This is a genomic window from Novosphingobium sediminicola (assembly GCF_014196525.1).
In the GTDB taxonomy this organism is placed as follows: domain Bacteria; phylum Pseudomonadota; class Alphaproteobacteria; order Sphingomonadales; family Sphingomonadaceae; genus Novosphingobium; species Novosphingobium sediminicola.
This window is the reverse complement of sequence record NZ_JACIDX010000002.1, coordinates 114,239-171,909: the sequence shown is the minus strand read 5'-3', so window position 1 is coordinate 171,909 and position 57,671 is coordinate 114,239. Positions and strand designations below refer to the sequence as shown.

Annotated in this window: 42 protein-coding genes and 3 riboswitches (2 of these 45 running past the window's edge); of the genes, 10 read left to right on the top strand and 32 right to left on the bottom strand. The window is 63.4% G+C overall.

The features are described 5' to 3' along the window. Positions 1 to 544: the 5' portion of a glycosyl hydrolase 2 galactose-binding domain-containing protein gene (locus GGR38_RS03340; RefSeq protein WP_246404206.1), read on the bottom strand. 2,924 nt of this gene lie to the left of the window's left edge; only the first 544 of its 3,468 coding nucleotides appear in the window; its start codon is at positions 542 to 544; its stop codon lies beyond the left edge, outside the window. Between the two features lie 129 nt (positions 545 to 673). Here GGR38_RS03340 and GGR38_RS03335 point away from each other — a divergent pair, with 129 nt between their 5' ends. Continuing rightward, positions 674 to 1,981 (top strand): sugar porter family MFS transporter, encoded by a 1,308-nt coding sequence (locus GGR38_RS03335; RefSeq protein ID WP_246404205.1) that lies wholly within the window; start codon positions 674 to 676, stop codon positions 1,979 to 1,981. Positions 1,982 to 1,986: 5 nt separating this feature from the next. On the opposite strand, the gene GGR38_RS03330 is transcribed toward GGR38_RS03335, so the two are convergent. Then, positions 1,987 to 4,500, bottom strand: coding sequence for a glycoside hydrolase family 3 protein (locus GGR38_RS03330; RefSeq protein ID WP_183622637.1), 2,514 nt, complete (start codon positions 4,498 to 4,500; stop codon positions 1,987 to 1,989). Positions 4,501 to 4,676: 176 nt separating this feature from the next. On the opposite strand from GGR38_RS03330, the gene GGR38_RS03325 reads away from it, so the two are divergent. Beyond that, on the top strand, positions 4,677 to 5,852 hold the full coding sequence (locus GGR38_RS03325) for an ROK family transcriptional regulator (protein ID WP_183622635.1): 1,176 nt from the start codon (positions 4,677 to 4,679) through the stop codon (positions 5,850 to 5,852). Between the two features lie 9 nt (positions 5,853 to 5,861). Here GGR38_RS03325 and GGR38_RS03320 read toward each other — a convergent pair whose 3' ends face one another. The 4 genes from GGR38_RS03320 to GGR38_RS03305 all read right to left on the bottom strand — a co-directional run bounded on the left by GGR38_RS03320 (position 5,862) and on the right by GGR38_RS03305 (position 12,537). Continuing rightward, positions 5,862 to 6,755, bottom strand: coding sequence for an ROK family protein (locus GGR38_RS03320; RefSeq protein WP_183622633.1), 894 nt, complete (start codon positions 6,753 to 6,755; stop codon positions 5,862 to 5,864). A 28-nt stretch (positions 6,756 to 6,783) separates the two neighbouring features. Continuing rightward, on the bottom strand, positions 6,784 to 8,346 hold the full coding sequence (locus tag GGR38_RS03315) for a tryptophan halogenase family protein (RefSeq protein WP_183622631.1): 1,563 nt from the start codon (positions 8,344 to 8,346) through the stop codon (positions 6,784 to 6,786). 90 nt (positions 8,347 to 8,436) lie between these two features. Next, positions 8,437 to 11,451 (bottom strand): TonB-dependent receptor, encoded by a 3,015-nt coding sequence (locus GGR38_RS03310; protein ID WP_183622629.1) that lies wholly within the window; start codon positions 11,449 to 11,451, stop codon positions 8,437 to 8,439. Between the two features lie 225 nt (positions 11,452 to 11,676). Continuing rightward, positions 11,677 to 12,537, bottom strand: a complete 861-nt coding sequence (locus tag GGR38_RS03305; protein ID WP_183622627.1) for a Rossmann-like and DUF2520 domain-containing protein — start codon at positions 12,535 to 12,537, stop codon at positions 11,677 to 11,679. A 101-nt stretch (positions 12,538 to 12,638) separates the two neighbouring features. Then, positions 12,639 to 12,747: riboswitch (TPP riboswitch) on the top strand. Positions 12,748 to 12,780: 33 nt separating this feature from the next. On the opposite strand from GGR38_RS03305, the gene GGR38_RS03300 reads away from it, so the two are divergent. The 4 genes from GGR38_RS03300 to GGR38_RS03285 are packed head-to-tail and all read left to right on the top strand — an operon-like array spanning position 12,781 to position 17,147. Beyond that, the gene (locus tag GGR38_RS03300) at positions 12,781 to 15,081 is read left to right on the top strand and encodes a TonB-dependent receptor (RefSeq protein WP_425497038.1); all 2,301 of its coding nucleotides are present in this window, start codon (positions 12,781 to 12,783) and stop codon (positions 15,079 to 15,081) included. Positions 15,082 to 15,085: 4 nt separating this feature from the next. Continuing rightward, complete coding sequence (locus GGR38_RS03295) at positions 15,086 to 16,222, top strand: phosphotransferase enzyme family protein (RefSeq protein WP_183622625.1); 1,137 nt, start codon at positions 15,086 to 15,088, stop codon at positions 16,220 to 16,222. Further along, complete coding sequence (pnuC, locus tag GGR38_RS03290) at positions 16,222 to 16,785, top strand: nicotinamide riboside transporter PnuC (protein ID WP_183622623.1); 564 nt, start codon at positions 16,222 to 16,224, stop codon at positions 16,783 to 16,785. Before GGR38_RS03295 ends, pnuC begins: the two co-directional genes overlap by 1 nt. Positions 16,786 to 16,787: 2 nt before the next feature. Further along, positions 16,788 to 17,147: a hypothetical protein gene (locus GGR38_RS03285; RefSeq protein ID WP_183623006.1), complete on the top strand. Its 360-nt coding sequence runs from the start codon at positions 16,788 to 16,790 to the stop codon at positions 17,145 to 17,147. Positions 17,148 to 17,150: 3 nt separating this feature from the next. Here the strand turns inward: GGR38_RS03285 and GGR38_RS03280 are convergent, their stop codons facing one another. Then, positions 17,151 to 17,795, bottom strand: coding sequence for a TetR/AcrR family transcriptional regulator (locus GGR38_RS03280; RefSeq protein WP_183622621.1), 645 nt, complete (start codon positions 17,793 to 17,795; stop codon positions 17,151 to 17,153). Between the two features lie 138 nt (positions 17,796 to 17,933). Here GGR38_RS03280 and GGR38_RS03275 point away from each other — a divergent pair, with 138 nt between their 5' ends. Further along, entirely contained in the window at positions 17,934 to 20,237 is a 2,304-nt protein-coding gene (locus GGR38_RS03275) for a TonB-dependent receptor (protein ID WP_183622619.1), read from the top strand. 49 nt (positions 20,238 to 20,286) lie between these two features. Here GGR38_RS03275 and GGR38_RS03270 read toward each other — a convergent pair whose 3' ends face one another. From GGR38_RS03270 to GGR38_RS03245, 7 genes are all read right to left on the bottom strand, one after another. After that, a complete protein-coding gene (locus GGR38_RS03270; RefSeq protein WP_183622617.1) occupies positions 20,287 to 22,590 on the bottom strand; it encodes a TonB-dependent receptor in 2,304 nt (767 codons plus the stop codon). Between the two features lie 232 nt (positions 22,591 to 22,822). Beyond that, positions 22,823 to 24,571 carry a patatin-like phospholipase family protein gene (locus GGR38_RS03265; protein WP_183622615.1) on the bottom strand — a complete coding sequence of 583 codons (1,749 nt, stop codon included), beginning with the start codon at positions 24,569 to 24,571 and terminating at the stop codon, positions 22,823 to 22,825. A gap of 13 nt (positions 24,572 to 24,584) precedes the next feature. Then, positions 24,585 to 25,736: a HupE/UreJ family protein gene (locus tag GGR38_RS03260; protein WP_246404204.1), complete on the bottom strand. Its 1,152-nt coding sequence runs from the start codon at positions 25,734 to 25,736 to the stop codon at positions 24,585 to 24,587. Continuing rightward, complete coding sequence (locus GGR38_RS03255) at positions 25,715 to 27,475, bottom strand: GMC oxidoreductase (RefSeq protein ID WP_221226985.1); 1,761 nt, start codon at positions 27,473 to 27,475, stop codon at positions 25,715 to 25,717. The genes GGR38_RS03260 and GGR38_RS03255 overlap by 22 nt, the downstream gene beginning before the upstream one ends. 7 nt (positions 27,476 to 27,482) lie before the next feature. Further along, entirely contained in the window at positions 27,483 to 27,689 is a 207-nt protein-coding gene (locus tag GGR38_RS23970; protein WP_221226984.1) for an NAD(P)-binding protein, read from the bottom strand. A gap of 53 nt (positions 27,690 to 27,742) precedes the next feature. Beyond that, on the bottom strand, positions 27,743 to 30,397 hold the full coding sequence (locus GGR38_RS03250) for a c-type cytochrome (RefSeq protein ID WP_183622611.1): 2,655 nt from the start codon (positions 30,395 to 30,397) through the stop codon (positions 27,743 to 27,745). A gap of 48 nt (positions 30,398 to 30,445) precedes the next feature. Continuing rightward, entirely contained in the window at positions 30,446 to 31,690 is a 1,245-nt protein-coding gene (locus tag GGR38_RS03245; RefSeq protein ID WP_183622609.1) for a DUF4331 family protein, read from the bottom strand. A gap of 244 nt (positions 31,691 to 31,934) precedes the next feature. Between GGR38_RS03245 and GGR38_RS03240 the strand changes: the two genes are divergently transcribed. Beyond that, on the top strand, positions 31,935 to 33,158 hold the full coding sequence (locus GGR38_RS03240; protein ID WP_183622607.1) for a tetratricopeptide repeat protein: 1,224 nt from the start codon (positions 31,935 to 31,937) through the stop codon (positions 33,156 to 33,158). Here GGR38_RS03240 and GGR38_RS03235 read toward each other — a convergent pair. The 10 genes from GGR38_RS03235 to cbiE all read right to left on the bottom strand — a co-directional run bounded on the left by GGR38_RS03235 (position 33,155) and on the right by cbiE (position 44,948). Beyond that, a complete protein-coding gene (locus GGR38_RS03235) occupies positions 33,155 to 34,558 on the bottom strand; it encodes an efflux transporter outer membrane subunit (protein ID WP_221226983.1) in 1,404 nt (467 codons plus the stop codon). The two genes, GGR38_RS03240 and GGR38_RS03235, sit on opposite strands and share 4 nt — an antisense overlap. Continuing rightward, a complete protein-coding gene (locus tag GGR38_RS03230; protein WP_183622603.1) occupies positions 34,551 to 35,714 on the bottom strand; it encodes an efflux RND transporter periplasmic adaptor subunit in 1,164 nt (387 codons plus the stop codon). The genes GGR38_RS03235 and GGR38_RS03230 overlap by 8 nt, the downstream gene beginning before the upstream one ends. Then, on the bottom strand, positions 35,707 to 38,892 hold the full coding sequence (locus GGR38_RS03225; RefSeq protein ID WP_183622601.1) for an efflux RND transporter permease subunit: 3,186 nt from the start codon (positions 38,890 to 38,892) through the stop codon (positions 35,707 to 35,709). Before GGR38_RS03225 ends, GGR38_RS03230 begins: the two co-directional genes overlap by 8 nt. A 227-nt stretch (positions 38,893 to 39,119) precedes the next feature. Next, the gene (locus GGR38_RS03220; RefSeq protein ID WP_183622599.1) at positions 39,120 to 39,686 is read right to left on the bottom strand and encodes a Gfo/Idh/MocA family oxidoreductase; all 567 of its coding nucleotides are present in this window, start codon (positions 39,684 to 39,686) and stop codon (positions 39,120 to 39,122) included. A gap of 249 nt (positions 39,687 to 39,935) precedes the next feature. Further along, complete coding sequence (gene cobO / locus GGR38_RS03215; protein ID WP_425497037.1) at positions 39,936 to 40,541, bottom strand: cob(I)yrinic acid a,c-diamide adenosyltransferase; 606 nt, start codon at positions 40,539 to 40,541, stop codon at positions 39,936 to 39,938. Next, positions 40,534 to 41,283, bottom strand: coding sequence for a precorrin-6A synthase (deacetylating) (gene cobF, locus GGR38_RS03210; protein WP_183622595.1), 750 nt, complete (start codon positions 41,281 to 41,283; stop codon positions 40,534 to 40,536). Before cobF ends, cobO begins: the two co-directional genes overlap by 8 nt. Further along, on the bottom strand, positions 41,280 to 42,599 hold the full coding sequence (locus tag GGR38_RS03205) for a cobyrinic acid a,c-diamide synthase CobB (RefSeq protein WP_183622593.1): 1,320 nt from the start codon (positions 42,597 to 42,599) through the stop codon (positions 41,280 to 41,282). Before GGR38_RS03205 ends, cobF begins: the two co-directional genes overlap by 4 nt. Further along, a complete protein-coding gene (cobM, locus tag GGR38_RS03200; protein WP_183622591.1) occupies positions 42,596 to 43,381 on the bottom strand; it encodes a precorrin-4 C(11)-methyltransferase in 786 nt (261 codons plus the stop codon). Before cobM ends, GGR38_RS03205 begins: the two co-directional genes overlap by 4 nt. Continuing rightward, the gene (locus GGR38_RS03195) at positions 43,378 to 43,758 is read right to left on the bottom strand and encodes a cobalamin biosynthesis protein (protein ID WP_183622589.1); all 381 of its coding nucleotides are present in this window, start codon (positions 43,756 to 43,758) and stop codon (positions 43,378 to 43,380) included. The genes cobM and GGR38_RS03195 overlap by 4 nt, the downstream gene beginning before the upstream one ends. Then, entirely contained in the window at positions 43,755 to 44,948 is a 1,194-nt protein-coding gene (gene cbiE, locus GGR38_RS03190) for a precorrin-6y C5,15-methyltransferase (decarboxylating) subunit CbiE (protein WP_183622587.1), read from the bottom strand. Before cbiE ends, GGR38_RS03195 begins: the two co-directional genes overlap by 4 nt. Between cbiE and GGR38_RS03185 the strand changes: the two genes are divergently transcribed. Then, a complete protein-coding gene (locus GGR38_RS03185; protein WP_183622585.1) occupies positions 44,947 to 45,702 on the top strand; it encodes a cobalt-precorrin-6A reductase in 756 nt (251 codons plus the stop codon). The two genes, cbiE and GGR38_RS03185, sit on opposite strands and share 2 nt — an antisense overlap. On the opposite strand, the gene cobJ is transcribed toward GGR38_RS03185, so the two are convergent. The 8 genes from cobJ to GGR38_RS03145 all read right to left on the bottom strand — a co-directional run bounded on the left by cobJ (position 45,672) and on the right by GGR38_RS03145 (position 57,536). Then, a complete protein-coding gene (gene cobJ / locus GGR38_RS03180; protein WP_183622583.1) occupies positions 45,672 to 46,427 on the bottom strand; it encodes a precorrin-3B C(17)-methyltransferase in 756 nt (251 codons plus the stop codon). The two genes, GGR38_RS03185 and cobJ, sit on opposite strands and share 31 nt — an antisense overlap. Next, positions 46,424 to 47,146: a precorrin-2 C(20)-methyltransferase gene (cobI, locus tag GGR38_RS03175; protein WP_183622581.1), complete on the bottom strand. Its 723-nt coding sequence runs from the start codon at positions 47,144 to 47,146 to the stop codon at positions 46,424 to 46,426. Before cobI ends, cobJ begins: the two co-directional genes overlap by 4 nt. Further along, positions 47,143 to 47,772 (bottom strand): precorrin-8X methylmutase, encoded by a 630-nt coding sequence (locus tag GGR38_RS03170; RefSeq protein ID WP_183622579.1) that lies wholly within the window; start codon positions 47,770 to 47,772, stop codon positions 47,143 to 47,145. The genes cobI and GGR38_RS03170 overlap by 4 nt, the downstream gene beginning before the upstream one ends. Continuing rightward, positions 47,772 to 48,884, bottom strand: coding sequence for a cobalamin biosynthesis protein CobG (locus GGR38_RS03165; protein ID WP_183622577.1), 1,113 nt, complete (start codon positions 48,882 to 48,884; stop codon positions 47,772 to 47,774). Before GGR38_RS03165 ends, GGR38_RS03170 begins: the two co-directional genes overlap by 1 nt. After that, positions 48,881 to 52,123 (bottom strand): cobaltochelatase subunit CobN, encoded by a 3,243-nt coding sequence (gene cobN, locus GGR38_RS03160; protein WP_183622575.1) that lies wholly within the window; start codon positions 52,121 to 52,123, stop codon positions 48,881 to 48,883. Before cobN ends, GGR38_RS03165 begins: the two co-directional genes overlap by 4 nt. Before the next feature lie 5 nt (positions 52,124 to 52,128). Further along, complete coding sequence (gene cobW, locus GGR38_RS03155) at positions 52,129 to 53,160, bottom strand: cobalamin biosynthesis protein CobW (protein WP_183622573.1); 1,032 nt, start codon at positions 53,158 to 53,160, stop codon at positions 52,129 to 52,131. Between the two features lie 184 nt (positions 53,161 to 53,344). Next, positions 53,345 to 53,574, bottom strand: a riboswitch (cobalamin riboswitch). Between the two features lie 62 nt (positions 53,575 to 53,636). Continuing rightward, a complete protein-coding gene (locus GGR38_RS03150) occupies positions 53,637 to 54,662 on the bottom strand; it encodes a HoxN/HupN/NixA family nickel/cobalt transporter (protein ID WP_183622571.1) in 1,026 nt (341 codons plus the stop codon). A 177-nt stretch (positions 54,663 to 54,839) separates the two neighbouring features. Further along, a riboswitch (cobalamin riboswitch) is annotated at positions 54,840 to 55,074 on the bottom strand. A gap of 167 nt (positions 55,075 to 55,241) precedes the next feature. After that, a complete protein-coding gene (locus tag GGR38_RS03145) occupies positions 55,242 to 57,536 on the bottom strand; it encodes a TonB-dependent receptor (RefSeq protein WP_183622569.1) in 2,295 nt (764 codons plus the stop codon). Positions 57,537 to 57,657: 121 nt separating this feature from the next. Here GGR38_RS03145 and GGR38_RS03140 point away from each other — a divergent pair, with 121 nt between their 5' ends. Beyond that, positions 57,658 to 57,671: the 5' portion of a hypothetical protein gene (locus tag GGR38_RS03140; protein WP_183622567.1), read on the top strand. 253 nt of this gene lie beyond the right edge of the window; only the first 14 of its 267 coding nucleotides appear in the window; the start codon lies at positions 57,658 to 57,660; the stop codon falls past the right edge of the window.

The window sequence follows — 57,671 nt, the reverse complement described above, 5'->3', positions numbered from 1 at the left end:
CGTTGAAATGGATTTGGCCGTTTTGCACCGGGGCGATATGAATTTGTCCGGCAACGGGTTGCACCGACAGCGGCCCCGACGCGACCATCTGGCCATCGACATAAAGCTGGGCGCCACCGGCGCTCAGCGTGGCGGCGATATGATGCCATTGGCCTTTGGCGAGCGCTTGGGTGGCCAGCAAACGATGCGACGCATCGCCCGATTGCAGCGCGGGGCGTCCGTCGATCAGCATAAGGCTGCGCGTCGCCCCGGAAAGCTCGCCCAGCACGATCAGGCCTACCGTGCCTTGGGCAATTTCGGCGGCATTGACCCAGGCCGATATTGTCATGCTCGATCCGCCGGCCAACAGTTCCGAAGGCGGCAGTTCGCGGTCAATGCCGATGCCGCCTTGCAGGAATGTCGCATTATAGGGGCCGAGCGATTGGGCCGATGCGGCTATGGTCACATCGGCCATAGCAGGCTGGACAATCGCGGGCAGAGAGGAAACAATCGCGCAAAGAGCGACGCTGCCAGCCATTTTCCGGCCGAATCTACGCAAAACCATATTACTCTCCCATGTCCCCGCGCCGGGCGCGGCGATCCGGACGCCATCTGTCCCGATGGGCATCACGCTTGCAAGCCTAGCGAATTTATTTATTAATGCAAATTGAAATAATAAAAGGATGCCTGCCTTATGCCCCTTTCCTCCTTCCCCCGGTCCGGGCCTTCGATGGCCGCGCGCTGCGCCATGCTGGCCAGCATGGCCGGACTGTTGTTTGGCATTGATACAGCCGTCATTTCCGGCGTCACTCAGGCGTTGCAAAAAGTCTTTGCCCTCAGCCCGCAGGATCTTGGTCTCGCAGTCTCGGCGGCTTTGTGGGGCACGCTGGTCGGGGCGGCCTTTGCGGGACGGGCGGGTGACGCTCTGGGCAGCCGTCGTCTGCTACTGTGGGTCGGTTGGCTCTATGTCGTCTCGGCTCTGGGGACGGCGCTGGCCAATGGGCTGATGAGTTTTTGCCTGTTCCGACTGCTTGGCGGTCTGGCAATCGGCGCATCCTCGGTCGTGGCCCCGGTTTACATTTCCGAGATCAGCGCCCCTGATGTGCGCGGGCGGAGAGTGGGCATGTTCCAATGCGCGATCGTTTCAGGGATTTTGCTGGCCTATCTCTCGAACGCGCTGGTGGCGCGGGGCGGGTTTGGCGCGATGGAGTGGCGGATCAAGCTGGGGTTGGCCGGTGTGCCCGCGCTGGGCTTTGCGCTGCTGGCGCCATGCTTGCCCGACAGCCCGCGCTGGTTGCAGGCGCGCGGGCGCAATGCACAGGCGGCGGCGGATCGGCTCCGGCTCGTGCTGGAATCGGTCGCACCGGTCATGCAAGACGAGCGCCTGTCATGGCGGCTGCATCGCAAACCGATCCTGCTGGCGCTGGCGATCGGGGCGTTCAACCAACTCTCGGGGATCAATGCGATCCTTTATTATCTCAATGACATATTTGCCGCTGCCGGTTTTTCCGACTTTTCCGCCGACACACAGGCCGTGGCGGTCGGGCTGGCCAATCTGCTGGCGACGCTGGCGGGCATGGCGATGATCGACCGGCTGGGGCGACGTCCGCTGCTGCTGGCGGGGGCGTTGGGCACTTGTGCCGCGCTGGTCGGGGTGACGATGATTTTTGCCGGCGGTCAGGGCCGGGAATGGCTGTTGCCGCTGCTGGTGATGTTCATCGGCTTTTTCGCCGTCTCGCAAGGGGCGGTAATCTGGGTCTATCTGTCCGAATTGTTCCCCACCGCCGTTCGCGCGCGCGGTCAGGCGCTGGGCAGCAGCACCCACTGGGTGTTCAATGGGGCGATCAGTTTCATTTTTCCGGTGCTGGCCGCGCATGGCCCGGCGCTGCCCTTTGCGGGTTTTGCGCTGGCCATGGCGGTGCAGGTTTTTGTGGTCTGGCGCTGGTTTCCCGAAACGCGCGGCGCCTCGCTCGATGATCTGGCGAGGCGCCTTGCCGGTTAGACCGCTTAATCCTTCGCGCAGGCGAGGGTCGTATCGGCTTCCATCCCCAGCTTCACCTCGGCGAGGCTGAGGCTGGCGGGGCCGGAGGTTTCCAGAGCGAAGGGCATGTTTACCTTGGCCAGATCGGCCCCGCCCGCGCGGAAACATTTGAGCGGCACCCCGATGCGCCGCCATTGGCCGATAGGCAGGCCCGCCAGTTTGCCGGCATCAACATAGGCCACGCCCGCGCCCGAACCCATGGCGATCCGCACCGGCATGGCCGGGGCCTGATCGATGCGCAGGGTTGCCACCAGCAGCATTTCGCCATTGGTCTGGCGCGAGAGGTCGGTGGCGTCCTGACTGGTGATGGCAACAGATGCCGCGCCTTGCCCGGTGATGGTGAAACGCCGCGCGCCTTCCTGCACAATATGGTCGGTGGCCGCGACAATCACGCGCCCGCCCGCCGAAACGGCAGGCACCGTAGTGATCCTTGTGCTGCCCGCAGAGTCGCGCATTTCCAGCGACCAGCCCGGTCCGGCGATGCCTTTGTTCAGATAGATGTCCGCGCTGGCGATATCCTCGGCTACTCGGGCTTCCTCACTCAGTTTTTTGAGGCCGCCCGGTTCTTTGCCGGTCAGGCCATAGCCCAGCGGAAAGAGCAGCGGGCCATCGGGCCGCGCCGTGGCAGGCCAGGCAAAGGGCAGTCGCCCGACGAAATTCCTGGCTGGCCCCTGCGCCGGTCGCAGCAGCATATCGGCCACGCCGCCGCCTTCCGAGCCGGGCAGCCATGCCATGACAAAGGCATCGGCGGTGTTGAGTTCGGGGTTCGTCCAGAGCGGACGCCCGGTCAGCATGACCGCGATCACGGGAATCCCCTGAGCCTTGAGCTGCCGCATCGTTTCCAAAGGCGCGCGCTGATCCGGTTTCAGGCGCAGACTGGAAATGTCGCCCTGAAATTCGGCATAGGGCGTTTCGCCAAAGATGACGATGGCGGCATCGGGGCGCGGTCCGGTGAAGCTGCCGTCGGGCGAGAATGTCGCCTGTCCGCCCGCATCGGCGGCGGCCTTGCGCAGGCCCTGCCACAGAGTGGTGGCGCCGGGGAACATGGCGGGGCTTAGCCCGGTGCCTTGCCATGACAGGGTCCATCCGCCCGACTGGCGCGCGACATCATCGGCCCCATCGCCCGCCACCAGAATGCGCGAACCGGGGGCGAGGGGAAGAATGTTTCCGGCATTCTTGAGCAGAACCAGCGATTTGCGCACCGCCTCGCGGGCGATGGCGCGATGGTCTGGCGCGCCCAACAGGTCGAAACGCCCGGCATAGGGGCGCGAGGAGGGACGCCCGGCCTCGAACAAGCCCGCGCGCATTTTGACCCGCAACACGCTGGCGACCGCTTCATCAAGCCGGGTCATCGGCAGGGTGCCATCGCGCGCCTGCGCGTTGAGACTGGTATAAAGCGCCTTCCAACTGTCGGGTGCCATCAGCATGTCGATGCCTGCGGTGATCGCGCGCGGACAACTGGCGTTGCTGCATCCCGCCACCTGCCCATGGGCGTTCCAGTCGCTGACCACCAGCCCGCCGAAGTCCATCCGTTTCTTGAGCACATCGGTCAGCATACTGTGGTTTCCGGTCATCTTCTCGCCATTCCAGCTGGAAAAGCTGGCCATGATCGAGAGGACGCCTGCATTGATGGCCGCGACATAAGGCGTGCCGTGGATGTCGCGCAGCTTTTCCTCGCTGATCTGCGCGTCGCCCTGATCGCGGCCCTGCGCCGTGCCGCCATCGGCCAGGAAATGCTTGGCTGTGGCGATCACATGTGGCCCGGCCAGGATGGGGCCGCTGTTCGGCCTGCCTTGCAATCCTTCGATGAAAGGCCCGGCATAGCTGGCCACCAGCGCGGGATCGGAGGAATAGCCTTCAAAGGCGCGACCCCAGCGGGTGTCCTGCGGCACGGTGATGGTGGGGGCAAAGGTCCAGTCGATGCCGGTGACGCGCACTTCGATGGCGGTCGCGGCCGCAATGCGGCGGATCAGCGCGGGATCATGCGCGGCGCCCAGCGCGGAATTATGAGGGAACAAGGTGGCCCCGATGATGTTTGAATGACCATGGACGGCATCGGTTCCCCACATCACCGGAATGGCATGGCCTCCGGCCGAAGTATCCATCGAGGCGTCATAAAAGGCGTTGGCCAGTTTGAGCCATTGCGCGGGCGGGGCGTAATCGTCGCCGCCCGGCCCAGCATTGCCCCCGTTCAGCACCGCGCCGAGATGATAGCGCCGCACATCCTCGGGGGTGACGCTGGCAATATCGGCCTGAAGGATCTGGCCGACCTTTTCCTCGATGCTCATCGACGTCAGAAGCGAGCGGATACGCGCCTCCATCGCCGGATCGCTGCGCCAAGGCCAATGGGCGGCGGGCCAGAGCGAAGGATGGGCCGTGGCCGCAGGCGGGGTCGTGATCCGATCCTGAGCGGCGGCGTTAGTGCTTGCCAGACACAACGCGGAAAGCGGCAGGGCAAGGCCGGACTTCAAGCGGAACATGCAGGATCTCCCATAAAGAAAAATGTTTGAATTAATATTTTGTGACTGGCCTTTGCCTGTGGCAAAGCGGACATGATGAATGCGGGGCGCATGGGCGCGGCGATCGCGCTGCCTTGAAAGGATTTTTGGATGATGGCTGGGCATGCTCGTATCTTTTCAAATGGATGGCCTGCCTGATGACGCATAGTCCGATCCGCCTGTCCGGCACCAATCTGGAACGCGCCGCCGACCATAATCAGCGCGTGACCCTGCACGCCATCCGCGTGAACGGCCCGATCACGCGGGTCGATCTGGCGCGGATCACCGGGCTGACGGCGCCCTCCATCGCCAATATTACCAAACGTCTGGCCGCCGAAGGCCTGATCGAGGACGCCGGGCAGATCCGGGGTGGGCGCGGCCAACCGGCCACCAAGCTGGTGGTCAACAAGGCGGCCTGCTATTCGCTGGGCGTCAATATCGACCGCGATCATATCACGATCGTGCTGGTCGATTTCGCGGGCGAAGTGATGGCGCAGGCCACGCGCGACATCGCCTTTCCCAAGCCTGAGGATGTGCGCGATCATTACCGTGTGTCGGCCGCCGAACTGGTGGCGCAGGCCGGGATCGATCCGGCATTGCTGGTGGGCGTGGGGGTGGCCATGCCCGATGATTTCGGGCTGATCGACCTGCCCGGACGGCCCGATGATTTCGCGCTCTGGGAAAGCACCGATATTGCTTCGCTGCTTGCCGAGCCCTTTGGCCTGCCGGTGTTTGTCGAAAATGACGCCGCGGCGGCGGCCATGGGTGAACAACAGCTTGGCCATGGGCTGAAAGCGGCCAGCTTTTTCTATCTGCTGATCTCCTCGGGCCTTGGCGGCGGGCTGGTGATCGACGGCAATTATATCCGGGGCGCGCAGGGGCGCAGCGGCGAAATCGGTTTCCTGCTTGAACGCGGCACGGGCGAGCAGATCCAGAATCTCGTCTCTCTGTCGGGCGTCTATCGTCTGATGGCGGGCGAGGGGCTGAAGCCTGCCGATCTGCGCGGCGATGAGGCTGCGCTGATGCAGGTGCGCCGCCGCTGGATTGATATGGCCAGCGATCAGCTGGTCGAACCGCTGGTGGCGGTCAGTTGTCTGATCAACCCGGCGGCGGTCATTATCGGCGGGCGCCTGCCGGGCGGCTGGATCGAGGATCTGGTCCATGCGCTCAACACAAGGCTGGAAAGCCATCGCCATCATGTCCCTGTGCTGGCCCCGGTGATGAAGGCCCGACTGGCCGAGGAGGCGCCTTCGGTCGGGGCTGCTGTCCTGCCCTTCAGCCATTTCCTGTTGCCCAAGGCCACGGCCTTGTGGAAGGGATCGACCGAAGGATAACAGGCGCCGTCAGCGCGCCTGCTCCTCCATCGCGTTGAGGCCCAGCGCGATGGCGCCCAAGGGGCCAGCCTGATCGCCAAGGCCGGGGGCCAGAATGAAGGTTTCCTCCGGCAGCGGAATATAGCCGGCCACGCTGGCGCGGACATGGCGCTCGATCATCGCGCGCAGATGGGACTGGCCATTGGCCACGCCGCCGCCGATCAGGATCCGGCGTGGGCCGGTGGTCATCAGCATGGCGTGGCACATTTGCGCCAGCGCATGGGCCACGCTGTCCCACAGGGGATCGTCGGCAGGGATGTCATGTACATGATCCTGCCCCAGCCGCGCCTTGATGGCGGGCCCGGCGGCCAGACCTTCGACGCAATCGCCATGATAGGGGCAATGACCCGGCCATGTGTCGCCAGCCAGACGAGGGACGCGGATATGGCCCATCTCGCAATGGCCCAGCCCGCGCGTGGCATGGCCATTAACGATCAGCCCGACCCCCACCCCGGTGCCTACGGTGACATAGGCGAAATCCTGCAGCCCCTGCGCCGCGCCCCAGCGCTGTTCGGCAAGCGCGGCGGCATTCACATCGGTGTCGAAATGGCAGGGCACGTCGTAAGGCGCGCATAGCGTATGAAGCACATCGGTGTCGCACCAGCCCGGCTTGGCCGTCGCGGTGATATGGCCGAAATCGGGCGTGCCCGGCGTCAAGCCCACCGGGCCGAACGAACCGATGCCCAGCGCGTCAAATGGGGCCTTTCCTGCCCAATCGGCCAAAATAGCCGAGAGCGCGGGCAGAGTGTTGTCGGGCTGTGTGGTGGGCACGGTGGTCTGTTCCAGCACATGCCCTTCGCCATCGCCGAGTGTGGCAACGCATTTCGTGCCGCCCAGTTCAATGCCGGCAATGCGAAGTGTCATAAGGTATTCTCCAAGGGGATAAGTGTGGTCAGCCAACGCCGACGGGCGCGGCGGCGCGGGCTGCCTGTGGGGCAAGCCGGGCCAGAAAATCGCGGGCAGGGCGGGCGTGGGCGGCCGCCGCCCTGATCGCCTCGCGCATATGGTCGAGGGCTTCGACGACCTGCGCATGGGTGAAATAATCGGCCAAGGGATCATGCGCGGCGGGCGTCAGGCCGAAACCGGCATACATGCTTAGCCAGCTGGGATCGAAAAAGGCTTCCCATTCATAGCGCACCAGTTTGCCCCGCGCGCGCCACAGCGATAGCTTATGGGCCAGCTTTTCGGGCAGCGGCGCGGCGCGCATCTGGTCCCATAGCGGCTCGCCTTGGCGGCGGTTGGCGTGGTAATGCAGGATGAGAAAGTCGCGGATGCGCTCATATTCCAGCGTGGTGGCGCGGTTGAATTCGCCCGCCAGCGCAGGGGCGCAGGCGCGGTCGGGAAAGAGATCGACCAGCTTTTCCAGCGCGGTTTGAATGAGCGTGATCGACGTGGATTCCAGCGGTTCAAGAAAGCCCGCCGCCAGCCCGACGCCAACGCAATTGCCCCGCCAGAATTCCCTCCGATGGCCAGCGCCAAAGCGGATCATATTGGGTTCGGCCAGCGCTTCACCTTCAAGACGGGCGCGCAAAGTGGCGGTGGCCTCGTCATCGCTGATATGGGCCGAGGAATAGACATAGCCATTGCCCACGCGGTGTTGCAGGGGAATACGCCATTGCCAGCCCGCCTTGCGCGCGGTGCTGGTGGTATAGGGCCGATCAAAGCCGCCAGAGGCTGCGCAGGGCAGGGCCACGGCCCGGTCGCAGGGGAGCATGTCGGTCCAGTCCACCCATGAGCTGCCCATGGCCTCGCCCAGCAGGAGCGAGCGGAAACCGGTGCAGTCGATGAAAAGATCGCCGGTGATGGCAAGGCCGCTCTGGGTTTCGAGCGAAGTGATATGGCCGGTTTCGTCATCCCTGACGGTGTGCGTGATCACATCGTCGATCAGCCGGACCCCGCGCTGCTGCCCCAGATCGCGCAGCATCGCGGCAAAGCGGGAAGCGTCGAAATGGACAGCCCAGTCGAACACGGCCAGATCATTGACCGGATTGTCCACCGGCAACATGAAGGTGCCGTTGCGGGCCATTTCGGTGCAAAGGCTGTAATCGCCCAGATCGCGCCCCAGCCCGGCGTGGGCCAGCTTGAGCCAGTAGTGGTGAAAAGGCACCCCGCGCGAGGGCAGGCCGTAAAGGCCGAAAGGATGGAAGAAGCGTGTGTCCTCGCCCGCCCATCCGGCAAAATCTATGCCCAGTTTGGGCGTGCCTGCGGTGGCGCGCAGGACATCGAAATCATGCAGGCCGATGGCCTTGAAAAAGTCGCGGATCGCGGGAACGGTTGCTTCGCCCACGCCGATGGTGCCGATCGTGCTGGATTCGATGACGGTGACGGCAATTCCCCGGCCTTCCAGCCTTGCGGCCAGATAGGTCGCCGCCATCCACCCCGCCGTACCGCCGCCTGCGACCACCACCGAGCGGATCGCGCCGGGAGGGGCGCTCTGATGATCGAAGTCTGGCATTGCGGAGATCCTCAAAAAAACGGGCGGCTTTGCATGGCCGATACGGCGCTGCAAGGCCGCCCGAAGGGGAGGGGTTGGGGGTGGAGAGACTTAGAACCGCGCGCGCGCCCCGATCTGGAAGCGGCGTTCGTAGAGGTTGTTAAAGGCCTTCAGATCGGGCCAGACGAGGAAGTAATGTTCCGATTCCTTGGTCAGGTTTGAGCCCTGCGCAAAGATCGTCACTTGCTTGTTCACGTCATAGGACACCGAGGCGTCGATGTAATTGGTGGGCGCCTGATACAGGGTCATACCCGCGATACCGGCAAAATCGGACTGTTCGGCGCGCTTGGAGCGATAGTTCCATGCCACGCGCGCCTGAAGGCCGTATTTTTCATACCAGACGGCGGCGTTGATCTGATGCTTGGAATTGTCGTGGAACGGTTCCTTGGCGCCCGACAGGTCGTAATTGCCCGAGGAGGAGTCCGAATAGGTGTAATTGGCGTCGATGCCAAAACCACCCAGCCAGCCCGGCAGGAAGTCGAAGCCATATTTGCCGCCCACTTCGACGCCTTGCAGTTTGCCGCCCTTGCCCTGCACATTGGTGGTGATGGGCACGGTCGAACGGATGACGCCGTCGAGATCAGGGATGTTGTTGCGCATTACCGTGGCGCTCTGAATAAAGCTCTTTACGTCAATGCGGAACAGCGCAAGGCTGATCACGCTGGTGCGACCAAGGTAATATTCCAGCGACAGGTCATAGTTCGTCGAGCGCCACGGATCGAGCTGCGGATTGCCGTTCGAGCTGCCTCCCGCCACGTGGAAGACCGGCGGATTGGTGGTCGTATCAATGGCATAGTTGAGGTTAAGCCCGCCGCCCCACTGGTCGAGGTTGAGCGGGGTCATGTTCTTGGCCACCGCCGCACGCACCCGCAGCTTGCTCGTCACATCGAGCGAGGCGTTGAAGGCGGGCAGGAAGTCGGTGAAGGAGCGATCCGTGACCAGAGTGCCCGCATCGGTGTTGGGCAGGCCATAGGGCTGGGGCGAACCGGCCAGATGCTGGATCACATGCAGGCTGGTGTTGATGATGCGCAGGCCGCCATTGGCGTGGAAGCCCATCGAGCCGATCTCACCGGCATAGTTGAGCTGGGCAAAGCCCGACCACTGCTTGAAGCCGACCGAGAAGGTCTGGCCCGGTTGTACGAATTCCTTGTTGCCCGGATAGAAGCTGTTCTGGAAAGCCAGCGGATCGCGCATCGCCATCGGGTTGATCGTATAGATCGAGCCGACCCCGCCGACCGGCAGGCTGGATTGCGTCAGCAGGCCCGACAAGCTGGGATCAGTGGCAAGGCGCGTCAGCCCGGCGGTCAGATACTGGCCCGAACCATTGGTGGCGTTGCAGGAAGGATCGTTCATCTGAACGTCAAAGGCCTTCCACTTGACATAGCAACCGGCAGGGTTGGACGCGCCATTGCCGCCGTACAGCGGGGCCGCGCGGTCGAACACGGTCTGCTGCGCGCTGCGGTCGCCATAGCGCAGGCCGAATTCGACGTTGAAACTGTTGTTGAATTCATAGGCGCCGTCCAGACGCAGGACCTTCATGTCCGCGTTCGAACGCTGGTTGCCTTCGGATGAAATCGTCTTGAGCGCATAGGCGCTCTTGTTGCCCAACTCATTGGTTAACTGGCTGGGTAGGCCGAAATTGACAGAAGAGCCGGTGTAATCGACTGTCGCGGGCAGGGTGTTATAAGTATAGCCCAGCGGGTTAAAGGTGCGATTGCCGCCCAGCGAGGCCGGATAGGTGCCAACGCCGTTGAACCATTGCGTGCCGTCCGACAGCGAGAATTGCGCATAGCTGTTGTCGAGCTTGTAATTGGCCTTTCCATACACGCCGCGCAGGGTCAGCTTCAGCTTCTCGCCCTTATAACGCAATTCGGCGTTGAGATTGGTCGAGTCCGAAATGGCGCGGTTAAGCTCGGAATAGCTGTCGAAATTCTGCAGCGTGTAATTGTACTTTTGCGTCGTGTTGAAATGGAAGCCGTTGATCAGCGATCCGGTGTCGCGGCTTTGCCCCGGCACGAAATCGGCGGCCTGCCAGTTGACGCCCTGCATCTGGAAACCGGAGGTGCCGGTGTACTGGTTCTGCTTTGTATAGAAACCGTCGGCCACGAATTCGAGCGTGTCGCTCAGATGCGCCTGAAACGAGCCGTTGACGCCGATCCGCTCGCGTTCGGTCACGCGGTTCCAGCCGGTATGGGCCTGGGGCGAGAAGAAGGAGTCGGTGGCGGTGCCATTGCCGTTGACATCGATGCCGCCGGGCACGTTGGTGCCGCGATTGGGGTTGTCAAAGCGGAAGCCACCATAGCCGGTGGCATTGGCCAGAGATTCATCGGCCAGACGCCCGCCATAGTCGCGCTGGATACCCGAATAGGAATTGCCCAGATGGTCCTTGGAATAGGCCGCCGAGAGCATGAAGCCGACATTGTCATTGCGCCATGACACCAGCCCATTGAAATGGGGGTCGAATTTCTTGGTGTTCGAACCCGATCCGCCGTCTACCGAAATCGCGCCATGCACGCCGGATTTCAGATCAAAGGGGCGGCGGGTCTTGAGGTCGATCGTGCCGGAAATACCCGCCGAGAGCATCGATCCGGTCGAGCTCTTGATGACGCTGGCGCCGGAGAAAAGCTGCGAGGGTATGTCGGTGAAATTAGGCTGGACCGAGGTGATCGACCCGGCGCCAAGGAAGGCTTCGCCGTTCATCAACGTGACCACCTGCGGCAGGCCGCGCACGTTGACCGTGCTGCCTTCGCCCGCGTCGCGGCGGATCTGGACGCCGGGAATGCGTTGGAGCGAGTCCGAGATCGTTGCGTCGGGCAGCTTGCCGATATCCTGCGCCGAGATCGCATCGACAATGCTGGCGGCATTGCGCTTGATGCTGACGGCGCGTTCGATAGAGGCGCGGATGCCGGTCACGATGATGCCGGGGGCGTCCGGGTCAGGAGCAGCGGCGGCCGGGGCGTCGGCTGCGGCCGCAAGCGCGGTTCCGGGCATGAAGGTGGGCAGGGCAATGGCAAGCGCGGAAACGGCGCAGGACAAAACACCAGACCGGTTGGCCTTTGATCGCATGGGGATTCCTCTCCTGGGGCGAGCCTTTTTGGAGACTCATTAAAGCAATTTGTTTTATCTATTTGCCTCAGGCAGGCTTGATCGTCAAAGGAATTTTTTAAGCTCATAAATATTATTTAATATCAGTTATATAGAGTATTTCTTGCGCCAACCTCCGTGATCAGCGGCATCCCCGCCCACCTGAGCTTCACACGAAACAGGATCAAGAGCAGGTCTGAGAGCCCATCACCCATCGACAGCTTGGCGCAGTTTGGCGGTGGGAGGCGCCCCCACTCGCTCCAGCTTATCAAGCGTCGCGCCGGCCATGCCCCTATAGGCAGGCAGCAGTTCCGGACAATCCCGCTCCAACGCCGTTATATGGCCGCTGATCGTCTCGATGTCGCCGCGCAGCAGCGGCCCCGACAGCGCATCGAACCCCATGGCCAGACTGTTATCCAGCGCCGCCCGCACCAGCGGGGCCAGCAGCGCTGCCCCATCGGCCACCCCGGCACAAACCAGCGCATCCATCGACCCGGCCATCAGCGTGACCAGATGATTGGCCGCATGGCACAGCGCGGCGTGGTAGAGCGGGCGCTGCGCCTCGGCAATATCGACCGCCACGCCGCCCAGCGCGGCAACCAGCCGGTGGGCGATGGCGGCGGTATCGGCCTGTGCGGTGGTTACAGCAAAACGGGCGCCTGCCATGCGGCGCAATTCCGCAGGAGCATCGCCGGTAAAGGTCATCGCCGGATGGATCGCCGCCGCCTTCGCGCCGCGCAAGGCGAGCGGTTCGAGCGGGGCCAAACCAGAGCGCCCGCTGACATGGAAGACGAAGCCCTCGCCATCTTCCGGCCACACGGCCGCCAGTTCGGCCGTGACACTGCTCAACGCATCATCCGACACGGCCAGCGCGATCACATCGCAGGCTTCGGCCATTTGCGCCAAACTCTGCGCCGCTTCGCCGCCCATTTGCCCTGCGCGCTCACGCGAGCGGCCCCAGACCATCAACGGCAGCCCGGACCATTCGGCCAATCCCAATGCCAGCGCGCGCGCCACGCGGCCTGTGCCCAGAATGCCGATGCGATGAAAATGGGGTGTCTGTGTCATACCCGACCTATATGACCTGCCCGTCCAGCCCGCCAGTGGCCCGGCTTGCGGCTTTTCCTGTGCAACAGGTCTTTTCACCGGCGCAAAGAAGGCCTAGAGGGCGCGCATCCCCGGGGGGCCGCTATGCGCGGCTGAGAGGTGGTCAGCAGACCACGACCCGCTGAACCTGATCCGGTTGATACCGGCGTAGGGAGGGTTGGCGGCAGGTCCGTTGTCTCTCCCGATGGAGTGCGAGAGACGATGATGACCGATATGATCCGTATGCGTTTGATGGGGTGCAGCGCGCTGGCGCTGGCCATGGCCGGTTTTGCGATGCAGGCCAAAGCCGCCGAAACGCCCGCCGATGCCAATGTTATCCGCGTCATCGGTCATCCCGACCCCGAAGGCCTTCTGCCCGATCAGAGCGCGGCCAAGGCGATCAGCGCCATCTCCACCGCCTTTATCAGCAAGCAGGCGCCCACGCTCAACGCCTTTCAACTGGTCAACCTGCTGCCGGGCGCGAATGTGTCTTCCAGCGATCCTTACGGCCTTTCGACCAGCTCCAGCCTGACCATGCGCGGTCTGGGGCAGGATGAGATCGGCGTGCTGATGGAAGGCGCGCCGCAGAATGACATCGGCTATTACTATGCCTATCCCTCGCAATTCGCCGATGCCGAGAATGTGCGGCAGGTGGCATTGGCGCAGGGCGCGGTCGATCTGGATTCGCCGGTGCTGGGCACGGCGGGTGGGCTGCTCTCGCTCAGCCTTGATGATCCGGCGAAGAAGCGCGGCGCGTTGGTCGATTTCTCGCTGGGGTCTTATAATGAACGGCGCGCCTTTGTCCGGTTTGACACCGGCGTGATCGGCAACAGCGGGGTTCGGGCTTTCGTCTCCTATTCGAACAACCGGGCCGACAACTGGCGGGGTGCGGGCTATGACCTGCGCAACCATATTGACGGCAAGCTGTTGAAGGAATGGGGCGAGGGCAACCGCGCGAGCCTCGCCATCTCGTTCAATTCGGCCAAGACCTCGACCTATCCCGGCCCTACGTTGGCCGATTGGCAGACCTATGGGCGCGGATATAATTTCGACAAGAATTATACGACCGGCGACACCAATTACTGGCGTTTCTATCGCGCACCGTTTCGCAATATCTATCTGTCGGCCCCGGTGCATCTGCGCTTCAATGACCGGCTGAGCCTCGACACGACCACCTATCTGCAATGGGGCTATGGCAATTCGCCCTATGGCACGCAATTGGCTACCACTGGCAATTACCTTGGCACCGAGGCGCTGACCCAGCCGATCACGCTGCCCGGCGCGGATGCCAGTGGTGTGGCCACGGTGCTGGGCAATTGGACCGGCAACCAGTTTCGCGGTGGCAATGTGACCAAGCTGGTGTTTCAGGCGGGCGCGCATCGCCTGACCGCCGGGGTGTGGTTCGATTACGGCAATGACCGCGTGATCCAGTCTTACACCTCGGTTGGCGCTGATGGGCAGGTGGTCGACGAATGGGGCTATCAGGACCGCGCCATCCGCACCGCCGATGGCCGGTTGCTGGCCTATGAGAACGCGAGGACGCTGACTGTTTCGAAGGCTTTCTTTGTGGCCGACAGCATCGCACTCACCGACCGGTTGACCGCCGATCTGGGCTTCAAGGGCGTTGATGTGCTGCACAGCGGGCGCAATTTCCTGCCCGGCCCGCAATCAGGCGTCCATTTCGACAGTTTTGCCGCGCTGCCCCGCGCCGCGCTGCATTACCGGATTGACGAGCGGCAACAGGTGTTCGCCAATATCACCACCAATTTCCGCGCGCCCAACGAATATACGCTCTACAACACCTATGATTATGGCGAGATCAGCACGCAGGGCACGACTGCGCTGAAGAACGAATATTCGGTGTCGGAGGAACTGGGCTATCGCTATATCGGGCCGAACCTGTCCTTCTCGCTGACGGGTTTCCATTACCATTTCCGCAACCGCCAATTGTCCACCGTGATCGACAGCGGCGGCGCGCTGGTCTATTCCACGATCAACGCGGGCAGCCAGACTTCCTATGGCATTGACGGCGAGATCGACTGGCGCCCGGCCAAGGGGGTGAGCCTCTATGTTTCGGGCGAATATCTGCACACGCGGATCGACAGCGATCTGGCCGTGGGCAATGACTGGCTGCCGACCAAGGGCAAGCAGGCGGTTTCCAGCCCCAGTTTCCAGTTCGGCGTGGGCAGCACCTATGACGACGGGCGTCTGTTCGGCAGCACCGCGCTGAAATATGTGGGCCGCCAATATTCCACCTTCATGAATGATGAAAGCATCCCGGCCTATGCCACGCTCGACCTGTCGCTGGGCATGCATCTGGCCGAATGGATCGATGGCAAGCGCACTGATCTGCGGGTGAATGCGATCAATCTCACCAATCCGCGTGTTCTCTCGGGTGTGCAGAGCGTGGGTCTGAATGCGCAGGATACGATCGGGCGCAATGGCACGGTCATTTCCGGCGCGGCGCCTTCCTATTATATCGGCGGCGGGCGCGCTTTCGTGGTGACGTTGGCGCGCGCGTTCTGATGCTATGAGCGGCGCCCCGCATCTTGTCCACGGGCATCTTGTTCATGGGATGGGGACCGAATTGGAGGCCCCCGTCTGGCCCGCGATCACGCCTGAGGAGGCGGGCGCGGTGCTGGGCCGTTTCGCGCAGGCGGGGCGCCTGATCGCGCTGCACTGGCATTCGCCGCGCCCCTTTTCAGCGGCCACGCTGGTAGAGGCCGAGGGGGGCAGGTTTATCTTTAAGCGGCACCACAGGGATCTGCGCTCGCTCGATGCCTTGATGCAGGAGCATGGCTTCATCGCCCATCTGCGCGCTGCGGGGGTGAATGTGCCCGAGGTGATGGCGGCCGAAGGCTGCACCGCCATCGCGCGGGGCGAGTGGACCTATGAACTGCATCGCCTTTCGCCCGGCCTGGATCTGTATCGCGAGCGGCACTCGTGGACGGGTTTCCTTTCGCCCGACCATGCCAGTGCGGCGGGCCGGGCTTTGGCTCGCCTGCATCTGGCCGCGCGCGATTATGCCGCCCCGCCGCGCGGGACCGATCCGCTGATCGCAGGCTGGACCATCCTGCCTGCATCCGATCCGATGGCGGCGGTGCAGGCCTATGTGACGGCAAGGCCCGCGCTGGCGCGATTTCTGCAAGACCGGCCATGGCGGGAGGAGATGGCCGGGCTGCTTTGCGCTGTCCCGCCGGGTTTGGCTGAACAAGCCCCCCTGTGGACCCATAATGACTGGCACCCGTCAAACCTGCTCTGGACGCCGGAAGGAGAGGTGGCGACGATCTTCGATTTCGGTCTGGCCACGCAAAGCTGCGCGCTCCACGATCTGGCCACTGCGTTGGAGCGCAGCGCTATTCCATGGCTGGAGATGCAGGATGGCGCTGCGATCAAGGGCGATGTGGGCGCCGCGCTTGGGCTTATCACCGCCTATCGCGAAATGCTGCCGCTGAGCCTTGCCGAACTTGATACGTTGCTGGCCCTGCTCCCGCTGGTCCATGTTGAATTTGCCCTGTCCGAAGTCGATTATTTCGCCGGCCTGCTCAATGATCCGGCGCAGGCGGCCATGGCGTGGGATGGCTATCTGATCGGTCATGCGCGCTGGTTCGCCTCGGCGGCGGGGCAGGCGTTTCTGGCGGATGTGCGCCGGGGGGCGGGGGCCTGATGTCGGCGCTCGAAATCGTCGCGGTGGCGATCAGCTTTCTCGGCATCTGGCTGACGGCCCGGCGCGCGATGCTGTGCTGGCCGGTCAATATGCTGGCCTGCGCGCTCTATTTCAAACTGTTCCTCGACGTACGGCTCTATTCCGACATGGTGCTTCAGGCGCTGTTTGGCTTGGCCATCCTTTACGGCTGGTTCGCATGGGCGCGCGGGCGGGGCGATGATGGGCGGGTGGTCGTGCGCCCCTTGCCCATCGCAGAGGCGGCCGCAGGGCTGGCGGCAGGCGCACTGGGCGCGGTGGTGATCGGTTGGTTCACCAGCCATTATACCGATGCCGCGCTGCCCTGGATGGATGCCGGGCTCAGTAGTTTCAGCCTTGTTGCGCAATATTGGACCGCCCGGCGACAGGCGGCCAACTGGCTGCTGTGGATTGCGGTCGATGTGCTGTATGTGGGCATGTTCGTGTTCAAGGGCCTGTGGCTGACAGCAGGACTTTATGGAGCGATGGTGGGGCTGGCAGTGCTGGGCTATCGTCGCTGGCGGCAGGAAAGCGCGGGAGGCAAGTGAGCATGGCGGATGAGGAATGGAATGGCGATGCCGTGCGAGGCTGGCTGGAGCGCCGAATTGCCGCATCGCAGACCGATCAGGTCCGCGCCGAGCGGGCGGGGCGCGATTATGAGGATGATTACGACAAAGCGGCCGCCGAGGAATGGGTGTGCCGTCAGGCATGGCGCCATCCTTCGACCGGGGATCAGGCGGAATTTGGCAAATATCTGAAATCAGTGCTGGATCGCGACGAATATAGTCGCACCGGCGTCTATAGCGAGCGCCGGTTCGAGCGCGAGGTCAAGACCTGTCTGCGCAAGCTGATGAAGATGGCGAAAGCAAATGAGGGCTTTGCCAATACATCCCATTTCCAGAAAGGGTAAATTCTACTCCTTTCCTCTGGCTATCAACTCTTCCAGTTCGTCGACCTGTCCGCCGGGCGCCGCCAGTTTCAAAAGCTCGCTGAGCAGGCCGATGGGGGCGGCGGTGTCGATCCCGCCGGGGATAATGCGATTGGCGATGGAGATTCCCCGCACCGCCCAGACCATCAGCCGTTTGACCGCCAAGGCCGATTCCGCCTTGCCCCCAAGATCGGCCCGCATGGTTGCCAGCGCCGCCTCTTCGACCTCGGCCTGACGGTTGCGCACCGTTTCGGTCAGGTCTTTGTCGCTCTGGCTGGCCAACAGGATTTCCAGCACCGCAATGCCTGAAGGCATCCCCAGCACCTCCATCAGGATTCTAGGCCAGTCATAGATGTTCTGGCCCTGCTGCTCCTGCGTGACCAGCCTTGTGTAAATGGCCATTTCCCGCCGATAGACCTCGGCCACGACCTCGGACATCAGCGCGGCGCGCGTGCCGAACTGGTGCAGGATGGCGCCTCGGCTGACCCCGGCCCTTTCCGCGATCAGCGTGGTGCTGGCCGCCGTATAGCCCTGTTCATGGATCGTGGCGATGGCCGCGTCGATCAACGCCTCGCGGGTTTCGGCGGTCCGCTCTTCCTGACTGCGGCGAGTTCGGGGTTGCTGGGTCATTGCTCCATCCTTTGCTGATGCATGAAAAGCACAGATGGCAAGAAGCATGCAAGGATGAACTAACATGCGTTCTTGACTGAATGTAAGTTGATGGATAGCTGCATCGCCCAACGAAACATTCCTTGAGGGAGGATTTCCATGAAGATCTGGTCGATTCTGGCGGGCGCAAGCCTGTCTGCGATGGCGCTTGCCGCGCCTGCTGTGGTTCACGCGCAAGACAATAGCGGCGAAATCATCGTCACTGCCCAGCGCCGCCCCGAACGTCTGCAAAACGTGCCGGTCAGCGTGACCGCAGTGTCCTCGGACATCCTCAAATCGCGCGGCCTTAACGATTTGACGCAAATGACGCTGGCCGCGCCCAGCCTGCAATCGGGGGCGGACAACAATTTCTCGGTGCGCGGGGTGGGCACTTCGGCCTTTTCGAACTCAATCGAATCCAGCGTTGCCTATGCGCAGGATGAGGTCAATCTGACCAATGCGGGTCTGGTTTACAGCTTCTTCGATCTGGCGCAGGTCGAGGTGCTCAACGGGCCGCAAGGTCTGCTGTTTGGCCGCAATGCCTCGGCGGGTCTGGTCAATGTCAGCAGCGCCAAGCCGCAATTGGGCAAGACCAGCGGGCAGTTCGATCTGGAGCTGGATCGCAGGCCCACGGCTGCCAATGATTCCTATGGCATCGTTGCGCGCGGAGCGGTGAATATTCCGCTGGGCCAGACGGCCGCGTTGCGACTGGCCGGTTTCAATGAATATCAGACGCCGCTGGTCAATTTCAGCGGGCCGTTGAATCCCGGCGTTCGCAATGAGCTGAACCTGCGCCGCTTTGGCTTGCGCGCCAGCCTGCTGTATAAGCCGAACGAGGCTTTCAGCCTCTATGTTATGGGCGATGTGGGGCAGGATCGCGGCGTGTTGGGCCTGTTCGATACCACCTATCGCAGCCTTGGCGCGGGCAGCCTCAATGCGGCCCCGCTGGCCGCCACCGGCATCACGGCCAGCCCCGGCAACCTCACGCTGGCGGGCAACGGCGGTTATTACCGCGATCTGGACCGCAACGGCCTGCAAGCCAAGGCCAGCTATCTCTTCGACAATGGCATCGAGATCAGCAATATCGCCGCATGGAAGGGCTTTACCCGCAAGCAGCAGCTCGACACTGACGGCACCGGATCGAACGGGGCCGACATCAACGCCAGCTCGACCAGTTTTAACCAGTACAGCAATGAATTGCGCATCGCCCTGCCCAGCGAAAACCGGCTGAGCGGGCAGGCGGGGCTTTATGTCTTCCGCTCGACCCTGAAAGAAAACGGGCAGATCGCGGGCAACAATTATTTCCCCGCCTTCCTGCTGCCTTCCTATCCCTTCTGCGTGGGGGCGGCGGCGGTTTCAGGCGCTTTCCCGCCCACCTGCTCGGTCAGCAACAATTACTTCCTAGGCTTTGACCGCGTGGTGCGCCAGACCAATGATGGCCTCGCCGCATTTGGCCAGTTGACCTATAAGGTGACCGATGCGCTGCAACTGATCGGCGGCGCGCGCGTCACGCGCGATATCGTGTCGATCCATCTGGTGCAGAACCAGCAGAAATATTTCGTGCCCTTCGGCGTGGTCGAACCGGGCCGCAGCGAGCGCGTGGTGAACACCAATTTCAGCTATAAGCTGGGCGCGCAATATAACCTTAGCCGCGATCTGATGGCCTATGGCACCTATGGGCGCGGCTATAAGGGGCCGGGTTTCAACAATAATGAGGTGAGCACCAGCGCATCGCTGGCGATCAAGCCGGAAACCAACGAGAATGTCGAGATCGGCGTCAAGACGAGCTGGCTGGGGCGCAAGCTGATCGTCAATATCTCGGCCTTCAGCTCGAATTTCAGCAATTATCAGGTGCAGTCCTTTGACCTGACCACCTCGTCCTTTGTCACGCAAAATGCTGCCACGGTGAAGAGCAGGGGGGCGGAACTGAGCATCACCGCGCGGCCACTGCCGGGTCTGACGATCAGCACGAATGCGACCCTGCTCGATTCCAAGTTTGGCAATTTCCCCGGCGCGCAATGCTATCCGGGACAGGGATGCAGCACGTTCAACGCCGCCGGGCGCGCAACCCCGCTGGCGCCCAAATTTACCGGCACGGTGGATGTGAACTATGAATTCAACACCGCCCATCCGGTTCGCCCCTTCATCGGCGCGAATTTCTATCACCGCTCGTCGATGAATTTCACCACCCAGCCCTATCCGGGCACGACCTATGGTCAGAGCAACATCTGGGGCGGCACCATTGGTCTGAAGGCGGATAACTGGCGCGCCTCGGTCTTCTGCAAGAATTGCAGCGATCAGCGCGTTCCCGGTTCGCTGGGTCTGGAATCGGGTGATGGCAATTCGGGCATCGCCACGGTGACCCAGCGCTATGGCATGAATTCGTTCCGCACGATCGGCCTGCAACTGGGCTTCAACTTCTGATCCAAAGGATGGTCGAGGCATTGCGGCCTCGACCATCCCTTTCGTTTACTTAGAAGTGATAGGCAAAGCGCATCCCATAGGTGCGCGGCGGCGCCAACGTGCCATAGGATACGTTGAGAATGGGCCGGTTGCCCGCCCGGACCAGCACGGCGCGATCCTCGATATTGTTGATAAAGCCGGTCAGTTCCCAACGCCGATCCGCGCCTTCCAGCGTCAGATAGGCATCCGACATGCGATAGGCGGCCTGCTTCTCATTCTCCTGAAAATTGACGTTGAGATAGAAGTCCGACTTGATCGCCGTGCGCGCGCCCGCCACCAGTTTCATCCCGTTTTTCAACGTGAACGTATGGGCATAATCCAGATTGAGCGTCCATTTGGGCGAATAGACGGTGGGCTTGCCCGAACAATCGGTATCATAAAAGCGCGCAGCATTGACGCCGGGGTTGGCAAGGCGGCTGCCCGTGACGGTGCATCCCGTGGGCACGGGGGCCCCGGTATTGGAAAACACCGCGGTCTTGAGACTGTTATAGCGCCCATTGAGATATTGCAGCGTCGCGCCGAACTGATCGCTTTGGGTCGGGGCGAAGCGCAGTTCAACCTCGGTGCCGTAGATCCGCGATTTGCCCGCGTTCACCGTCACGCCGCCCTGCGTGTAAAGCCCGCTGGACGAGGGGACGCCGCCGACGAAGGAAATCTGCTGGTCCTTGTAATCCCAGTAAAATCCTTCAAAATTGAGCTGCAACCGGTTGCCCATAAAGCGGTTCTTGCTGCCCAGCGTATAGGCGGTGAGCATTTCCGGGGCGAAAGTGTTGTTGGGCGGGGCGGCGACGAAGAAACCGCCCGCCTTGAACCCGGTCGACACATTCGCATAGACCAGCGAACGCGGCCCGGCGTCAAATTCCACGCCCGCCTTCCACGTCGCCTTGTTAAAGGACAGATTGCCGGTAAAGGCCGCCCCCAGCGGCGGATTGACAGCATTGGGCAATCCGCCTGCGGCCAGCGATGTGGTCTGGCTCCTTGTCTCATGGGTATAGCGGCCCCCGGCAACAAGGCGCAAACGCGGCGAGACGAGATAGGTCAATTGCCCAAAGCCAGCGATGCTCTGCGTCCGTAATTGCGGGTTGAACAGCGTGGTGGCCAGATTGCCTTGCGAGAAATAGTTGATTGCGCTCTGATCCTCGGAGAAATAAAAGCCGCCAAGGACATAGCGCAGCGAGCCTTCATCCTTTGAGGCAAGCCGCGTTTCCAGCGACATCTGCTTTGACCGGTCGCTGACCTGAAGCATGAAGCCGGGGAGGTAGGAGCGGTAATTGGACGAACTGCTGCGATAGGCCGGGATGACGGTCAGCGTGGCAAAGCCTAGGTCGCCTTCGGTCTGGGCGCTGATGCCCCAGAAATCGCCGTCCATATAGCCATCGCCGCGCGGCGCCATCACGCAGCCGCTGGTGACCAGTTGTCCCAATCCGCCGCAGAAGGGCGGACCGGCAACACCGGCGGCATAGGATTGCAGCGCGGCCACCGAACGCGGATCGGACCCGCCGATGCGCGCCGACAAGGCGGGAGCACCGGCCACCGAACTGGGCAGCAGCACATTGCCCGAGCCCTTGCCATGCTGGTGATAATAATCGGCCACCAAGGTCATCGACCAGTTGGACGAGGGCTTGATCAGCAGCGAGGCGCGGCCCGCCTCGCCCTTGTCATCGTCATAGCCGTCGGAGAGATAGCCGTTGCGATCAACCACCTGACCGGCAAGACGCAGCGCCATGATCGGGCCAAGCGGCAGATTGATGGCCGCCGAGGCCTTGCGGGCCTGATAATTGCCCACTTCCACATTCACATCGCCGCTCACTTCGCCCAGCTTTGGCCGGTTGGGCAGCACGTTGATCGCGCCGCCTGTGGCATTGCGGCCGTAAAGCGTGCCCTGAGGGCCTTTCACCACTTCGACGCGCTGAAGATCGTAATAGACGCCCGAAGGTGCGGTGGGGCGGGCAATGAACACGCCGTTGAAATTAAAGCCCACCGCGTTTTCGGCATAGGAATTGCCCGCCTGTGTGCCCACGCCGCGCACATAGATGCTGGTGGTGCCGCCCGACGGCTGAACCGACAGGGCGGGGGCCAGCCTTTGCAGGTTAGTCGTATCGGAAATTCCGGCGCGGATCAGATCGGTGCCGGACACCGCCGTGATGGCTACCGCCGCCTTTTGCACGCTTTCGACCCGGCGCTGGGCGGTGACGACAATATCCTGCAACCCGGCCTGCGGCGCACTGTCCGAAGCGGACTGCGCGTGGGCGGCCTGAACTCCTGTCAGCGCGCATCCCAGCATAAGGCCGGCCCGTAATGTGCTGAATCCCATGAACTCTCTCCCTCTGTTTTCGCTGGCGATTGTGGTTCGCCTTTGATTCTTCATTTGATATCTACATTTGTAGAAAAATGCCGCCATGTCAAGCAAGGGCGCGCGAGGGAAAGCGCCCCGGACGGAGGTCTTTGAAACACGTGTCTATCTGTCGTGAAGCCGGAGCGGGACGATCATGGGAGAAGGCGTCGAGGCCCCGTGCGGGGCTTCCCGAAGCCTCCCCCAATGCGCTTTAAAGCTGGCCGCGATCCTTCAGGCCGCTTTCGATACTGCGGAACAGCTTGTCCATGAACAGCGCTTGCAAGATCCTGATGAAACCGGAAATGCCCTGCCGTTGCAGCCAGTTGCCGCCCAGATTGCCCGCGATATTTCCACGCAGCGCGCCGACACGGCCGTCGATCCGGCTTTTGAGCGTGTCAAACTCGGTCGGCGTGATCTTGGGCCAGACCGGCAAGGGCACCTCGTCTTTGGCGCTGCCGCAAAGGGGAATGATGCAGCGCTCCGCCGCGCCCGCGCCCGGTTCGAACACCGGGTTTTCTGCTTTGAGCATAAAGGATGTCATCAGAAACTTTTGACAATTGCGCCGCCCAAGCTGGAAATCATGATCGCGATAGGCCCGGTGGATAAAACCGCCAAAGCCGCCCAGCACCCCGCTGGCCAGAGGAAAGGGTTCCGCCTTATCAGCGCCGGGCGCGGTCCGGCGCGGAGCGACCATAAAGCGATTGCCGACATTTTCATCCGCCGCTGCCAGCAGCAGGTCCGGCTTGAAGCGGACATGCTGGCGCAGCGAGGTGAAGAACTGAGCGGCCAGATGGAGGATATCGGATTTCTGAGCGTCGGATGCCGGATAGGCGGGCGCATCGGGAAAGGGCGCGATCATGATGACGGCCTGCGTGGCATGGGCCAGATCATTGGCCGATGGTGGCTGATCGGGGGCGGGCAGGGCGGCGATCGCATATTCGATCGGATCATTGTCTATCACCCCGCCATCGGAGGCAATATAATCGGCGTTCTGATCGGGCGGCGGAAAAACGGGGGCGATAAGGCTGGAGCGAAGGCTCATCTGGGGAAAGAGCCGCCCGGCGTAATCGCCCCGCGTGGCCGCGATAAAACGCGGCGCCAGCCCGATGGGAAAGGCCGCCGAGGCCAAAATCGTATTGCCGAACCGATACCAGTCCGCCCATGTCGATCCCGACGGCAGCAACAGGCTTTCCACCGGCAATTGCGTCTGGGCGGGGCCGGTCAATTGCGCCGCATAGAGCGATTGCGCGGGATCTCTCTGGCCAAATTCGGAAACCGTGGCCGCCGTGCCCAGACCGGAAAAGCGATAATGCGCCCGGTCGGCGTGATTGACCATGGGATAGTCGCCATTCTGCAGCTTGAGCGCAAAGGGGATGCCGCGATTGTTGGTGGTGGTCAGATAGATGTGCAGGTCTTGCGGCAAATAGGCCCGGACGCGTGGCGCAGAACCCAACGGCTGGACGGCGCGCGCGGCGATATAGTTGAGCAACTGGCAGTTGAGCAGCGAGACGGCAAGGCTGCCCTTGCCTGCCGCCGAGGTCAGGTCGCTGTCGGTCAGAAAGTCGATGTTCTGCAATGCGGGCGGCACGGGCGGGTTGCGCATCGCGGCAATATCGGGATCGACCGTGGGCGGGGCGACCAGCCGGGGCCAAACGACCCATGTTTCATACAGCAGCGGCGCCCATGCCTGATAGGCCTGCTTGCCGGGCTGGGGCGCGGCAAAGGCGCGGGGCGCATCGCCGCGCGCGAGGGCCATCGTGCTGACCGCCGCCGAGATGGCCCCGGCCGATGCGCCGGTCAGCACCTTGATGGTGACGCTGTGGCGGGGCACATCGACATGGGGATCGCTCTTGGCTTTCTCCCATTCGTCCAGCGCCTGAAACAGGAAATCCAGCACGCCCGCGATATAGGCCCCGGCAGACACGCCGCCTGAGCACGACAGGCCGATCTCAAAACTCATGGGCAAGGCTCCATCACACGATCAACACATCAAAGGCGCGCTCGATCAGCCACATCATGGCCACTGCAGCGATGGCGCCGGACCCGGCCAGCATAACGCCGCGCCGGTAAACAGGCCGCGCCCGCATCATCCAGGCCAGCGGCATGACCGCCGCGACCACCGCAATCTGGCCCAATTCCACCCCCAGATTGAACGAGAAGAGCGTGAGCAGCAGCCTGCCCCGGTCCAGCGCCATATCGCGCAGCACATTGGCAAAGCCAAACCCATGGATCAGCCCGAACAGAAACGCGACCGCCCACAATCGAGCCGTGACCATAGGCCACACATTGTTGATTGCGGCCAGCACGACCGAGGCCGCAATCATGCTCTCTGTGAGCCGCGAGGGCAGCGAAATGACGCCCAGCGCCGCCATGGCCAAGGTCAGCGAATGGGCAAGGGTGAAGGCGCTGACGATCTTGATGATATCAAGGAGTGCGGCCCGAAAACTCTCCTGAACCACCCAGTGCCGCCCCTCGCGCCGGAGGACCGCAGGCAGCAGCAGCGAGATCAGGAACAGCAGATGATCAAAGCCGGTCCAGATATGCCAGATGCCGCTTTCAATGAAATCACAGATCTGGGTAAGGGGGCCTTGGGCTCTGTCGGGTTGGCCTGTTAAGGCGATGCTTTTGTGCGGCCCGTTGCCGCCTAGAATGAGTGTGGCCTTGGTCTGGCCCGCATCCAGTCGGACGAGGCCGCGATGCAGCGGGTCGGTCTGGTCGAACAGAGTGTAATCCAGATCGAGCTTTTGCGGCGGCGCGGCGCATCGGCCAGCCAGCATCAGCACCGCATAGGCCCCGTCGCTGTGATCGTCGATCAACAGGTCATGTGCCGAAAGGGGGCAGGGCCGCCCATCACCCGTTACACGCAGATGGCCAAGGGCATAGGCCTCGATGGCCGCGCGCTGGGCGCTCACCTCGCCCCAGCGGATCGCGCCATCGCCATCCCCGTCCAGTTGCAGCACGAGGTCGAGGTCACGCAGCGCAATATCCCATTGCGCCGAAACATCCGCCCCCCGCACACGCAGGGTCAGATAGGCGTCGCTGGCCTTATGCGCCAAGGCACCGGCAGGAGCCAGCGCGAGCATGGCCAGCATCAGGCCCCGGATCAGGAGCGGCAGAACAGGCAAAAGCGCAGCACCTTCTCCCACCATGATGCTTCAGGGATGGGAGGATCGTCGGCGTGGAAATCGGCAAGGATCACGTCGGCAGCCTTTTCCGCGATCATGTAGATCGCGCTGACGATGAAAAAGCCCGGGATGCGGGGAAAGACCGAGGCGTCCACCACCCGCAGCCCGCCCACGCCCCTCACGCGGAAATTCCCGTCCAGCACCGCATTGGGATCATGATCGCTGCCGATGGCGCAGGTGCAGGAGGCATGATGGCCCCAGCTCTGGGTGCGGGCATAATCGGTCAGTTGTTCTTCGGTCTCAACCTCGGGTCCGGGGCGCAATTCCCGTTTGGCAATGCCAAGGCGAAACAGCGGCTTGGTCAATTCGCGAACAAAACGCAGCCCGGCCACCACCGAAGCCAGATCCTCCTCATAGCCCGGCGTACCTTCCTCGAAATAGCGAAAGTTGATCTCGGGTCTTTCGCGTGGATTGTCGGAACGGATTCGCACCCATCCGCCGCGATTGTTGGTGTGAGCCTTCAGAACAGCCCAACTCATCCGGTTGAGATGATCGACGACAAGTTGGGAATAGCCGGGGAAATAGCCGTAAAATTCGGCCAGAACCGCAAAGCAGAACAGATCGGGCAAGGGGCGTTCGGGCAAGGAGCGCCGGATTGCGGCGATCACCGCGCCATTGCCGGTATAGACGCCCTGCGCCTCGTTGAGCCATTCCTGATAATGGGGATCGTCGCGGGTAAAGGTGGCGCCTTCCAACGCTTTCCATGCGGGAAAGTCCATTTCATTGACCACGCAGACTTCGTAGCGGTCCTGTAGATTACGGCCCACGCCGGGCAGATCGACACGCACCTTTATGCCATGCTCCTCCAGCACCTCCTTGGGGCCAATCCCGGACAATTGCAGCATTTGCGGCGTGTTGAACGCACCGCCCGACAGGATGACCTCGCGTCTGGCGGCCACCTTGACTCTGGGGGCGGGATCGGGGTTGGGGTTGGCATGGGCCTGATACAGCCGGCTGCCGCGTTCATACTCCACCCCGATGGCGCGGTTATGTTCGTCAAACAATACGCGCGTCACCAGCGCATTGAGTTCGATGCGCAGTTTGTCGGGATAATTGGCCTGCGTGTCGAGCAGCCTTTCGCGTGTGGACGTGCGACGATGGTTGCGCGTGGCCAGCGGCGGATAATGGAGGCCGTAGGCATTGGCCCGGACCAGCCGCCAGTCATTGGGATCAAGTCGCGCGATGAGAAACCACCAAAAGCGGATGAACTTGCCCGGCAGCAGCCAGAAGGCTTTGAGCACGAAAATCGTGATGGTCAGCACCAGCCGTTTGTCATGCAGCAGATCCCAGACCGGCAGCGATTTTTCGGTATGCAGCCATCCGTCCCAGCCATGCCGGGTCAGATTGATGCCGATCCGCGCCAACCAGCGATAGGGCGCCGCGCGTTGGTCGCAGTGTTCCAGCTTTTCGAAATAGCGCCGCATGTGGCCCGCGCGCCATGTGCTGTCGCCGGTCAACTGGGCGATATTGTCCCAATCGGCATTGTGGGGATAGACCGTGATCATCGCATTATGCGCGGTGCATCCGCCAAGACAGCCCGCACGTGGATAAAGGATGCCATTTTCACTGGCGACGAATTTGTCGTCCCTCTCCTGCGTCGCCTGATCGCTGAAATGGCGGATGTAATAGTCCCATTTCATCGCCTCGTTTTCGGTCGAAAGCGCATGAAAGGTCGGCACGTCATAATCATCGGGCAGGCGGTCGGATTTGGGAAAGGGCCAGTCGGTCGTGCCCGTGCCCGGGGGGCGGGTTCTTGGGGTCCGATCCGGCCTCCAGCACCAGCACACGTGCCCCGCCCTCGGCCAGACGCGCGGCCAGCGTGCCGCCGCCTGCGCCCGAACCGACCACGATATAATCGAAACTGTCGATGAAATTATGGGCTTCCTCGCTCATGCTCAACCCTTCCCGATCATTCATGCCCCCCAGACCGCCTTGTGGCCGGTTGTTCAGAGCGTTTTGAGGAATTTGATAAGGTCTTCCTTCTCCGCATCGCTCAGGCCCACCACCGGGGCGCCTGCCGGATCATGCAGATATTGGGTGCCGAAATAGTGGCCGCGATTGACGATATAATCCGGGCATTTGCTGGCCGAAATCAGCCGGGGCGCGACCTTGCGGAAAGTGGCGCTCTGGACCGCGGGGGGATCGTCGGCGTCGATTTGATGCAGCGTCCATGTCAGGCGCAGCACGGTCCAGGCGGTGCTGAAGAAATGCGAGATCTTGGCCCAGAAACCCTCGGGAACATCCAGATCGAGGTTCGAGAAGAGGTTGATCGGCGTGCCCGCAGGAATAGGCCCGATGCGCAGGCCCTGATCGGTGATGAAGTGAGTGCCCGCAAACCAGTTCAGCGCATCGGCGGCAAAGCGGGGCAGATAGCCGTTGGGCAGCCTGATATAGCTGACCTTGGTGGTCACATCGACCTGTCCGGGCAGCATGGCGCCCGATGCGGTGCGGAACATCACATTGCCGCCCCGCTTTTCCGGCCACAGCATCTGGCGGATCGAGACATCAAAGACCGCGTTGCGCGATTCCAGCGAGGGGCTGGGGTTGAACGGGCCGACCGTGTTGTTCTGCAAAAAGGGCGCGGATGACCACAGGCTGATCAGCGAGGCAGGGCGGGTGAAACCGCGCCCGCCGCCCGGCAGCGTGAATTTCTGGCTGACCTGTCCGGTATAGGGATCGTGCAGATCCATTTCGCCCACCGAGGGCAGTTCCTTATAGCTGGCCGAGGAGAAATTGTCCCAGATATTGTCCTTGATCGCATTGGTGGCAATCGGCGAACAGATATTGGTTTCCAGCAAGGTCACCGGCACGCGCTGATCGGTGGAAAGGAAATTGTCCTCCAGAAAATCCGGGCTTTTGACGATTTGCGTCATTTCCGACCGGAATTGCGGATCGGTGCGCGTATAGCGCCAGTAATTGTTCCAGCAGGTCAGGTAATTCTTGCCGTTACATCCATTGTCGGGAAAGAAGCTCTGCGCTTTGGCGGGCAGCTTGCTGGAATGGCAGGCCGCGCAATTGCCGGCGAAGATCTCCTTGCCATGTTCGATCCCCGCCTTGTCCGTGGACAGATAGGCCGAGCCACCGGGCGCCAGCGAGAGGTAATCGGGCTTGGCCGTGGCAAGGAAGAACAGCGCGACATCGGGCGTCTGGCTTTCATTGGCCACCCAATAGGCCGAATTTTTGCGCCCCACCGCGATGCTGATCGGCGAAATGCCCGTGCCGCCCACGACCGGGTTGAAATGGGTGATCCATTCCTCGCTGAACAGGCCGATGTTGATATAGACGCGGTTGAGCGCCCCCAACATGCCCACCGAATCCGACCCATCCTTCAACACGCGGGGGGTAAAGACCGTATCGGGCACCTTGTAAAAAGCGCTGAGCGGCGAATTGGCGGGCAGATATTCGTTGAACTGGCGGTTGCCCTGTTCGGCGCCCGCGATCTTTTCCTTGCCCCAATGGAGCGTGATCCGGGCGCGGGTGCCCACCGCGTAAATCGCGTTCATCGTGCGCGGATTGTTGATGAAATCGCTGGAAACCAGCGACGTATCCAGCGCGCCGGGGCGCGATGTGTGATAAAGCTGAAAGATGTAATTGGAATAGTCCTGATCGAAGCCGAAGATGCGGTCGATCCAGAAATATTGCGCCCCCGGATTGGAATTGAGGTTGGCCCATTCGGGATTTTCCGGGTCCTTGGGCGGGTTGGTCGGGCTGGGCCCGACATGGCAGAACGCGCAGGCCATGCCCACCCGATAGGGGCGGATCAGGTTCTTGTCGTTGTAATAGGTCGGATCGGTGTAATAGCGCCGCCAGTCCCATTTGGCCTTGGCCGCCGCATCGAAATCGGGATTGGGAAACAGCCGCAATCCCACCACGCCCGAGGCCGCGCCGTAGAGCGAACCGACCGGCAGCACAGTGCCGTCCTTGTCGATCTTCTGTCCTCGCGCGCCCAGCTTTACGCCGGGATATTTGACCTCATTTTCGAAAGGATCGGTCTGGCACCCCGCCTTGCGCCGGTCCAGATAGAGGCCAAAGCGCGCAGGGTCCGGACCGGGCGCCTTTTCAAAACATGGTTCGTTGACCAGCCCGAGATATTCCCAGCGATTGTCGCGCCCGAACTTGGCCCCCGGAAAGCTTGAAACGGTCTTGAGCAGATCAACATTGCCAAAGCTCTTGGTGGCCAGAACATCCCAGAAGCGGTCATTGCCCGCCGTCCAAACGATCCAGTTGTTGCGTCCGATCACGGCCACCTTATGCGCTTCCTCCGGCGTGATGCCGGGCACGAAGGGTGCCAGATCCTTTTGCAGCCCGACCGGGTCCTTGGTCGCCGCGCGGTCCATATCGGCGAAGTAATCCTCGTCGGCCGCTTTCCAGCTTGCCGCCACCAGATCGGCATCGGTCTTCTTGCCCTCGGCCTGCTTATAGTCCGCGCTCTGGCGATAGGCGCAGACCGCTTCATCCACCACCTTGCCGCTGCTCTTGCCGCAAGCCTTGCGCCATGCGGGAACGGCGGGCGCAGTCCACGCATAATAGATCCAGATGATCCCCACCACGGCCAGCAGAGCCAGCAACCAGCGATACCGTCCAAAGCGCAATGATGGCATGAGAAAATTCTCCGCTATTCAATACGTTGAATTATGACCCCGGACCGTTCAGTCAGACCTTTTCGCCCGCAGCCGGACACATGCCAGTTTCCACGCCCGGCGCAGCAGATAGAGCGCCACCAACAGCACCACGATCGGCCAGAGCAGATGCGTGTGGAACCAATGCCAGGGCGATCCGACAAAAGGCTGGGGCCGCCACGGCCAATGTTCGGCCAGATAGGGAAAGTCCTCCAGAAACGGCTTGTCGTTCACGGTGGCGCGCTGGAACGTGGAACTGTCGATGTAGGAATTTTCATGCAGCGGGCAATCGCCCCACTGGCATGTGGTTTCGGCCACATCATCCTCCAGCCGCCGCCCATTGGGAAAGCCGGGGGGGTAGCGGGTGGTGAAGATCATCACATCGGGGGCAAAGTCATAGCTGCGCAGGACAAAACCGCTCAACTGATTGAGATTGGAAAGCGGGCGCGCCACTTCCTTGAAGAAATCCTGCACCTGTTCGCGCCCGCGCTGCGCCTCGTGCAGGGCGCGCAGATGTTGGCTCGGCTCCTTGGTGTTGAGGATGTCGAACCGCCCCAGTTGCGTGCGGTTGGACCGGCCCACATGGTCGATCTGCTCGCCATTGCCGGTGTATTTCGAATTGGCCCACAGCAGCCAGTCCGGGTGGCGACTCAAAATCGCCGTCTTGGGCAGGCTGATGACCATGGTGATGATGTTGGTGTTGAAAAACTTGGGAAAGATGAAGGGATCGTCGCGTACCCCGGCATAGACCCAGACCGCATTGGGATCGCGCGGTTGCCGCCCCAAAGTGTTGTCGTCAAAGATCTGTACCGGCAGCGTATGGTCAAACCCCGCGCCGACGATTTTCAGCTTGCCCGTCTGCAGTGCATCGGGGAAAAATCGCGCGCTATTGTCCAGCGCCATGACAAAGGAAATATCGGGCCTGATCCCGGTGGGTTCGACCACAGTTCCGCCATAGCGACAGTAATTTCCATTCTGCAACTGAACATCCGCATTGCCCCGGCTGGGCGGCGGGACGTTGCATTGAAAATCTTCGCTGGATTTAAAGCGTATTTGCGAATGCGTGTCGATGTTGACCGTAAAAACATAGGGCGCCAGATTATAGGGCGGGGGCGCAGTCAATGTCGGCCGTGTATCCAGAATGATGATATAACGATCATCCTTGGGATAAAAGAACAGGCCGGTCAGATTGGCTTCCTGCCTGCCGTTTGACAGCCATGCCGGATCGGCATGATCCGACGCCCGCGAAGGCGGCGCTGCCAATGTAAAGCACAAGCATATAAGCATTTTTATGATACTGCGCATTTTCGGTCCCCACCTAAAATAAGCGCATTTTCACACATCACCTAAAAGGCGTGCGAGAGATTTTGTTGTTTTATCGAATACTGTTGGCATCCTCATCACACAATCATTGTACTTTGTCCATAATTTTTGCTAAAACATTTCGATAACATTATTTTAATGAAGGTACTGGATGCGGTTATCGACAGGAAATGTTACGTTTAAAGACGTATCTCGCTTGGCGATACTTGCCCGATGCTCGATGCTGGCGCTGGGCTTATTTGGCATGTGGGGCAATGTGGCCCGCGCCGCTCCTCGCCGCCCCGCCGATCCTAATGTGGTGCTCGAACGGTTGCCGGGCGGCATCGCGGCCCAGCGCAAGCAATTGGCGCAACTGCGCGGGCGCGGTGATCTCGACGGCGCGCTGCAACTGGCCGATGCCTATCTGCGCCTTGGCCGCAAAGAGGCCGACCCGCGCTTTTATGCCTATGCCCAGTCCGCCATCGCCCCATGGTCGGCCCGTTCCGATCCCCCGCCCGAAATCATCCTGCGCCGCGCGACCATTCGCCAGTTTTATCACGATTTCGATGGCGCACTGACCGATCTGGAAACGTTGGGGAGGGCGGGCTATGACGATCCTCAGGTGGACCTGCTGACCGCCTCGATCCTGAGGATACGCGGCGATTATGGGCAGGCGATGCGCTATTGCCAGAACCTGCTGGCCCAGCCCAATCAATTGCTCGCCCTGACTTGCGCGGCCGAAATTCAGGGCCTTGGTGGCAACCCCGTCCCGGCGCGCGCGGGGCTGGAGCGGGCGATCGGTTTTGAAACCGCAAGGCGCGTGGGCCATCTGGCCACGCCCGCCTTGTTGGCGTGGAGCCGGTTGGTAATGGCCGGACTTTATGAACGTTCCGATGATGCGGCAAAGGCGGGGGCTTGGTTCCGATCCGCGCTTGCCACCATGCCGGACGGGCCTGATGCCTATGCTTTGGGCGCCTATGCCGATTTCCTGCTCGATCATCGCCGTGATCGCGAGGTTATCACCCTGCTCGATGCGCGTCAGTCCTCCGATGGGTTGCTGCTGCGGCTTGCCCTCGCCTGCGCGTATTTATCAGGCCATGGCTGCCCGGCGGAAAAGGGCGCCCGGCTTCAGGCGAGCCTGGCCGCTCGTTTCGATGCGGTGCGCGCGCGCGGAGAGGTGCCGCATCGGGGCGAGGAGGCGCGTTTCCTGCTGGAGCTGAAGCATCAGCCTGGCCCGGCCTATCGCCTCGCTCTGGCCAATTGGGGGATGATGAAAGAGCCGCGTGATGTGCTGGTGCTGGCCCAAAGCGCGCTGGCGCTGGGCACGCGCGAGGCGGCGCAAAACGCTCTGAGGCAACTCGATCAGCCCGCGATCAACGATGTTCGTCTCTCAAGGCTCCGCCAGAGCCTTGAAAAAGTGCTCCATAATCGCCCGGCCTAGGACCCGCGCCAGTCGCCCCCCATCGCCCGGATCAGGCCGATGCTGGCGATCAGGCGGCGGCTTTCCAGCGCCAGTTGATCTTCTCGGGCCTGCAATTCAGCGGCCTGTGCAGTGACCACCTGAAGGTAATCGACGGCCCCTTCGCGGTACTGGATATTGGCCAGTTGGTTGGTGCGCGCGGCGGCCACCACGGCCTCGCTTTGCTGGGCCGAAGCCTCGGCAAGGCGGTTGACCAGAGCGAGCTGATCCTCAACCTCGCGGAAGGCGTTGAGCGTGGCCTGACGGTAATTGGCCGAAGCCTCGGCAAATTGCGCGCGGGCATAGGCAACGCCCGCCCGCCTGCGCCCGCCATCAAAGATCGGCATGGCCGCCAGCGCGGGCCCAAGCGCCCAAACGCTGCTCCCTGCGGTCAGCAGCGAGGCCGCCGTCGTTTCGAACCCGCCCGATGCGCCCAGCGTGACCTGCGGAAAGAAAGCCGCCCGTGCGACACCGATCTTGGCATTGGCCCCCGCCACGCGCCGGGCCGCTGCGGCAACATCGGGGCGGCGCTGCAACAGCATCGAAGGCGCGGAAACAGGCACCTGCGGCGGGGCGAGCATGACGGCCACAGGCGCAATCGCAAAACCCGAAGCCTGTTCACCCACCAACGCGGCAATGGCATGTTCGAGCATGGCGCGATCAGCGCTGCGCTGGGCCATTTCGGATTGCACCGATTTGAACTGGGTGCGCGCGCGCGTCACATCGGCCTCATTGGCCGCGCCGCCCACAAAACGCTTGGTGGTCAGATCGACAGCGGCCGCATAGGCCGTCTTGGTCTGGCGCAGCAGGTCAAGCTGGGCATCAAGCTTGCGCAATTGGATATAATCATCGGCCAATTCCGCCTGAAGGCTCAGGCGCGCGCCGGCCAGATCTGCCTCACTCGCCTGCGCCTCGGCCGCACTGGCGGAGACCTGATTGCGGATGCGGCCCCACAGATCGACTTCGTAAAGTGCCGATCCGCCCACGGCATAATCGTCATATTCATAATGGCCGCCCGTGGCGGGCGACATGGCGCGCGCGCTCATGGCCCGGCCGCTGGCGTCCACGCGAGGCAGCAGATCGGCGCGGGCCTGACGGGTCAGCGCGCGGGCTTGATCATAGCGGGCAAGGGCAGCGGCCAGACGCGGGCTGTCCTTTTCGATTCGCTGCTCCAGCCCATCCAGCACCGGATCGGGCAGGATGCTCCACCACGCGCCGCGCGGTGCGGCATCGGCGGGCATGGCCGGGGTCCACAGGCCGGTTTCCTTGAACGCGGCGGGCGGGGGCGCGACAGGCGGCACCCCGGCATGAGGCGCCATCGAACAGGCCCCTGTTAAAGCCGAGGCCACCATCAATGCGGCCAGAAACCGTGGCTTACGCATGGGCATTGTTCCGCTGGAGCGTAGCTTTGACCTTGTCGCCGGTGCGAATATCATCGGCCGGATTGTCGATCACCTGATCGGTCGGTTGCAGGCCTATCACCTCCAGCTCATTGCCGAAGTCTGTGGTGATGGTGACGGGTTTGATGCTCACGCGCCCCTGCGCATCGGCCAGCGCGACCGCCGAACCTTCACGCCGGAACAACAGGCTGCTGACCGGAATACGCACTGCGCCTGCTGCCGAAGGCTGGCCCTTGCCGAAATCGAAAGTGACCTGCGCATAGGCGCCCGGCTTGAGCAGGCCTGCGTGATTGTCATAGACAAGCTGGACCAGCATTGCCCCGGATTCAGGATCGACCGAGCCTGATGATCGGGCCAGTTGGGCGCGGAATGTCTTGCCCGGCTGATCCGGTACGGTAAATTCCGCTGTCGTATTTTCGCGCAACCGGGCGACATAGGCCTGCGGCAGGCTGACATAGATGCGCAGGCGCGTAACGTCTGACACGGTGAACAAGGGTTGCGTAGTCGATGTGCCCGCCACGATCAGCGCGCCAATATCGGTGGAGCGGCTGGTGACGATGCCGTCGAAGGGCGCCACGATCCGCTTGAACCCCGAAACCGTCTGCAACCGCTGCACATTAGCCGAGGCCTCGTTGCGCATGGCTTCGCGGGCGGCGAAATTGCCGCGCCTTTCGTCGGCGTCCTGCTGCGACACGGCATTTTGCGCGACCAGCCGGTCCCAACGGTTCGACGTGGTCTGGGCCAGACTGCGCTGGGCATTGGCGGTGGCCAGCGCGGCGCGCGCGGCGGAAAGCTGTTGATCGACATCGGGCGTGTCGATCTCGGCCAGAACCTGCCCTGCCTGCACCGGTTGGCCGATATCGACATACCAGCGGCGCAGATAGCCATTCGTGCGCGCATAGACCGGCGCCTGAAACCATGCCTGCAAACGCCCCGGCAGAACCAGTGTATTGCTGGCCTCTCCGCCCGGATGGATCACATCGACCGAGGGGACAGCAGCGGCCTCGCTCTGTTCATGCAGGCCCGAGCGCTGTTGCAGGCGATAGGCCGTGCCCGCCACGAGGATCAGCGCAAAGGCCGCAGCTCCGGCCAGCAGCGGCTTGCGAAACGAAGGGGAGCTGGAGGCGAAATCAGACATGAGCAGGCACTCCCTTCGAAGCATCGCGGCGATGCGCGCGCGCTCCGTGGATGATGGCAAACAGGGTGGGGACGAAGAGCAGCGAGGCGCAGGTGGCAAAGGCCAGACCGCCCACCACCGCGCGGCCCAGCGGCGCATTCTGCTCGCCGCCTTCGCCAAGGCCCAGCGCCATGGGCGCCATGCCGATGATCATAGCCAGCGCCGTCATCAGCACCGGGCGCAGGCGCGACACGCCCGCCTCCATCGCGGCCCGGATCGCATCGCCATGCTCATCCAGCCGCTCTCGGGCAAAGCTGACCACCAGAATGGAATTGGCCGTGGCCACGCCCATACACATGATCGCCCCCGTCAGTGCAGGCACCGAAAGCGGCGTGGCGCTGGCAAACAGCATCCAGCAGATGCCCGCCAAAGCGGCGGGCAGCGCCGAGACGATGATGAAAGGATCAACCCAGCTCTGGAAATTGATGACGATGAGCAGATAGATCAGCACCACCGCCGCCAGCAGGCCAAAGCCCATGCCGGTGAAGGCGGTGTTCATCGACTGATACTGGCCGCGCACGGTGACGGTGACGGTCTTGGGCTTGTCCTTTTCCAGACCGGCCAGCGCCTTTTGCACATCGCCCGCCACCGCGCCCAGATCGCGCCCGTCGGCCCCGGCATAGACGTTGATCAGCGGCAGGATGTCATACTGGCTTTCGACCGCCGTGGTCGTGCCCCGGCTGATCGTGCCCAGCGCGCCCAGCACCTGCGGGGTGGTTGTGCGCGTCCGGATCGGCAGGCCCGCGATATCCTGAAGCGAATTGACGCGATATTCGGGCATCTGGATCGCCACCGGATAGGTTACGCGGTTTTCCGGGTTCAGCCAGAACACCGGCGCGGCCTGAGATGAACCGGCGATCGAGGTGGCCACGCTGGAGGTGATATCGGCCTCGGTCATGCCCAGCTGGTTAATCCGGGTGCGGTCCACATCAAAGCGCAATTCGGGATAGGAGGCGGGCTGCTGAATGCGCGCATCGACCAGCCCGTCGATCCCGTGGATCGCGCGCAGGATGCGTTCGGCATGGGCGCGCACTTCAGCGGGCTTGCGGCCAGTCACCTGAATGTCGAGCGGGGCGGGCGCGCCGAAATTGAGGATCTGGCTGGTGATGTCGGAAGGCAGAAACGCAAAGCTGGCCTGAGGAAACAGGCGGGGCAGCTTGGCGCGCAGGGCGCGGATATAGCCTTCGGTCGGCCGATGGCCCGGTTTGAGATTGACGATGATATCGCCATCCTGCGGCCCGATGGTGCCGGTGGCGTTATAGACGGTGTTGATCGAGCTGGTCGGCAGGCCGATATTGTCGGCGATCGCTTCGAGTTCATTGGCCGGGATTTCCTGACGGATCGCTTTGGCGACCTGCTGGAACAGGGACGAGGTTTCCTCGATGCGCGTGCCGGTGGGCGCGCGGACATGCAGCGTGATCGAGCCGCCATCGACCAGCGGAAAGAAATTCCGGCCAAGGAAGGGGATCAGCGCCAGACTGGCCAGAGCAAAGCAGAGGAAGCCCGTGGCAAACATCCGGCGATGGTCGAGAATGACGGTCAGCGCCCGGCCATAGCGGTCGCGGAAGGCGGCAAAGCGGCGCTCAAACCCGGCCTGAAACGCGACCAGCGGGGCCAGCAGGCCCGGCGGCGCCTTGGGCGCATGGTCATCCTGATCATGCTGGCGCAGCAGCGACATGGCCATGGTCGGAACAAGCGTGAAAGAGAGAATATAGGACATGATCATCGCAAAGATGACCGAAAGCGCCATTGGCACGAACAGATAGCCCGACACGCCCGGCAGATAGAACATCGGCACGAACACGATGCAGATGCAGACCAGCGAGAGGAAGGCGGGCATGATGATCTGGCGCGAACCGTCCAGAATGGCGCCGCGCACGCTCTTGCCCATTTCCAGATGGGATTCGATATTCTCGATGGTCACCGTGGCCATATCGACCAGAATGCCCACCGCCAACGCCAGCCCGCCCAGAGTCATCACATTGAGCGTCTGATCAAACATCGAGAGCGCGGCCAGCGCGCCGAGCACCGAAAGCGGGATCGAGGTGGCCACGATCAGCGTCGAGCGCCACGAGCCCAGAAACAGCAGGATCATCAGGCTGGTCAGCACAGCCGCGATCAGACCCTCGTGCATCACGCCCGTCACGGCGGCCTTCACAAAGATCGACTGATCGTTGACCGGCGTGGCCGTCAGCGCCGGGGGCAGGCCGGTCATTACCTGAGGCAGCATGGCCTTGATGCCCTCGACCACCGAAATGGTCGAAGTGGCGCCTGATTTGAGCACGGTGAGCAGGGCCGAACGCTGGCCATTGACATGGACGACATTCTGCTGGGGCGCCGAACCATCGCGCACATGGGCCACATCGCGCATACGGATGACCGCGCCATTGATCGTGCGGATGGGCAGATCGTTGAGCTGTTCGATCGAGGAAGGCGCGTTGTTCAGTCGGAAATTATACTGAAACTCGCCCATCTTGACGAAGCCTGCGGGGGTGATCTGGGTCTGGCTGGCCAGCGCCGCGCCCACGTCCTGCGCAGTGATGCCGCGCGACTGCATGGCGCGCGGGTCAAGATCGACCTGGATCTGGCGCACCTTGCCGCCAAAGGGGAAGGGGATGGCCGCGCCCGGAACGGTGATCAGCCGCGAACGGATCGAGTTGAAACCGAAGTCGTAGAGCTGCTGTTCGTTAAGCCCATGACCCGCCAGCGCGATCTGGACGATGGGCACGGTCGAGGCGTTGTAGTTCAGGATCAGCGGCGGATTGACGCCGGGCGGCATCTGGCGAAGGATCGTCTGTGAAATGGCCGTCACCTGCGCATTGGCGGTGCGGATATCGACGCCGGGCTGAAAATAGATCTTGGTGATGCCGATCCCGGTCAGCGACTGGCCCTCGATATGCTCGATATCGTTTACAGTGGTGGTCAAAGCGCGCTGAAACGGCAGGTTGATCCGGCCCGACATATCCTCGGGCGAGAGGCCGTTATAGGTCCATGCCACGGCGATCACGGGAATGCGGATATTGGGGAAAATATCCGTGGGCGTGCGCACCGCCGCCAGCACGCCCGCAATCGTGATGAGCATGGCCATGACTATGAATGTATAGGGGCGCGCCAGGGCCACGCGAACGATGGCATTCATCGAAATAGTCTCCAACTGGGTGCGACGGGCGCGTCAACCCGGCGCACCCACACCATAAAGCGCGCCTGCGCGATCATGCGCGGGCACGCTCCTGTCATGTCCTGAATTCAACCCTAGGGCATGATGCTTCCCTTCGCTATGCGCTAAAGTTGGCATAATGTCATGAATCATAATCATGAAAAGAACGCGACGCGCCATTGCCGATGATCAGCCGGAGTTTGGCCCCCTCAAAACTCGAAAGTGGGTATGGCATGCTGGCTGCCGAGCATCATCGCATCGGCCACCAGCGTCAGGGGGCGGGCGTCGACATCGCTTTGCCCGGCATCGATCAGGCTGGCAAAGCGGGCGTAGAGGCGGGGATATTCGGCATCGGGTGCGATGTCCGGCGCCTTGACGTCAATGGTCATCGGCGCCTGACGGTTGGCGGGGATGCCCAGATCCGCGCTTTCCAGCGTCAGCGGTTGGGGCATGATATGCGTCAGGATCGAGAAGGCGTTGATTGCGGTGTCGAACACGCCAAAACCGCCCGCCGCCAGCAGCCAGTCCTGACCCGGATGCCAGACGCGCACATCCTCGCGCCAGTTGAGGCGCATGGCCTTGATCTGGCGCGCGGCCAGCCATGCGGCGGCGACATCGACAGCGGCGCTTTCGCGGCTGTGCCACGTCGCCAACATGGTGCGGCCCGCGCTCGCCCGGACCAGCGCATCGACCTGCGAGAGACCGGCGGCGGGCGGCTTTTCCAGCATCACATGCAACCGGGCCTCCAGCGCGCGATGCGCCAGCCCCGCACGCATCGAGCAGGGCATCAAGTGTGAGATAAGAAGCCGTGCCTTCCAGCCCGCCCATAGGGTCGGCCGTGGCGGTCAGGGCGGCCGGGCGGGCAGCCTCATCATCTCGCCCAATGTGAACGGCGATGTGATCCGCGCCAGCGTGGCGGCGGGTGCGCAGGCCTTTATCACGGCGGTCGCAAAGCTGCCCAAGGCGGGATAACTGGCGCCTCGTCCGTACGAATGGCTTCAGCCCGCCATTCGCACGGTGCGGGTTCAGAACTCAATCCCCGCCTGTGCCTTCACCCCGGATCGGAACGGGTGCTTGACCATGGTCATATCCGTGACCAGATCGGCCGCCTCGATCAGAGCATCGGGAGCATTGCGCCCCGTAACGATCACATGCTGCATCTCGGGCTTGGCGCTCAAAACCTCCAGCACCTCGTCCAGCGGCAGGTAATCATAGCGCAGCACGATGTTCAATTCATCGGCCAGCACCATGTCATAGGACGGGTCGGCGATCATGCGCTTGACCTCATCCCATGCGGTGCGGGTGGTGGCGATGTCGCGGCTGCGGTCCTGCGTGTTCCATGTAAAGCCTTCACCCATCGGCTTGAATTCCACATTGCCGGGAAAGGCGTCGAACACCGCCTTCTCGCCCGTGGTCATCGCGCCCTTGACGAACTGAACCACGCCCACCTTCATCCCGTGCCCAATCGCGCGCACGACCATGCCCAGCGCCGCGCTCGTCTTGCCCTTGCCCTTGCCGGTATGAACGATCAGCAGGCCCTTTTCGCGGGTTTTGGTGGCCATGATAGTTTCGCGCGCGGCCTGCTTCTTGCGCATTTTGTCGGCATGGCGGGCCTCGTCGGCTTCATCCATCATTCTGTTCCTTTCGCATCAGGTAAACATCCATGATCCAGCCATGGCTGGCGCGTAATTCGGCGCGGCGGGCGGCAATCACCGGGCCGACTGTCGCCAGCGGCCCGTATTCCAGCGCCTCTTGCGCCATGCCCAGATAGGCCCCCCACCAGATCGCAATCCCGGCCGGATCCAGCGCCTCAAAAGCGCAGCCGCCATCCAGCATGACCACCACCGTATCGGCGCCATTTGGCCAGCCGTGGGCTCGCAGCAACCGCCCGGTAGTGATCGTCACCGATCCGGCCAGCGGATTGAGCGCAATGGCATGGGCCGCTGTCAGCGCCTGAATGCTGGTGATCCCGGCCACGACCTTCACTGTCACTCCCGACAGCCTTTCGGCAATGCGCAGCGTGCTGTCATAGAGCGAAGGATCGCCCCAGACGAGCAGCGCGAGCCTGCCGCCATCGGGCAGATGGAGCGCAATCTGTTCACGCCAGACCGCCGCAATGGCGTTATGCCATTCATGCACGGCCTGCGTGTAATCGCCTTGCGCCGCGCGCACCGGCATATCGAATTCGACGATCCGCACCGGCGTGTTCAGCACCTGCGCGCAAATATCGCGACGCAGATCGACCAGATCGGATTTAGCCTTCCCCTTGCGCGGGATCAGGATCAGGTCGGCCGCATTCATCGCACGCACGGCCTGCATGGTGATATGGTCCGGATTGCCGGTGCCGATGCCGATCAGGGTAAGCTCGATCATGACACCTGCGCAATCATGTGAAAGAAGCTGCCGCTGACCATACCCCGCCGCGATCCGGTTTCGGCCACTTCATCGCCATTGGCATCGGTGACGCTGGCCAGAGCTTCGTCATTGAGCGCAACGATGGTGGAATAATGGAACTCATGCCCGCGCAGACAGGCCCCGCCCGCCATGCCCCCGATCGGCGCCAGCAATTGGGCATGGCGATAGCCCAAATGCATCTTGCGCCGCGCATAGCTGGTTTCCAGCCCCAACAGGCCCGCCATGCGATGGCTCTGCCCGTTCTTGTCGATCAAGGCTTGCCCCAGAACCATATAGCCGCCGCATTCGCCATGCACCGGGCGGTTCTGGGCGTGGCGCGCGAGGCCCGAGAGGAATGTGCCCGCCGCCGTAATCGCCCCGGCGTGCAATTCGGGATAGCCCCCCGGCAACCACACCAGATCGGCCTCGCCCGAAGGCGCCTCATCGGCCAGCGGCGAGAAAGGCAGCACCCTCGCCCCGGCCCGCCGCCAGCCTTCGAGCAGATGCGGATAGATGAAGGAAAATGCCGCATCGCTGGCCATGGCGATGGTCTGCGCGGGGGGATCGGGCAGGCGGCCCGGCGCATTCACCGCCGCCCCGCGCGCGCAGGCACGGATCGCGGCCAGATCGACATGTTCGCGAATGAACGCTGCATAATTAGCCACCGCGCGTTCCAGATCAGGATGCTCCATCGCCTGAACCAGCCCAAGGTGACGTTCGGGCAGCACCAGATCGCCGCGCCGGGGCAGCGCGCCCAGCACCGTAATGCCCATGGCCTCCATCCCTTTACGGATCAGGCTTTCATGCCGCGCGCTGGCCACGCGGTTGAGGATAACGCCCGCGAAGGGCAGTGCCGGATCATAGGCCCGAAACCCCAGCGCCGTGGCCGCCGCCGATTGTGCCTGACCCGAAGCGTCGAGCACCAGCACCACCGGCCAGCCCATCCGCCGCGCCAGATCGGCGCTGGCGCCATTCCCGACCGCGCCGGGCCGCGCCACCCCGTCGAACAGGCCCATCGACCCTTCGGCCAGCACGATGTCGGCTCCCGCCGCCTGCGCGGTAATCGCGTCGATCAGCCCTGCCTCCATCGCCCAACTGTCCAGATTGAATGAGGGGCGCCCGCAGGCCGCGCGATGAAAAGCAGGGTCGATATAATCCGGCCCGCTCTTGAACGGTTGCACGGCCAGGCCATCTTGCGACAATGCGCGCAGCAGGCCCAGCATCACCGTGGTCTTGCCTGTGCCCGAGGCGGGGGCGGCGATCAGCAGGCCGGGGGCAAGGAGCGGGGACGTCATTCGGTCACGCCTTCAAAGCGCGACATTGCCCCCTGCGGGCGAAAGCGACGGTCATAATCGGCGGCATAAAGGCTGCTTTCGGCAAAACCCTGCGCCTCCAATACCCGCCCGACAAGGATGATCGCGGTGCGCTCCATCGTCCCGGCCACCGCCTGTTCGATGGTGGAGAGCGTGGCGCGCACGATCCGCTGGTCGGGCCAGCTTGCCCGCCAAACCACCGCCACCGGGCAATCGCCGCCATAGGCCGGGGCCAGATCGGCCACCACCTGCGCCAGATTGTGGATCGAGAGATGGATCGCCAGCGTTGCCCCCGTCACGGCAAAATTAGTTAGGCTTTCCGCAGGCGGCATCGTGCTGGCCCGCCCCGGCGTGCGGGTCAGCACCAGCGACTGGCCCAGTTCGGGCAGGGTCAGTTCGGCCTCCAGCGCGGCGGCGGCGGCGGCAAAGGCGGGTACGCCGGGCGTGATCGACACCGGAATATCCAGCGCGCGCAGCCGCCGCATTTGCTCACCCATCGCCGACCAGACCGACAGATCGCCCGAATGCAGTCTCGCCACATCATGGCCCGCCGCGTGGGCCTCGGCGATTTCTGCAATGATCGCGTCCAGCGAGAGCGGGGCGGTGTTGACGATCCGCGCGCCGGGCGGGCAATGATCGAGCAATGCGGCGGGAACCAGCGAACCGGCATAGAGACAGACCGGACTGGCTGCGATCAGATCGCGCCCGCGCAGGGTGAGAAGGTCGGGCGCGCCGGGGCCTGCGCCGATGAAATGTACGGTCATTCGTGGGTTCCTTGGAAATGGTTTTGGGCCGCGATGGCGCAGGTGGCCAGACGGTCTGGCGAAATCCGGCGCGGGCGGATCAGGCGGGCGCCGGGGCCGATGGCGGCCATGGCGGCGGCCTCTGCCATGCTGCCCGTGCCGCGTGCCTTTTGGGAGGTGGGGGAGGCGGTCCGGGTGGTCGCTGTCCTGATTGCCTCATCTTCGATGGTGGCGATGGGCAGGCCCAGCGCCTCGGCCAGCGGAGTCAGCGCGGGGGCCTTGTCCGCTGCCGTGGCCAGATGGGTGACGGGGGGCAATCCCTCCTGCGCGGCCATCAGCGCCGCCTGCAACGAGGCCAGCGTGGCGCGGCTGCGAAATCCGAAACCGGCGACGATCACAGCGTGACGCTCCATTGCACAACCGGATAGCGGGCCTTCCAGCCATGGCGCGTGCCGATGGGCGCAGCATCGGCCAGTTCCACCCGCAGCAAAGCGCCGCCCTTCAGCCCATGCCAGCGCGCCAGCAGACTTTCCGATTCCAGCGTCACCGCATTGGCGACGAGGCGCGTATCGGCGGGCAGGCGTGCCCAGAGCGCCGCCAGCAAAGCCTCGGACAGGCCGCCGCCGATGAACACCGCATCGGGCGCCGGACCATCAGGCCATGTTTCAGGCGCGCGGCCCTCGATCATCTGCAAACGATCAACCCCCAGATTGGCCGCATTGGTGCGGGCGCGGGCGGCGCGGATCGGGTCGCCCTCGATGGCCAGCGCGCGATTGGCCGGATGGGCCAGCAGCCATTCGATGCCGATCGAGCCGGACCCCGCTCCAATATCCCACAATGTCTCGCCCGCGCGCGGGGCCAGCGCTGATAGGGTAAGGGCGCGGATCGGGCGCTTGGTGATCTGGCCGTCGGAAGCAAAGAGATCGTCGGGCAGGCCGGAGATGACCGGCATCGCGGGGCCTGCGCTCGTAGTGATCCCCACGGCGACGGGATGGGCGATGTCCTGAAAATCCATCGCCTCGGCGGCTGCGAAGCGGAGGCATTCACGCGGGCCGCCCAGCGCCTCCATCACATGCAGCGTCGATGCGCCAAAACCGAGATCGCTCAGATAGCGCGCCAACGCCCCCACCTGCTCCCCATCGCGCATCAGGGCGATGATCGCCCGCCCCGGCGCCAGATGCGGGCGCAACCGGGCCAGCGGCGCGGCATGCAGCCCGATGCAGACCGTATCCTGAAGCGCCCAGCCCAACCGCGCCGCCGCGAGCGAAAATGTCGAGGGCGCAGGATGAGCCACCCATTCGCCCGGATCGAGATGGCGGGTCACGGTTGTCCCCGCGCCGAACCAGAACGGATCACCAGAGGCCAGCATCACCACCCGCCGTCCGCGATGCTCCATCAGGCGGGCTATGCCATCGGTAAAAGGCGCTGGCCATTCAAGGCGCTGCGCCGTAAGAGCGGGCAGCAGCGCAAGATGGCGCGGCGGGCCGGTCACCATTTCGGCGCGCTCAAGCGCCTCACGCGCCGCCGCCGACAGGCCTTGCGCCCCGTCCTCGCCAAGCCCGATGATCGTCAACCAGGGATCAGACATGAGCCATATCCTCCTGCTGGGCGGCACCACCGAAGCGAGCGCGTTGGCCCGCCTGCTGGCCGCGCAGGGCATGAGCGCCACGCTCAGCTATGCCGGACGCACCGAAAATCCGCGTCCTCAGCCCGTGCCCTGCCGCATCGGCGGCTTTGGCGGGGTGGAGGGGTTGGTGGCCTATCTGCGTGAGCATCGCGTCACGCATTTGGTGGACGCCACGCATCCCTTTGCCGCCCGGATGAGTACCCACGCGGCGGCGGCGGCGCGGATTGCAGAGGTGCCCCTTGTGGCCCTGACCCGCCCGGAATGGCGTTGCGAAGAGGGCGATAATTGGGCCGGCGTGCCCAGCATCGAGGCGGCGGTGGCCGCTCTGGCAGGGCCGCCGCGCAGGGTGCTGCTGGCGCTGGGTCGGATGCATGTCGATGCCTTCGCGACCCAGCCACAGCATCATTACCTGCTGCGCTTTGTCGATGCGCCGAGGGAGGCCCCAGCTTTGCCCGACCATCATCTGATCGTGGATCAGGGGCCGTTCTCGGTAGAGGGTGACCGGGGCTTGCTGCGGGATCATGCCATCGACCTTGTGGTCAGCAAGAACGCGGGCGGTTCCGGCGCGCAGGCCAAGCTGATCGCCGCGCGCGAACTGGGCCTGCCCGTCCTGATGATCGAGCGGCCCGCGATGCCGGAAAGGTGCGAGATGTTTCGGCCCGAAGATGTGCTGGACTGGATCGTTCATACGCACGCCACCGAGCGGGGGGTGTAGAGCAGCGCTCCGCCGGGGCGCTCGATGATCCGTGTCTGGCTCGATCCGAGGATGACCATCGTGCGCATATCGGCCATGTCGGGCGTGGCGCGGTCCAAGGGCACGATGCGCAATTCTTCCTCAGGCGTCGATACAGCGCGAGCGAAGAGCATCGGGCGCGCATCGCCGCAGGCCTCCTGCAACAGGGCCAAAGCGCGGGTGAAACCCTCGGGCCGGGATTTTGAGCGCGGGTTGTAAAAGGCCATGGCGAAATCGGCCTCTACCGCCAGACGCAGGCGCTTTTCGATCAGCGTCCACGGCTTGAGATTGTCCGAAAGGTTGATCGCGCAGAAATCATGGCCCAGCGGCGCCCCGGCGCGCGCGCTGGCCGCCAGCATGGCGGTGATGCCGGGCAGCACGCGAATGTCGAGATCGCGCCAATGGGACGGTCCGGCCTCCAGCGCCTCGAACACGGCGGCGGCCATGGCGAATACCCCGGGATCGCCCGAGGAAACCACCACCACCCTCCGCCCCTCTGCGGCAAGGCGCAGGGCAAGGGCGGCCCGGTCGAGTTCGACCCGGTTGTCGGATGGATGCAGCACCAACCCCTCGCGCGGCGCGACCCGCGCGACATAGGGGATATAGCCGATCACATCCGTGGCCTCGGCCAGCGCGGCGGCGACCTCGGGCGTGATCAGCGCCTCGCCGCCCGGCCCAAGGCCCGCAATGGAGAGGATGCCGCTCATGGTCGTCGCCCCTGTCCATGGATCAGCAGGATCGAGAAATAGGGCGTCACTTCCTTGGCCTCGGCCAGAGGCGTCACGCGCTGTCCCGGCATGGCGGCATATTCGACCAGCCATGCCGCATCCTGGCGTCCCGCCGCCGCCACTGCGCGGCGCAGCTTGGCCATGTTGCGCCCGATCTTCATTACCACCAGCGCGTCGGTATCGCGGATGCGGCGGGTCAATTCCTCTTCGGGCAGGGTGGCCATGGCCACGGTCAACACATCATCGCCCCATGTGATCGGCATGGCGGTGGCGTGCCAAGCGCCCGCCATGCCGGTGATGCCCGGCACCACCGCGACCGGCACCACGCCCGTCAGCCGCGAATGGAGATGCATGAAGGAGCCATAGAAAAACGGATCGCCCTCGCACAGCACCACGATGTCATGGCCCGCGCTCGACAGGTCGATCAACCTTTGCGTGCATTGGGCATAAAAGGCTGACAGACATTCATTATAGCGCGGATCACTCAGGGGGATCTCGGTGGTCACCGGGTATTCCATCGCGATCTCCACCGCATCCTCGCGCAGCATCCCCTCGGCAATGCGCCGCGCCTGTCCGGGGCGACCCGCCTTGCGGAAATAGGCGATGTGGCGGGTGCCGCGCACCAGTCGGTCAGCGCGCACGCTCAGCAGGTCGGCGGCGCCGGGGCCAAGGCCGACGCCGTGGATGGTGCCGTTCATTCCGCGTCGCTCGCCAGGGCGTTGATCGCCGCGACGGTGATCGCGCTGCCGCCTAGGCGGCCCTCGACGATGCAGCAGGGGACGGGAGCGGCCTCCCACAGCGCCGCTTTGGATTCGGCCGCCCCGACAAAACCGACCGGGCAGCCGATGATCGCCGCCGGGCGCGGACAGGCCGGGTCCTCCAGCATGTTGAGCAGGTGGAACAGCGCGGTGGGCGCATTGCCGATGGCCACCACCGCGCCTGCCAGATGGGGCCGCCACAATTCCAGCGCGGCGGCCGAGCGCGTGTTGCCCATCGCCTTGGCCAGATCCGGCACCTGGCGATCATGCAGCGTGCAGATCACCGGATTGCCCGCCGAGAGGCGCGCCCGCGTGATGCCTTCCGACACCATCCGCGCGTCGCACAGGATCGGCGCACCGGCGGCCAGAGCAGCCCGTGCATCCGTTGCAAAGCCTAAGGAAAAGCGGATATGGCGGGCCAGATCGACCATGCCCGCCGCATGGATCATCCGCACAGCCACGGGTTCCTCCTGCGCCCAAAAGTGGGACAGATCGGCCTCGGCGCGGATGGTCGCGAAGGATTGTTTATAGATGGCCGCGCCATTGGTTTCATAGACGTGGGGCATCAGGCAACTCCAAAATGGGCAAGAACCATGGCGGGGTCCATATCGGTCAGAGTGGGCAGTTCGGTCTGGTCATGGGCGCCCGCGCGGGCGTTGGCGGCAAGGTCGAAGCGGCCATTGCGGCCGGTCAGGGTAATGTCGGCGGGCGCCGACCGCGCGCAGCCCTTGGCGCAGCCCGAGACATGGAGGCGACCCACCACCACCGGGGCAAGGCGGCGGGCGAGGTCGCGCGTTTCCACGCTGGCCTGCGGGCAGGCGCGCGCGCCGGGGCAGGCATCGACGCGCAACAGCGGGCTGGCCGGGTCTGAAATCAGGCCGGGGATGTTGGCCGTTGGGGTGCCTTCAAAGATCAGCACGCGCCATGGCGTGATCCGCAGGTCCGAAGTGGCGGCGCGGGCAAGCAGGCTGGCCTCGATCTGGCCAAAAGGAACGCCGAAAGCCGCACCGCCGGGGGTGATAGTGGGGCGCATCGGGGCGGGCAGTTGCGATCCCTTGGCCCAATCGGGCAAGAGGGAGTCGTGAAGGGCCATGCGGCGCGCGCCACTTTTTGCAAACCAATGGGCCAGCACAATGAGGGCTTCGACCTCCTGTCCAAACGGGACGGGTGCGCCAAAGGCCCGCCCCTCGGCGCGCAGGATCAAGCCGCCATCTGCGCCGCGCTCGATACGGATATCGCCGGGTTCGCGGCTGAGGATCGGCGCAGGTCCAGCGTCGATGACAAAGCCGACCTTACCCGGCAGGGCGGGCAATTCGCCGATGCGAGCCATAAGGTCGCAGGCGATGCGGTGGCTGTCATCGCCCTCGGCCCAGTCGGGCGCGATCAGGATATTGCGCGCCCTTTCACGCCCCGCATCAGGATCGGCCAGCCCATGCTCGATCAATTGCACGATCAGCGAGGGCCAGTTCGCCTCGCTCACGCCGCGGATCTGGAGATTGGCGCGGCGGGTGATGTCGATCATGCCATTGCCATAGGTCTGGGCAAGCGCGCAAAGCGCCAGCGCCTGATCGCGGCTCAGGCGGCCAAGGCGCGGCTTGATGCGGACCAGCAGACCATCGCCGCTCGCCATCGGACGCCATGCATCAGGGCACCAGCCCTTGATCGCAAAGTTGCTCATACGCTCGGGTCCAGCGGCAGGGTGGCCAGGATCGAATTGCGCCTCGTCGTCCATAGGCCAGCGGCATGGAGCGCGGCAAAGCGCGCCTCCATCGCGGCCAAGGCGCCGGGGTTTTCGCGTTCGATAAAGGCGCGGACATCGCCTTGGCCCAGCGTGGCGTCGTGATAGAGGTCGAAGAGATGGGGTGGCACGCAGCCTGCCAGATGAGCAAAAGCGCCCAGATGGTCGAGCGTGGCGGCGACCTCTGCGGCCCCGCGAAAGCCGTGGCGCATCATGCCCGCGATCCAGCCGGAATGGGCGGCGCGGGCGCGCACCACGCGGGCAATTTCCTCGATCAGCGCGCGGGCGACCGGGCGGGCCGGATCGCGATGGTCGAGGTGATAAAGCGCGGCATCGCCCCCGGCCACCGATTGCGCGGCGGCAAAACCGGCCTCATGCGCGGCATAATCGGCGGCCAGCAAGAGGTCACTTTCGGCCAGATCCTGAAGATGGACAAAGGCATCGGCCCGGGCCACGCGTCGTCGCAAGCCATCGGGGTCGGCATGGGATTGGGCCGCGTCCAACGCATGATCCGATGCGGCCAGCCATGCCTCGCCGGCGGCGCGGCGGGCGTCCTCGCCATAGGTATCGCCTAATATGCCAAGCCCATAGCGGCCCGGCGCGGGGCCATAGACGCGCGGGGTGGCCAGTGTTCCGGCAAAGGGGTTCCAGTCTGCCGGTTCATCCCGCTCGCATAACGCCCGCACCGCCTGACCAAACAGGATGGGCAGGGTCGGGAACGCATCGCGGAACAGGCCCGACACGCGCAGGGTCACATCGATGCGCGGGTGGTCGAGCATGGCCAGCGGCAGGATCTCGATTCCCCCCACCCGATCCGATGTCAGATCCCACAGCGGTTTCGCGCCCAGCAGATGCAGCGCCATGGCAAATTCCTCGCCCGCTGTGCGCATCGTGGCCGACCCCCACAAGTCAACCACCAGCCCTCGCGGATAATCGCCATGATCCTGCAAATGCCGCCGGATCAGCTCCTGCGCCAGCACCACACCTTGCGCATAGGCCGCGCGCGAGGGGACGGCGCGCGGGTCGATCGTGTAGAGATTGCGCCCGGTGGGCAGCACATCGCTGCACCCGCGATGAGGCGAGCCGGAAGGGCCGGAGGGCACGAAACGTCCCGTCAGCGCGGCCTGCAATCCGGCGCGCTCGGCCGCGCCATGGTCGCCCCGGCCAAAGATGTGGAGGCCATCGCCATACTGGCTCTCCTTGATGTCGCAGACGAAGCGGTCGATGCGGGTGATGGCTTCGGCGGGCGAGGCGGCGGCGTCCAGCCCCAGTTCGGCCTCCAGCCCCAGCGCTTGCGCCTCGTTGCGGATGGCGGTTTGCAGGCGGTCGCGCCGGGCCGGATCAAGCCCCCCGGCGTTGGAAAATTCATCCAGCAAGGCTTCGAGCGTGGCGAGGCCTGCGCCATGGGCGGTGGGCACAAGCGGAGGCGGGGCATGGCCGATGGTGACGGCGGCGATGCGGCGCTTGGCTTGGGCTGCCTCGCCCGGATCATTGACGATAAAGGGATAGATCACCGGCATGCCCTTGGTCAGCGCCTCGGGCCAACAGGCGTCGGACAGCGCCACGGCCTTGCCCGGCAACCATTCGAGCGTGCCATGCGCGCCCATATGCACCAGCGCGTCGATGCCGCGTGCGCGCAGCCAGAGATAGAAGGCGACATAGACATGGCGCGGACAGCGCGAGAGATCGTGATAGTCGCCATCGCGCGAGGCCGCATTGCCGCGCTCAGGCTGGAGCGCGATCAGGGTTTGGCCGGTGGTGATGGCGGCGAAATGGAACTGGCCGTCGATCACGGCGGGATCGCTTTCGGGCGGCCCCCAATTTTGCTCCAGCGCGTCGCGCAAAAGGGCGGGCAGGGTTTCCAGATTGGCGCGATAGGCATCAATCGGCCAGCCTATACTTTGCTGCGTCAAGGTGGTGGCCAGATCAGGCACCGCAGGCTCGCCCAGATCGCTCAGCATCGCCTGTGCCGATGCCAACGCGTCGAGGCCGACCGCATGGGCCATCTGATGCGCCTTGCCGGGATAGGTGGAGAGGACGATGGCAATGCGCCGGTCCTGCGCCGGTTTGCGGGCCAGAGCGATCCAACCCGAAACCCGCGCGACGATGGCTGCGATCCTGGCCGGATCGCCCCGGTGCAGGTTTTGCGCAAAGCCCAGCGCCGGGTCATGGGTGGCCGCTTCCTTGAAACTGGCCACACCGGCAAAGATCCGCCCGTCGATTTCGGGCAAGACCACATGCATCGCCAGATCGGCGGGCGACAGGCCGCGCGAGGCAGTCTCCCATGCCGCGCGCGGCGATGTGGCCAGCGCCAATTGAAACACCGGAACATTGGCGGCTTCGAGCGTGGTCTGGCCATCCTCGTCACGCGCGGAAAAGGCGGTGGCGTTGAGGATCGCCGCCGGGGCCAATTCGCGGACCCAGCGTTCCACCAAAGCCCGCGATTGCGGCTCTTTCAACGAGGGGGCGAAGAGCGAGAGCGTATCGTAGCCCGCTGTCTCAAATGCCTGATGCAATTGGACAAAGGGGTCGAGGTCATGGGCGGCGAGATAGGAGCGGTAAAAGACGATGAGCACGAGCGGGCGGGTGGCTGCAAACGTCAAAGGCTCGCAGATCCCGCGCGTCGGATGCCATCCCCCGGCCATCGGCAATTCCGCGCCCATGCCCGCCGAGGCCACCGAAAACCCTGCCGCCCCGGCCAATAACCCCAGCGCCGTGCCCGCCGCCTCGGCCCCGCCGCTATCACACAGGCGGCGCAGATCGGCCAGCAAGGCAGGCGACACCGTCGAGGCCGAATCCAGCCGCCCATCAGGCCGTCCATCGGCGGGCAGCACCGCCAGCGCGATGCCCCGCGAGCCTGCCAGCAGCTCGACCTGTTGCAACCCATAGGGCCAATAGGCATGGCCCCCGATCAGGCGGATCAGGATCGCCTTGGCACCCGTCAAAGTCCGCTCGATATAGGTATCGACCGAGAGCGGATGAGCCAGCGCCGAGAGATTGGCGAGGCGCAGCGTGGGGAATGCCGGATCGCTTTGCCGCGCCCGATGCCACGCCGCCGCAAAGGCGCCAAGGTCGCTGTCGGAAAAGGACAGCACGACCAGGTCCGCAGGCGCCTGCCCCAGATCCTGCGGGATGGCGGTCTCTTCCATCCCGTGCGTTTCGCGGAAGATGACATGCATCGGGTTTAGCCCGCCAGCGTGGCCCTGATGGCGGCTGCGTCAATATGGCCGCGTTCGGCAATGGCGACCAGAGTGGTCTGGCGCACCTCGCCCGCGCGCCATGGGCGGTCGTAATGGTGGCGCACGCGCCCGCCCACGGCCTGAACCAGCAGGCGCATCGGCTTGCTCGCCACGGCGGCATAGCCTTTGACGCGCAGGATCTGATGCTCGTCGGCCAGCAGGCCGATGCGGGCGGCCAAATCCGATGGGTCGGTGATTTCGGGCAGGGTGACGACCGTGCTGTCGAAATCATCATGTTCGTGGTCATCCTCGCCATCGTGATGGGATGGGCGGGCGGCGATGTCATCCTCGGCGGCGGCGCCAAGTCCAAGGATCACGCGCGGGTCGATGACGCCCTCGGCCAATTCGAGGATGGGGCGCGAGGTTTCCGCCGTGATCGCCGCGCGGGCTGCGGCAATGGCTGCCGGTCCGGCAAGGTCCACCTTGGTCAGCAGCACCATATCGGCGCAGGCCAGTTGATCCTCGAACACTTCGGACAGCGGGGTTTCGTGGTCCACCCCCGGATCGGCGGCGCGCTGGGCCTCGATGGCCGCGGGATCGGGGGCGAAGCGCCCCGCCGCCACCGCCTCGGCATCGGCCAGCGCGAGCACGCCATCGACCGTGATCCGACTGCGGATCGCGGGCCAGTCAAACGCTTTGAGCAGCGGCTTGGGCAGGGCAAGGCCAGAGGTTTCGATCAGGATGTGATCGGGGCGCGGATCAAGCGCCAGCAGGCGCTCAACCGTGGGGATGAAATCATCGGCCACGGTGCAGCAGATGCAGCCATTGGCCAATTCGACGATATTTTCCGCCGGGCAATCGGGAATCGCGCAGGATTGCAGAATATCGCCATCCACGCCCAAAGTGCCGAACTCATTGACCACCACCGCCAGGCGTCGTCCGCCCGCGTTGCGGATCAAATGGCTGATCAGCGTGGTCTTTCCCGCGCCCAGAAAGCCGGTCACGATGGTGACGGGAACCTTGGAAAGATCAGACACTGTTACTTCTCCCGCGCGCCGGAGCAAGGCAGGGCGGGGCATACCGGATAGATCCGGCCGGCGCGCGACAACGGGCGGGCGCGACAAGGCGCCCGTGACCACGCAACCCGTGCAGCCCCAGCCACACAGTTCGCCGCTCAGACGGAAGAGTAACCGTGCCGTGACCATTCCCTGGACCAAGGCAAGAGCGACCGGTGCGCTGGCAGGTCTCCTGGCTTGCGGGTCACAGCTTGATGCACGCCTTCCCAGGCCGTTAAGCCCAGTGGCCGCCCCCCAAGGGATGGAAGGGGGAACATGTGCATCGCGCTATCCGCTCACAGTTGCAGGGACAGCCGCGGATTTGGGGAGGCAAGCCCCCCGCACCGCATTCCCGATTAAGCCCGTTTAATGGGCACCGGCGCGATCAGTGAAAACCGGGTTGCCCCGATATTCGCCCTTGGTTCTAGACCACATGGCGTGAAAAGCAATTGGTGTGTTTACGAAACTTCGATTTCGTCAAAGCGTTTCCAGCGATAGATGGCGAAACTGGCCAACCAGCACAGGACGAACAGGGCGATGATGCCAAAGCCCAGACTGTTGAAATTCTCGCCCAATTGCGCCGCCATGGCCCAAGGCCAGCCCGTCAGACCCAGCTTGCCCCCGATCAGCGCCAGCGTTTCGATCCCGCCGATGACGATGGCGACAATGGCCGACACCAGCGTGATCGTGATGTTGTAATAGAGTTTGCGGATCGGCTTTACAAAGGCCCATTCATAGGCGCCCAGCATCACCACCCCATCGGCCGTATCGATCAACGCCATCCCGGCGGCAAACAGCGCTGGCAGCACCAACACCGTGGCGAAGGACAGGCCATTGGCCGCCTGATTGGCCGACATGCCCAGAATGGCGACCTCGGTGGCCGTGTCAAAGCCGAGGCCGAAGAGGAAGCCGAGCGGGGCCATATGCCAGCTTTTGCTCACCAAGCGGAACATGGGGGCGAACAGGCGCGAGAGGGGCCCGCGCGATCCGCTCAGCAGGTCGAGATCGCCTTCCGTATAAGCACCGCCCGCACGGACATGGGCAAAGCTGCGCCAGACCGAGCGCAGGATGACAAGGTTCATGCCCGCAATGGTGAAGAGAAACAGCGCGGAGATTACTGTAGCGATCACCCCGCCCACCTCCTTGAAGGCGCCGAAGCGGGCCAGAGCGCTGGCCGTCAGGGCGATGCCGACAGAGGCGATGGCGATGATACCCGAATGGCCCAGCGCGAACCAGAAGCCCACCGTGATCGGGCGCTGGCCATCCTGCATCAGCTTGCGCGTCACATTGTCGATGGCCGCGATATGATCGGCATCGACTGCATGGCGCAGACCCAGTCCCCATGCCAGCAGCGCCGTCCCCAGCATCAGCGGTTGATGATGAAACAGGCCGAAGGCCCAGCCCCAGATGGCGATATTGGCAATGATCAATGCGATCAGCAGCGCGCCGATCCGGCGGCGCAGTGATTTGAAATGTATGCTCATGATGCAAAACCGTCCCCGGCGCCTTGCGACAGGGCCGGGGCAAACCCGCGCAAACGGGCGGCACGCGCAAGGGCCGGACGCCAAGAGCGACCCGCGCGCGTATCCGTTGCGGCCCCGGCCGCTCATGCGTCGCTCAGACGGAGTACACCGTGCCGCGGCCATCCCCTGGGCCATGGCAAGAGCGACCAGACGCCGGCAGGTCTCCTGGCTTGCGGGTCACAGCTTGATGCACGCCTTCCCAGACCTCGCAGGATTTAGCGTCCGGCCCAGTGGCTGGCCCTTTGCAAGGGCGCATGTGCATCGCGCTATCCGCTTACAGTTGCAGGGACAGCCGCGGATTTGGAAGGGGCAAGCCCCCCGCACCGCATTCCCGATTAAGCCCGTTTGGCGGGCACCGGCGCGATCAGTTTGGCGACCGGATTGGTCGCCGGGGGCATGGTTACTGCAAATGGCGGGCGATGCCAAGAAGCGGCGAACGGCAAAAGAGCCATGGAACGGGGGAGAGACCCATCCCATGGCTCTGTCTATTGATCATTCAGGCCGCGCCCTCCTGATCAATACTATCTGATATCGTTTACATTACCAGTTGTAGGTAAAGCTTGCCCCATAGGTGCGCGGGGCCTGATATTGCTCGCGATAGGTCTGATAGGTCGCGCTGGTCGGGGCCGAGGCCGAGGAGAGCACAACCGTATCCTCCAGATTGCGGACAAAGGCCGAAAGCGTCCAGTTGGCAGGCTCGTGCTTATAGGTCACGATGATGTCGCTGCGATGATAGCTGTCCTGACGGTCGGAAGCGAAATTGTAGAAGGTAAAGTACGATTCCGATTCAATATGCGTCTGGAAACGCGGGGTCAGGCGTCCGCCGAAAACATGGAAATCATGCTCATAGCCCAGATTGACGGTCCAGACCGGGGCCTGCGGGGGACGTTTGCCGTCAAGCTGCCAGTTGGCGCCCACCAGCTTGCCCTCAGCCGCCGCCGCGCGGGCCAATTGTCCGCTGACCGCAGCGGCGAAATTGGTGAAGCGCGCGTCCTGATAGGCGACATAGGCGTTGAAATGATCGTCGGGCGTGGGATCGAACAAGGCGTCGAGTTCCACCCCCTTATAGCGCGACGAGCCCGCATTCAGCACCAGCGTGGCCACCGCGCCGTTTGAATTGGTGACGGTCTGCGACACTTGCTGATCGGTGTAATTGTAGAGATAGGCCGACAGGTTGAGCTGAAGCCGGTTGCCCAGAAAGCGGTTCTTGGCCCCGATTTCATAGGCCGTGATGCTTTCGGGATTATAGGCCGCCAGATCGGTGAAGCCGCCCGCCTTATAGCCGGTGTCGAACTTGGCATAGATCAGGTTGCGTGGGGTGGCCTGATAGTTGAGCGCGGCGTGCCATGTGGTCTTGCTGCTGGACGCCGTCGAATTTTGCGGCGTTGTCACCATCACGCAGGAATTGGTGAGGTAGCATTTAGTGTTCAGATAGGTGGTGACATTGGTGACGGTGTTATAACCGATCCGGTGCTTGTCATCCTTGGAATAGCGCGCTCCCGCTTCCGCCGTCAGGCCGGGGATGAGCTCATAGGAGACCTGACCGAAGGCGGCCTTGGCCTCTGCCACGATATCGGGATAGACGTAATTCTGGATCAGGAAAGGCGTGCCCGAAATCGAATCCTGCCCCGGAAAATCCTGAAATTGGGTGGTCAGATTGTTGCTTTCCTTGAAGTAAAATCCGCCGAACTGCCATTTCAGCGGCCCCTTGCTGTTCGAGGACAGGCGCAATTCGTGGTTCCACGAGGGCAGGTTTTCGCGCTGGCCAAAGGTGAAATTCTGGCGATTGGTGCCATAGGCGCCGCCCAGCGTCGTGCGCCGGTCGATCTTGAAACGGCGATAGCCGCCCTGATAGGTCAGCGTGGCGAAGGTGAAGTCATAATCGGCCTGCGCCCGGAAATTCCATGCCTTGGTGCGCAGGAACGAACCGGCGGGCATCGGGAAATCCTTGGCATTGCCGCGCGGAGGCACGCCCAGATCAACATCGCCCACGGCATAACCGGCAGGCACATTGGCGGCGGTATAGAGCACCCATGGAATGGCCTGCGTCGCGGTGCCTACGCCGTCGAAATCGGAATATTCCCCGGTCAGCAACAGCGAGAAGCGATCGGTGGGCTTCATCAACACATGCAGACGGGCCGAGCGGCTGTGTTCATCATCGGCATTGGCCGAGGGGGCATTGTTGCGATAGCCGTCATGGTCGCGCAACTGAAACGCGGCGCGCAGCGTGATCCAGTCATTGACGGGGACGTTGATCATGCCCTTCACATTATGCATCCGGTAATTGCCCGCCTCGACGCCAAGATAGGCTGACAGGTCGCCCGGCTTGGGCTTGGCCGTCACGATGTTGATCGCCCCGCCCGTGGCATTGCGGCCCAGCAGCGTGCCCTGCGGCCCGCGCAGCACTTCGACGCGTTCCAGATCGAACATGGACGCATTGAGGCCCAGCGCGCGTTGCAGGTTGAAGCCGTCGATGCTGATCGAAACGGCCGGATCGCCGATTTCCGAAGTGTCGCGGCTGGAAACGCCGCGCACGCTGATGATCGTGGCGGGGCCTGCCTGCGCAAAGCTGACGCTGGGCGCCACGGCGGTCAGATCGGCCACACTGCCCACGCCGTTACGCGCCAGCGTTTCTGGGGTCAGGACCGACATGGCAATGGCAGTTTTCTGCTCGGTGCTTTTGCGCTTTTCGGCGGTGACGACGATTTCGCCAAGGCCGGCGGGTTGAGCGCCGACGGTTTGGGTTGCGCTGTTCTGGGCCATCGCGGGCGCTGCCTGAAGGCAGAGCGCGATGGTCAGATTGGATGAGATTGCAGCAAGCCAGTTCTTTTTCATGTGGGGCTGTCCCTCCCTGGGATGGCTTTGCCGGCGATGGTCACGGCGACCGATTCGTCTCGGCAATGGGATGGTCATATTTTTCGGGAGGAGAAATTTCAAGGTTAAAGTGAATGCACTTATGCGCCATATTGC

Coding starts and splice junctions, on each gene's coding strand:
- cbiE (WP_183622587.1), bottom strand. CDS start 44,948: ATGTCTGATCCCTGGTTGACGATCATCGGGCTTGGCGAGGACGGGGCG.
- cobN (WP_183622575.1), bottom strand. CDS start 52,123: ATGCATGTCATCTTCCGCGAAACGCACGGGATGGAAGAGACCGCCATC.
- GGR38_RS03275 (WP_183622619.1), top strand. CDS start 17,934: ATGAAGATCTGGTCGATTCTGGCGGGCGCAAGCCTGTCTGCGATGGCG.
- GGR38_RS03300 (WP_425497038.1), top strand. CDS start 12,781: ATGACCGATATGATCCGTATGCGTTTGATGGGGTGCAGCGCGCTGGCG.
- GGR38_RS03165 (WP_183622577.1), bottom strand. CDS start 48,884: ATGAGCAACTTTGCGATCAAGGGCTGGTGCCCTGATGCATGGCGTCCG.
- GGR38_RS03315 (WP_183622631.1), bottom strand. CDS start 8,346: ATGCCAGACTTCGATCATCAGAGCGCCCCTCCCGGCGCGATCCGCTCG.
- GGR38_RS03280 (WP_183622621.1), bottom strand. CDS start 17,795: ATGACCCAGCAACCCCGAACTCGCCGCAGTCAGGAAGAGCGGACCGCC.
- GGR38_RS03220 (WP_183622599.1), bottom strand. CDS start 39,686: ATGCGTGCGGGGCTGGCGCATCGCGCGCTGGAGGCCCGGTTGCATGTG.
- GGR38_RS03330 (WP_183622637.1), bottom strand. CDS start 4,500: ATGTTCCGCTTGAAGTCCGGCCTTGCCCTGCCGCTTTCCGCGTTGTGT.
- GGR38_RS03185 (WP_183622585.1), top strand. CDS start 44,947: ATGAGCCATATCCTCCTGCTGGGCGGCACCACCGAAGCGAGCGCGTTG.
- cobI (WP_183622581.1), bottom strand. CDS start 47,146: ATGAACGGCACCATCCACGGCGTCGGCCTTGGCCCCGGCGCCGCCGAC.
- GGR38_RS03205 (WP_183622593.1), bottom strand. CDS start 42,599: ATGACGTCCCCGCTCCTTGCCCCCGGCCTGCTGATCGCCGCCCCCGCC.
- GGR38_RS03320 (WP_183622633.1), bottom strand. CDS start 6,755: ATGACACTTCGCATTGCCGGCATTGAACTGGGCGGCACGAAATGCGTT.
- GGR38_RS03235 (WP_221226983.1), bottom strand. CDS start 34,558: ATGCGTAAGCCACGGTTTCTGGCCGCATTGATGGTGGCCTCGGCTTTA.
- GGR38_RS03145 (WP_183622569.1), bottom strand. CDS start 57,536: ATGAAAAAGAACTGGCTTGCTGCAATCTCATCCAATCTGACCATCGCG.
- cobJ (WP_183622583.1), bottom strand. CDS start 46,427: ATGAGCGGCATCCTCTCCATTGCGGGCCTTGGGCCGGGCGGCGAGGCG.
- cobO (WP_425497037.1), bottom strand. CDS start 40,541: ATGGATGAAGCCGACGAGGCCCGCCATGCCGACAAAATGCGCAAGAAG.
- GGR38_RS03325 (WP_183622635.1), top strand. CDS start 4,677: ATGACGCATAGTCCGATCCGCCTGTCCGGCACCAATCTGGAACGCGCC.
- GGR38_RS03310 (WP_183622629.1), bottom strand. CDS start 11,451: ATGCGATCAAAGGCCAACCGGTCTGGTGTTTTGTCCTGCGCCGTTTCC.
- GGR38_RS03335 (WP_246404205.1), top strand. CDS start 674: ATGCCCCTTTCCTCCTTCCCCCGGTCCGGGCCTTCGATGGCCGCGCGC.
- GGR38_RS03295 (WP_183622625.1), top strand. CDS start 15,086: ATGAGCGGCGCCCCGCATCTTGTCCACGGGCATCTTGTTCATGGGATG.
- GGR38_RS03305 (WP_183622627.1), bottom strand. CDS start 12,537: ATGACACAGACACCCCATTTTCATCGCATCGGCATTCTGGGCACAGGC.
- GGR38_RS03265 (WP_183622615.1), bottom strand. CDS start 24,571: ATGAGTTTTGAGATCGGCCTGTCGTGCTCAGGCGGCGTGTCTGCCGGG.
- pnuC (WP_183622623.1), top strand. CDS start 16,222: ATGTCGGCGCTCGAAATCGTCGCGGTGGCGATCAGCTTTCTCGGCATC.
- GGR38_RS03285 (WP_183623006.1), top strand. CDS start 16,788: ATGGCGGATGAGGAATGGAATGGCGATGCCGTGCGAGGCTGGCTGGAG.
- cobM (WP_183622591.1), bottom strand. CDS start 43,381: ATGACCGTACATTTCATCGGCGCAGGCCCCGGCGCGCCCGACCTTCTC.
- GGR38_RS03230 (WP_183622603.1), bottom strand. CDS start 35,714: ATGTCTGATTTCGCCTCCAGCTCCCCTTCGTTTCGCAAGCCGCTGCTG.
- GGR38_RS03270 (WP_183622617.1), bottom strand. CDS start 22,590: ATGGGATTCAGCACATTACGGGCCGGCCTTATGCTGGGATGCGCGCTG.
- GGR38_RS03150 (WP_183622571.1), bottom strand. CDS start 54,662: ATGAGCATACATTTCAAATCACTGCGCCGCCGGATCGGCGCGCTGCTG.
- GGR38_RS23970 (WP_221226984.1), bottom strand. CDS start 27,689: ATGAGCGAGGAAGCCCATAATTTCATCGACAGTTTCGATTATATCGTG.
- GGR38_RS03250 (WP_183622611.1), bottom strand. CDS start 30,397: ATGCCATCATTGCGCTTTGGACGGTATCGCTGGTTGCTGGCTCTGCTG.
- GGR38_RS03170 (WP_183622579.1), bottom strand. CDS start 47,772: ATGCCCCACGTCTATGAAACCAATGGCGCGGCCATCTATAAACAATCC.
- cobF (WP_183622595.1), bottom strand. CDS start 41,283: ATGATCGAGCTTACCCTGATCGGCATCGGCACCGGCAATCCGGACCAT.
- GGR38_RS03225 (WP_183622601.1), bottom strand. CDS start 38,892: ATGAATGCCATCGTTCGCGTGGCCCTGGCGCGCCCCTATACATTCATA.